Source organism: Sphingomonas sp. P4_G3 (genome assembly GCF_056401105.1).
In genome coordinates this window covers 56,277-113,113 of sequence record NZ_JBFUJZ010000006.1, presented here as the reverse complement: position 1 = coordinate 113,113, position 56,837 = coordinate 56,277, and the positions used below count along the sequence as shown (strand labels likewise).

Below are 56,837 nucleotides of genomic sequence, written 5' to 3'. Positions count from 1 at the left end.
GGCTCAAGCCGGCGCCGCGCATCGGTATCGATCCCGCCCTGGACAAAGCCGAGATTGGGCGCGCCCTTGCGCCGCGCCGCGCGATAGAAGCGCGTGCCGTCGAGCCGGCCGTCATCGACATAGGCCAGGAAATTGGCACCGGTCTTCGGCGCGTGCCGGACATCGATCGCGAGCGTGATCACGCCGGCCGATGTGGTCATCCGGACGCGGACGATCGGCGGATCCTTGGGAGCAGCCGTCTTTTGCGGCGCCGCCGCCGAAACCGTCGCGCCGAAGGCCAAAGCCAGAACCGTCAGCTTCGCGAACCGCACGTCATATCTCCCAACTAAGCAGGAGACGCCGATAGCTGATCCCGCGCCCGGAGGAACCCCCGTCCGCCTCTAAACCAGCGCGTTGCGCCTGATCAGCTCGCGATACCAGGCGGCGCTCAGCTTGGGGATGCGCGCCTGCGTCTTGAAGTCGACATAGTGCAGCCCGAACCTCTTGCCGTAGCCATCGGCCCATTCGAAATTATCCATCAGGCTCCATAGGAAATAACCGGCCAGCGGCAACCCCTCCGCGGTCGCGCGCTGCGCCTGGCCGATATAATTACGCAAGTACATCACGCGGTCGGCATCGTCGATCCGCCCGTCGGTCACCGGATCGTCCGCCGAACAGCCGTTTTCGGTGATGTAGATCGCCTTGGGCTTCCACAAATCCGTCGTGTTGCGCACTGCCCAATAAGCGGATTCGGGTCCGACGCGCAGCCAGGGCGACGCCATACGCGGCGACGACGCCAGCATCGGCAGGACCGTATAGCCCTGGGCATTGGCGTCTGCCCGGACGAATTGCGGCGCGTAGACGTTGATCCCGACGAAATCGAGCGGGCTGCCGATCGCCTTCATATCGCCTTCCTCGACCTTGGGCGCGGCCGCGCCCTGCGCCGTCAGGTAGCTGTCGATATAGCGACCCTCCATCACCGCGGTCAGCGCGGCGGCGTTGACCTCGCGCATCGCCTTGCGTGCCGCGTCGATATGCTCGGGGGTCTCGATCACCGGGACGGTTATGGAGGGATTGTCGGCGAGCCCGATTTTCGTCCCCGCTTTCGCGCTTGCGCGGATCGCCTGGACGCCAAGACCATGCGCCAGGACGCCGTGATGGCGCACCTGATTGACCCCGGCGGGATCGAGTTGGAGTCCCGGAGCGTGGATCCCCACCTTGTGGCCAAGATCGGTGAAGCACGCGAATTCGTTGATCGTTATGAAATGCTTCACGCGATCGCTGAGCTTGCCCGCCATGAACCCGGCATAATCGGCGTACGCCTTGGCGGTGTCGCGCGATTGCCATCCGCCGGGCAATGCCGAGGGCAGATCCCAGTGGAACAAGGTGACGTAGGGCGTGATGCCGTTGGCCAGCAGGTCGTCGATCACGCGGCTATAATGGTCGATCCCGGCCTGGTTGGGCTGGCCGCGTCCTTCGGGAAAGATGCGCGACCAGGCGAGCGACATCCGGTAGGTCGAGACGCCGAGAGTCTTGAGCAGCTGGTGATCCGCGCGATAGCGATGATAGCTGTCGCAGGCGACGTCGCCGGTGTCGCCGTTCGCGACCTTGCCCGGCGTGTGCGAGAAGATGTCCCAATTGGTTTCGCCGCGGCCATCTTCCTTGACAGCGCCTTCGACCTGATAGGCGGCGGTCGCGCAGCCCCATTTGAATCCCTTGGGGAAACGACGCTCTTTCACCGCGCCGGCAGCCAGCGCCGGGCTGGTCGCCGCCATTGTTGAGAACGTTCCCAATATCGCGCCGATCTCACGCCGGGAAAACTCTGCCACGCGCCTCTCCTGTTCCTGGAATGGCGCGCAGCTTAATCACGGCTGGGGGCAAATGCCAGTGTCGGCAGGGCGCCCGGCGAACGGGCGCCCGTCCGGTTCACACCAGCGCGGGTTGACGATAGCGGTCCGCGACCGCGCGGTTGCTGAGCTTACCGCCCAACGCGACGCGCGATGCCTGCATGGCGTCCCATTGCGGCAAATCGGCATCCGCGAGCGGTGGGATCGTCACGTTCTCGCGACGGTCGAACCCGGTCAGTGCCGCATCGACGAGATCATCGACATCCATCACCCATTCGGGCGGAAACGCATTGACGTCCTTGCCCGATCGTTCCCAGATTTCGGTCCGCGTCGCGCCCGGCAATACCGCCTGCACGTACAGGCCCTTGGCGCCATATTGCGCCGCCAGGCTCTGGCTCAGATTGAGCAGATAGGCCTTCGATCCCGAATAGACGCCGTCGAACATCTCAGTGACCAAGGCGAGAACCGAGGCGAGATTGATGATCGCCCCCTCGCCGCGCGCGACGAATGCCTTGCCCGCGGCGCCCGCCAGCACGGTCGGCGCAGTGATGTTCAACGCAACCAACCGCTCGATCTCGGCCGGCTCGACCGAGATCGCGTCCCCGGTCATCGACAGGCCGGCGTTATTGACGAGCAAGGTGATCGTCGGATCGCTGGCAAACCGTCCCGCCACGCGCGCCAAATCGGCGCGATCGGTGAGGTCGGCGCGGACCACCTCGATCGTACGGCCGGTTTCGCCGCGCAGCCGTTCGGCCAGCGCCTCCATCCGCGCCTGATCGCGCGCCACCAGGATCAGATCATAGCCGCGATGGGCCAGGCGATCGGCATAGACAGCGCCGATGCCGGTCGACCCGCCGGTGATGAGCGCGGTCTGGTTGAGAGCTTGAGTCATCGAATTTCTCCTTCGCGCCCGGCACCGAGTCGAGCGGCTTGCATTTTGATAGTTATGTGACTATCATTTTGCAATGGACACTGAGAAATTATCCTGGGGCGTCTGCCCTGTCGGCCGCGGACTGGCGCGGGCGGGCGATGCGTGGAGCATGCTGATCCTTCGCGATGCCGGGCTTGGCCAGACGCGGTTCGACGATTTTCAAAAGGGCTTGGGGATCGCGCCTAACATCCTGACGAAGCGGCTGGCTGCGTTGGTCGAAGCAGGCCTGCTCGAACGCCGGCGCTATAATGACCGCCCGCCACGCGACGAATATGTCCTGACCGAAGCAGGGCGCGATTATCTGCCGGTGCTGCAAGCGCTCGGCGGATGGGCGCGCAAGCATTTCGGCGAAGGCGCGATGAGCGACCTGATCGAGACGAGCAGTGGGCGGACGATCACCCCGCTGGTAGTCGATGCCGAGACTGGCGTGCCGCTGTCCGAAATTGCGGTGACGCTGCGCCAGCCCGGCGACGCCTGATCCAGAGCTAGCGACGGAGCTGCCGAAATTGGAGGAAGGCAGCCCCGTCTTTGCGTTCAACGCTCGGGCGTGCTCCGCCCTTCGTCGCGTCGATCGTCAGGCAACGGCCGGCCGGACTGCAACCGCATCGCGCGGCGCTGCAGCCACCATAGGCGGCGTGCCTGACGCCGTTCGAACCGCTCCTGCGGCGTGAGTCGATTGGCCATCGCGGCGTCGGGCCCGATCGTGCCGCCGGGAAGCGCGGCGTCCGGCTTGATCGGATCGCCCGCGGACGCGGCCAGCGCCGACCTCGCTTCCAGCCGCCTTTCCACCTGCGCAGCGACGCGCGGGTGGGTCGCGAGATAATCGGCCTTGAGCTTGGCGATCTCTACCTTGCGCTCGGGCGGTGGCAGCGCCTTGATCCGCCGCCATTCGGCAACCGCCGCCTGGCGCTGAGTCGCGGGCATCGCCCGGAAGCGCGCCATCAGCGCCCGGCGCACCAGCGGCCGCCTGACCGGCAGCCCCGCTGCGATGCGCGCCTGGCGCTGCGCGCGCCAGAGCGCCGGGGGCACCGGATCCGGTAGCAAGACCGGCGCCGCGTCGGGGATCGGCGCCAGTGCTTCGGTACGCCCGATCGACGGTTTGGGCTTTTCGACACGCACCAGGTGCTTGGGTTTCTTCACCTCGGGCGGTGCGGCAATGGTCCGCGTGATGCCGGGAATCGCGATCGGCAGCTTGCCAAACCAGCCGGTCGCCGCCGCGGTCGCGCTTGCCAGCAACAGCGCGCCGGCCCCGATCAGCACGCGGCTCTGCGCGCGCCATCCGCTCCGCGGGCCGCGCCGCGGCGGTACCCGAGTCCCTGACGCCGCGGCTGCGACGATATCGGCGGCCAGCCCCGGCCGCATCGCCGGGACCGTCACGCGGTCGAGCGCGGCACGTTCGGTCGCGGTGAAGTCGGCGCTCATGACGCGATCTCCCCCGCCAGCGAGGTCAGCCCTCGCGCCGCCAGCGCGGCACGCATCGCACCACGCGCGCGCAGCAACAGCGACTCGAACGCTTTCAGGTTCAGCTCCAGCGCGTCCGCGGCCATCGAATTGGGTAACTCCTCGTAATAAGTCAGCACGATCGCGGCGCGATGCCGCTCGCTGAGATCGCCCAGCGCGGCCCGCGCCGCGCCGCGCAAACGTTCTTCTTCGACCAGAGCCTCCGCCCCTGGCGCTTCGTCGGCGCGCTCGGGCGGCTCCTCGTCGCTGGCAAAGCGCCGCCGCCTGAGGCGATCGAGGCACTGGTTGACTGCGACTCGCGTCAGCCACGCCGCAATTCCCGCCTGACCCGGCCGCCAGCGTTCGGCCGACGCCCACAACCGCAGCAACGCCTCCTGCGCGACATCCTCGGCCTCTGCCGCGTCGCCGATCATGCGATAGGCGATGCGGTGGAGCATCGCGGCATGGGCATCGACCACGCGGCCAAACGCCACGGCATCGCGCCCGGCGATGCGCGTCATCAACGCATCGTCGTTGTCAGCCGCCGCGGCCTCCCGCGCGGCGCTCGAAAACCGCATCAACACGTATCCAATCTGGTCCTTGCCAGCTTAACGCGCGATAGCGTCGAACCCTTCGCGCAGATTATGCCGGCCCGTGCCGCACGATCGCAAAGCCTTCGTCGGCGTGCGGCGGCACGAAATGCGCGGTGAACTGGTCGAACTCGGCATCGCTCGCCTGATAGGCGTGGGTGCCGGCGGCGTTGCGCGCATGGAGGCGAGCGCGGCAAATCTCATCCGGCAGATCGAGGAAATGTAGCGTCGCGGTAATTCCCGCGTCGTCAGCCAGTCCGCGCATCCACGTCCGGCTGGCGACGGTATTGGCCGGAAAATCGAGGATGATCGTCAAGCCGCGCCGCAACAGGTCAACGATCAGTGGCGCGATTGCGGCACGGAAACGCACGCTCTCGCGCCGATAATCATCGAGCGACGTGATTTGCGCCGGATAGAGCGTCGGCAGCCAATGGTCCTCGGCCAGCACCAGCCCGCCCGTCTCCACCGCCAGCTTAGCGGAGAGCGTCGATTTGCCCGCGGCGATCTTGCCGGTGATCAGATGGAGGACGCCGGCGCTCACCCCTGCGCCATTTCCATCAGCACCGCCCATTCGTCGTCACGCACCGGCGTCACCGACAGCCGCGACTGACGTAGCACCTCGATTTTCGCGAGGCGCGGTTCGGCCTTCATTTCGGCAAGCGTGACATGGTGCTGCAATGGCCTGACGGGCTTGACCGCGACCGAAGCCCAATCGCCCTTCTCGCCGTCCGGTTTCCAGGTGCGTGTGATCTCCATGATCCCGGCACAGGCCTTTTCGGTGTTCGAATGATAAAGGATCGCCTGATCGCCGACCTGCATGTCCTTGAGGAAATTGCGCGCGGTGTAATTGCGGATGCCGTCCCATTCGGTGCCACCGTCGCGGACCAGGTGATCCCAGCCATAGACTTCGGGCTCCGACCGCAGGAACCAGTACGCCATCCGATATCTCCCTACCTAAATCCCAAGTGAACGCCCGTCTCAGCGGCCATTCAGACCGACTCGCATAGAAGGATGCAACAGGCTCGGACAGTCTGCGTTTAGTGTATGGTATCCGAGTGCTTGACGATGGAGTTTCACATGAACAAGTTCCTGACCAAGGCGGTGCTGGGCACCACGCTCGCAGCCACCGCACTGACCGCCGCCGCTCCGGCCGATGCACAGCGTTATCGCCGCTGGCACCGTGGCCATGACGATACCGGTGCGGTGCTCGCGGGCGGCATCGTCGGCCTGGCGCTGGGCGCGGCGATCGCATCCTCGTCGAACGACCGTTACGACCGTGATTATTATTATCGCAGCCGCGGCTATCGCGCTGATTACGATAATTATTATTATCGCGAGCGCGGCTATTATCCGCCGGACGGCTATTACGCCTATCGCTATCGCGACTATCGCCGCTGCTGGGTCGAGCGCCGCTACGACCCCTATTGGGATCGCAGCGTCCGGGTCCGCGTCTGCAACTGATCCTTTTCAGCTCCGCTGATCGGTGCCGGCCCGCTCCCCCACCCGGCCGCCCATAGAATACCCTGCCGGGTGGCCGGGTGGGGGAGCGGGCCGGCACCGCAACCGTTTCAGCTCTGCTGAAACCATAGAAGCCGACGCAGGCATGATTGGAACGGCGCGGGAGGCATCTCCCGCGCCGTTTGCTTTTTGGGTCGGCTCGCGGCAATAGCCCGCGCCATGACCGATACGCCCCCCGATCATTTGTCGAGCAATCCTCGCAGCCCCTTTTTCGACCAGGACGCGCTGCAGCGCGGCGTCGGCATCCGCTTCAAGGGTGCCGAGCGCACCGATGTCGAGGAATATTCGATTTCGGAAGGCTGGGTCCGCGTCGCGCTCGGCAAGAAGGTCGATCGCCACGGCAACCCGCTGACGATCAAACTGTCGGGTCCGGTCGAGGCCTATTTCCATACCGCTGCGGATTCGGACGAGGGCGCGGACGAGGCCGAGTAAGGCCCGTCATCGAAGCGTAGCAACCGCGTCCTATCCGCCCCGGATGAAGGGGAGACGTCAATGAGGATGCGCGCGCTAATCGGACTTGTCGCCGGGCTTGGCGCCGCGGCGTCCGCCCAGCAATTGCCCACCGGCCAGTCGCTCTCCCCACTCGCCGCGCCCGGCGCGGTGTTCCGTCCATTGGTGTCGCGGGTCGGCCCGCATCCCGATTATGTCGCCGACGGCGCCGCCGCGATCGCGGTCAGCCCCGATCGCCGCGAGATGCTGGTGCTGACCAGCGGGTTCAATCGCTTCAACGGCCCCGACGGCAAGATCGTCGCCGCGCAATCCGGCCAATATGTCTTCGCCTATCGCATCGATCGCGCCGGCGCGCGGTTGGAGCAGACATTGGTCGTGCCCAATGCCTATTCGGGCGTGGCCTGGACGCCCGACGGGCGAGGCTTTGCGGTCGGCGGCGGGGTCGACGACGTCGTTCATCTATTCCGCCGCGGCAAGACCGGTTTCGCGCCCGCCGGCAATCCGATCAAGCTCGGCCACGCGACCGGCAATGGCGTCGACGTCAAGCCGCAGGCGGCGGGCGTCGCGGTCAGCCCCGACGGCAAGCGCCTGCTGGTCGCCAATTATTACAACGACTCGGTCACCCTAATCGATCTCGCTACCCACGCGATTATCGCCGAACAGGATTTGCGGCCGGGCAAGATCGATCCCGCCGCCGCCGGCCAGCCCGGCGGGGAATTCCCCTTCGCGATCGTCTGGCGCGACAATAAGCGCGCTTATGTCTCGGCGCCGCGCGACCGCCAGATCGTCGCGCTCGACATCGCCGGTCGCGCCATCCGCGTCGCCAAACGCATCGCGACGACCGGCGAGCCGACCGCGATGCTGATCGCGCCGCGGACGCACCGCCTCTACGCTACCGAGGACAATGCCGATCGCCTGGCGATGGTCGACCTGACGACCGACACGCTCGCCGGCGAGCCACGGCTTGGCCTGCCCGACAGCCTGTCGACGGGCCCGCTCGGCAAGGGGCTGAACCCCAATGGCCTCGCGCTGACGCCGGCGGGGACCTTGCTGGTCACTTATGGCGGGATCAACGCGCTGGCGATAGTCACGCCGAGCGCAGCGACCGCCGAGGTGGTCGGCGTGGTGCCAACCGGCTGGTATCCCAGCGCGGTCGCGACCAGCGCCGATGGCGGACGTGTCTTCGTCGTCAATCGCAAGAGCCCGCCCGGCCCCAATCCCCAGGGCTGCGCACCCAAGATCGCTGTGCAAAAGGCGCAGCCGAGCGCGTGTGGCGCTGCCAATCAGTATATCTTCCAGCTCGAAAAAGCCGGACTGCTGACCTTCGCGATGCCCGACGGCCGCGCGCTGGCCAAGACCACGCTGCAGGTCGCCGACAATATCGGCCTGTCGAACGCCACGGCGCGCCGCGCGGCGGAGGCACGGATGGCCGAGGTCGCCAAGCGCATCAAGCACGTCGTCTTCATCGTTAAGGAAAACCGCACTTATGATCAGGTGCTGGGCGACCTCGAGGTCGGCAATGGCGATCCCCGCCTGGCGATCCTGGGCGAGGCGCTGAGCCCCAACCATCACAATATGGCGCGCAATTTCGTCACGCTCGACAATTTCTACGATTCGGGCGAGCAATCGAGCACCGGCTGGACCTGGACGACTGCCGGGCGCGTCCCCGATCTGCTCGAAAAGACCGCGCCGGTGAATTATTCGGCGCGCGGCCTGGCCTATGAATCGGAGGAAGCGGATCGCAACGTCGCGACCAGCCTGAGCCTGGCAGAACGCCGCAAGGTCGACCCCCGCCATCCCGACGATCCCGACCTGATGCCCGGCCCCGCTCTGCTCAACGCACCCGATGCCGATGACGACAAGCTGCCGGGCCAGGGCTATTTATGGAACGCGGCGATCCGCGCCGGGCTGACCGTGCGCAATTACGGGTTCGCCGACGCCTCGGTCTATGACAGCGAATCGCCCGGTTTCGTCCCGCTGTTGCGCGAGCCGTTCAAGGACAAGCGCACGATCTGGACGCCTGCCGATCGCGACCTCGCCAGCCGCAGCGATCCCTATTTCCGCGGTTTCGACCAGAAATTGCCCGATTATTGGCGCATGCTCGAATGGCGGCGCGAATTCGACCAGCAGGACAAGGCCGGGACGATGCCCGCGCTCACGCTGCTGCGCCTCAGCCACGACCATTTCGGCGACTTCAAGGAAGCGGTCGACGGGGTGAACACGGTCGAGGCCGAGATGGCCGACAATGATTATTCGGTCGGCATGGTGATTGAGCGCATCGCCAACAGTTCGTTCCGGGATTCGACCCTGGTGTTCGTGATCGAAGACGATGCCCAGAATGGCGGCGACCATGTCGACGCACGGCGCAGCATCGCGTTCGTCGTCGGGCCGTATGTCAAACACCGCGCGTTGGTCACCACCCGCTACACCACCGTCAGCATGCTGCGCACGATCGAGGCAGTGCTCGGCCTGCCGCCGCTCGGGCTGAACGACGCGCTGGCGGCGCCGATGGCCGATGTGTTCGACCTCAACCAGAAGGATTGGAATTTCCGCGCGACGGCAGCCGACGTGCTGCGCGGCACCAGGCTGCCGATCCCGGCCGATCGCTTCGTCGCCAAGGCGACCGCCAACGCCTGCCCGCCGCGCGATGCTGGCTGGTGGGCGGCGGCGATGCAGGGTCAGAACTTCGCCAGCGAGGACCGGCTCGACACGCCGCGGTTCAATGCGGCGCTGTGGCGCGGGCTCGCGGATGGGCCGGAACCACAGGCGCGGAGCGGCGCCGATTTGAGAGCCAACCGGGCGAGTTTGCTGCAAAAAGCAGCGGCTGGGCGGGCGTGTCCGGCGTCTTAGGAGCCGCCGACTTATCTACGCCTCCCCGGCGAAGGCCGGGGCCCAGTCCCGATGCGCTCTCAGCCGCGGGACGCGATCGCTAATTCGCCGAAGCTGGGCCGCCTACACCGCCGAGTAACAGCCGTCACCCCAGCGAAAGCTGGGGTCTCGTGCAGTATATCAATCGCATGAGATCCCAGCTTTCGCTGGGATGAAATGCCGGCCTTCGCCGGAGAGGCGTTGGGGAAGCGTTCTACTCTTTATTTTCGGACCCGGTCGGATTGACCAAAAAAGTCACATACCCCTGAAACCACGGATTCTCCTCCAGCCCCGCCGGCGGCTGCCACTCGCCCCCTTGCAGCAGTCCAATCCGGAACGGCAACTTCAACCGGCCAAGCTTGGCGAGATACGCCTGATACCCCGGAATGACATGATCGCCCTGGTAGATCTGCAGCACCGCCTCATCAACTACACCCGCCAGCGCATCGAGCCCTTTTGGATCGCCGTTCGCGCTCCAGTCGAGCAAGCCGGTGATCCCCAGATGACAGTCACCCGGCAACCGCGCGCGCAATCCGCGCAGGAAAGCGGCATAGTCCTCCAGATGCCGCGTCCGCGCATCGAAATCGATCTGTACGCCGACGACGCGGTTGCCCGCCGCACGCCACCGGGCCAGCGCCGCGAGCAATTGGTCATAGATGGCGGGCGACCAGGCGAGCGTCTCGACCCGCACCACCATCCAGACTTCGCGATTACCAAGCCGCGGGATTGCCGCGCGTTGCGCCGCATAGCGGACCGGATCGGTCGCCTCGACCTGGCCCTGCAGCAGATACAACCGCCTGACCGTCGCCAGCGCCGGCTGCGCCTTCACCCCGGCCCATAACCAGACCGCGTCATAGGCCGGCGCGACGCGCCCCTCCCGCGCGATCGGGACCGGCAGCAGCGCAATACCGATTGCCACGGCGGCGATGGCGGCGCGGATCACCGCCTACCAATAATAACGCAGCTCGCTCGCCCAGCGCGATTTGGGATAATCGCTCTTGAGCCGCGCGAACCACGCTTTGCGCACATTCTTGTCGACATCGGCCCCGCCGCACGAATTGTTGCCCGACGGCGCATAGCAATTGACCGCGCGGAACAAGGCATAGGCCTTGTCGTCGCCCGGCGCCTTGGGATCGGCGACGATCGACTTATAGATCTCCAGCCGCGAATAGACCGGCCCGGCGAACAAGGTCTTCGTCCCACCCAGATCCTGTTTGGGCGGCTGGGTGTCGAGCACGAACTGGTCGAACCCATTGGCGCGGAAGAAATCGGCCAGGCACAGTCGGGCATGCGCGCTACCCGGCGCCGCAGCGAGATCGAGCGCGAGGCGCTTGAGCGCAGGGCAGTCGATATCGCTCGCCTGGGTGGGCTTGAGGAACAAGCCGAGCGGCAATTGCTCTGACCCCAGCAAATCGTAGAAATTGGTGTCGCTCGCGGCACCCGCCGGCACTAGCGCGAGGTCGGTCCCGAAATCGCGATACGCGCCCCGGCTCAATTCCTTGTAGAGCAAGGTGAACAAGGCGAGTTGGCGTTCGTGCGATCGCTTCGCTCCCGTCGCCTGTTTGCGCAACAACCCGGCATCGGCGACGTTCGTCAGCAGGATGCCGCGCAACGTCGCGTCGTCGACCGGCGAATCGGGCGCGAACACCCGCGCCAGCCCACCGGTGCGCTCGTCATGCCAGGCAAGCGCGAGTTCGAGCGCCGAATGCTGCGCATCAAGCTTCGCCCCCGGCAGCATCTCCAACCAGAAGCCGCGCGCATTGCGATCGCCGACCGCATCGAGCGCCATGCCGCGCAGCATCTGGCGGCTGAACTGGACCTCGCTGAAGCTCGATTGCCGCGCGGCATCAGGGATCAGCTTGAGCACTTCCGCCGGCTTCCCGCCGATATAGAATTGGTGCGCGGCGACCAGATAGTCGAACAGCGGCTGGTTGCCGGCGAACGCCGCGCGCTGACCATTGATCTCGTCGAGCGTGATCGGATTGGTGCAGCATCCCGCGCTGACCTCGTCATCCGCTGTCCGCATCCGCCGCAGATCGAGCACCGCGAGCAGGGTCGGATCGCGCGTATCGCTGATCGTCAGGTCGGGCAGCAGCTTGGTGTCCATCTCCTCGGCGAGATCGACATCGTTCAGCCCGCGCGCCGCCATCGGCTGTGTGAACAGCGCAACATATTGCTGCGCGAGCAGATCGCGCTTGCTGCCGAACCAATAGACCCGCCGCAACAATCCCCGCGCCGACGCCGCGTAGAGCCCGTTGGGATAGTCCTTTATATAGCCGCGCAAGCCCGTATCGGCCGCGGCGACGGCCTTCTGGTCGACCGTCTTGAGATCCTTGATATTGCCGTATTCGTCGAACAGGCCGACCTGGATGCGGTTCACTTCGACCCGCGCCGCCATGTAGCGTGCGGTCTCGCGCAGCCAGGCGTCACGCGCCTCGCCCAGACCGGCGAACCGCGTCCCCGCCGTGTCGAAATCGCCGTCGTAAAAAGCCTGCGCGCCGGCGAGATAGGCCGCGAACGCCTTGCCCGCGAGCGACTTGACCTGCCCATCGAGCGCCGCGCTGACGCTCGCGCCGGGCTTGGCGCAATCCGGGCTGAGCGCCCTGCGCGCCGCGATCAACGCAGCGCCCTCGCCACCCGGCAATCTGGCCGCGTTGACGGCAGCCTCGAACGCCGCAGCGCCGCTGCCGTTGGTGCGGCAGCGCGACCCCTCGCCCGACGAATAGTCGCTGTCGCTATTGTCGGGGCGAACCGCCAACCAACCCGACAAGGTGCGCCAGTCGAACAAGGCGCCGAGCGGCTGCGGCGGCGCGCCCTCGCCCGGCTTGGGCAGCGACCCGCGGCGATCGAACAGCAGCATCGTCAAATTGGTCCGCGTGTCGTTGCCCGGCCCGAGCATCGCCATGTCGTCGCAACCGGTCAGATTGGCATGGCTCAGCCGCCAGCTCGGCGAACACCCGAAATCGCCGCTGGCGTCGGCGGGAAGGGGAACAGCGAAACAGGCAGCGAGCGCGGCAAGCGAAACGCAAAGACGACGCATGGTAAAACCCCCGGCGAATGACCAAGCAGCAAAAATGACATGCGGCCAGCGCCTTGCCTAGGCGATTTGCGTCATCGTGCGCACTTTGGGTCAATCCCTGGGAAGTGTCTTTGCTCTTGTCGCCCAAGAGCACAATCTCCATATCTAAGACGCGCGCGCCGCCCCGTCCCGGCAGCGCAGCTTCCCTTTTCGTTCCCCATCCGCTAAGGGCGCGCGTCACGCGGCGCGGCCCGCATACTCATGAGGCATTGTTTGGCTAAAGAAGAACTTCTCGAAATGCGTGGCCAGGTAGTCGAACTGCTGCCCAACGCCATGTTCCGCGTCCGGCTGGAAAACGACCATGAGATCCTGGGTCACACCGCCGGCAAGATGCGCAAGAACCGCATCCGCGTGCTGGTCGGCGACGAGGTTCTCGTCGAGCTCACGCCTTACGACCTGACCAAGGGTCGCATCACCTATCGCTTCATGCCGGGCCGCGGCGGACCGGGGCCGCAATAATGCCCCGTCACCCCAGCGAAAGCTGGGGTCGCTTGCGGCACGAGATGCCAGCTTTCGCTGGCATTACGCCCTGAAAATGAAGCTCGTTCTCGCCTCGACCAGTCCTCGCCGCCGCGAATTGCTCGCGCGGATCGGGATCGTGCCTGCGCGCCTCGCTGCACCCGATATCGACGAAACGCCGCTCAAGGGCGAAGCGCCGCGCGCTTATGTCGCGCGCCTGGCCGAAAACAAGGCGTTGGCGGTCGAACGCGCATCCGATGAGATCGTATTGGCCGGTGACACCACCGTCGCGGTCGGACGCCGCATCCTGGAAAAGCCGGTCGACGAGGCCGATCTGCGTCGCATGCTCGGACTGATGTCCGGGCGGCGGCACCATGTCTATTCGGGCGTGTGCGTGATCGGCCCGGACGGCCGCCCGCGTGTCCGGGTCGCCGACACGATCGTCGCGTTCAAGGCTCTCTCCCCCGCCGAGATCGACTGGTACGTCGCCAGCGGCGAAGGCATGGGCAAGGCCGGCGGCTACGCCATCCAGGGCAAGGCGGAAGCGTTCGTCCGCTATCTGGCCGGCAGCCATTCGAACGTGGTTGGGCTGCCGATCTTCGAGACGCGCTCGTTGCTGACCTCGGCAGGCCTGCCGCTGCACCAGCCGCAGGCCGATTGAGGTGGATCAACCTCCATATTTCCCCTCCCTGAAAGGGAGGGGATCAAGGGGTGGGTTTAGCGTAGGGCGAGGCTCGATGCCTCGCCCTACGCTTTTCCGGTCCTCGGCCAACGAGTCTTTGGAGAGCGCGCAGACGCGCGCACCCACCCCCAACCCCTCCCTTGCAGGGAGGGGAGTCTGCAAACCCGAGCGCCAATGCTCGTCGGAGATATCGCTTGGCTGAGTGGCTCTATGAGGCCGGGATCGGCGAAGCGCGCGCCGCTTTGGTCGAGGACGGCCGGATCATCGAGGCGCGGATCGAGCGACCGGGTGGATTGAAGCTCGGCGCGGTGATCGAGGGTCAGCTGATCGAGCGCGTCGCCGCCGGGCTGAGCAGGATCGAAACGCCGTATGGCGGCGCGGTGATCGAGCGCTTGCCGTCCGGTATCACCTTGGGTACGCGACTGAATGTCGAGGTCGTGCGTGAAGCCATTCCCGAACCGGGCCGCCCAAAGCTCGCCAAGGTAACGGCAAGCGAGGCCGCGCCGCGCGACGCCGACGACCTGTTGGCGCGGTGCCGGGCAAGCGACTTTCCGGTCCGCCTGTTGCGCGCCCATGAGCCGGACTCGCTCGAGGCCGCGGGCTGGTCCGAAGTGCTCGACGAAGCGGAGACTGGCGAGATCGCCTTTGCCGGCGGCGCACTGCGGATGTCGCCGACTCCGGCGATGACCTTGTTCGACGTCGACGGCCCCGGTGCCCCTGCCGCGCTCGCGCTCCAGGCGGCGCGCGCCGCGGCGATGGCGATCGTCCGACTCGATATCGGCGGATCGATCGGGATCGATTTCCCGACTCTGGGCAATAAGGCGGAACGCCAGGCAGCGGCAGAGGCGATCGATGCCGTCCTGCCCCAGCCATTCGAGCGCACCGCGATCAACGGCTTCGGGTTTCTCCAGATCGTCCGTCCACGCCGCCGCGCCGCGCTCCCCGAGTTGCTCCGCGCCGACCCCGTCGCGGCCGCGGCATTGGCCCTGCTGCGCACGATCGAACGCACGCCACCGCCGGTGCCGCCGGTACAGTCGGCCGGGCCGCGCGTCGCCGCCTGGTTGGCAGCGCATCCCGATTTGGTCGCCGAGTTGTCACGGCGGACCGGCGCCCCCATCTCGTTCGTGTCATGACCAAGGCCAATAGCTGCCCGCTTTGCGGCAACATCACCGATCCCGCGCACAAGCCGTTCTGCAGCCGCCGCTGCAAGGATCGCGACCTGCTGCAATGGCTGGGCGAAGGTTATCGCATCCCGGCGGGACCCGCCGACCCGGAAGCACTGGACAGCGGTGTTTCGAGCGATTAGAGGCCGCGTCTTCCGCGCTTAGCCGGATATGCCCAAGTAGCTCAGTTGGTAGAGCATGCGACTGAAAATCGCAGTGTCGGTGGTTCGATTCCGCCCTTGGGCACCATTCCTCTCCAGTCTCCACTGTAATAATCGTTCAGCTGTGACAGATTGGTCGGGCGTCGGCCGCTTAGCTAATGGGTGTCGTACAGCAGTCATCGACAGAGATTGACGGCGCGCCAAAGCTCCCGATGCTTACAATAAGCGGAGAAGCCTGAATGGAACTATCTCGTTCCTCAATCGCTGAACTTATATCGTCAGCCCTTTCTGGCTTCTGACGACCGAGAGACAGTATGTTTGTGCTCCCGCCTACAAAACGCTGGGAGTTTATGTATGTCTCAGTTTCGCTGGATCGGCAAAGTACTTGTAGGATCATGGCATCTTACCCAGGAGCAAGCGCTAAGCGATGCCCTTGGTCATGGCCAAGCGGTCATAAATGAAGGCCCGGGGCCCGTCATCACCCTGCGCGACTATGTCACCATGGAAAACCGAAAGCGTATAGGCTGAGCCCATGCTTACATCCCTAGAGTGCCTAACGAAGGCCGACGAGATGGAGGCTTGCGGACTGGCGTGCTCGTTGCAATCCCGGCGGGATGGCTATGCGAACGTCGCTCGAGGTTGGCGCAGAACGGCAGTGCTGGCGCACGCGCAAGAGCAATGGGAAGCGCTCCATCACCTGATTTCGAACTGAATCAATACCGCCGAGCCGTTTATAGAGCGCCCGAACCTGATCCAGGTTAGTTGTATAAAGCATCTAACTAATCTAGGTTAGAACTATCGCTTGCCATTGAAATAAGGCGCCGGCGACTGAGAGACGCCGCGCTCCCGCCTTAGGCCTGGAGCGAGTCATGCCACGCTATTTCTTCGACATCGTGGACGGCGATGATTTTCTCGATCACCAGGGTTCCGAATGGCCCGACCTCGCGGCGGCGCGAATTGAGGCCGTACGCTATGCGGCAGAAGTGCTCAAGGAAATGCCCGAGCGCTTCTGGAATACCGAAGAATGGGTAATGACCGTTCGGGATGCGTTGCGCAGGCCGATTTTCACCCTCGCATTTACCGCCGTGAACTTGGCGCCCTAGCTTTTCACCGCCAGCCTTTCACCGGCGATCCCGATCGAGCCGAACGCGATTGGAGAATTGCCGGGGAAACTGGCGTCAAGGATCGTGAGCGCGGACGCAGGGCGGCCCGATTTATCAAGCCGTTGAAGCATTGCGGCAAAATACCTAGGATACCGGTACCGGCCCAGTAACCGCGCGTGAACGAAGATAGCAGGGAATAGTCTCTGCTACGTAAGTTTCCCGAGCCGACGATCTCATTGCGGCTCGCTAGCCTTTCGCAGCACCCTTCTATCTGGATGTTGCCGTGCCTCTGGATCTTGTTGTCCTGCAAATCTTCGAAGATGACCTGCGCAGCGCGCTGACGGCCAAGCTGACGATGCGGGGCTTCAATGTGATCACGCTGAGGCCTGGTCAGTTGACCGGCGGACTGTCGGGCACCACGATCGAACAAGCGGTGCTGATCACGGACGACGAAGCTTTGGCAGCCTGCACGCCTCTTCCGGGTTGGCTTCAGGTCATTCTCCTCAACGGAACGTCAGGTGTCGTCACCGACCGGCCGTTGCGATTGTCCAGACGCGACGCAACACGGCGAGTCGTCGAGGTCCTGTCCCAATGGCATGACTCTAGCTGGGCGAAATAAGACCTGCGGCGAACGCCACGCGCAGCGCCTCTGACAGACTGCGCACCCCCATCTTGGTCATCAGGTTCGCGCGATAGATCTCGACGGTACGAGGACTGATCGCGAGGTTGTAGGCGATGACCTTGTTCGACCGACCCTCGATCAGCCCGGTCAGCACATCGCGCTCTCGGGGCGAAAGGACGTCTACTTTGGCGCGCGCGCTTTCGATCTGCGCCGATCCCGCGCTGTCATGCTCCATCCGGTCGAACGCCTTGTTGATCGTTTCGAGCAGCGCGTCCGCCTTGTACGGCTTTTCGAGGAAATCCAACGCGCCGGCCTTCATCGCTTGCACCGCGACGTCGATATTGCCTTCGCCGGTCAGGATGATGGCCGGGAACCGCGCATGTGAAAACGAGCCGAGCTGCTCCAGAACCTCAAGCCCGTTCTTCCCGGGCATGTGATAATCGAGCAGCAGCACCCCCGATTCGAGGTCGGGGGCCCGCTCCAGAAACTGATCGCCCGAGCGAAAATTGCGCACGACGAGATCGGAGCGCAGCGACAGCAGACCGTGCAGCGACGCCCGCACGGCATCATCGTCATCAATCAGATAGATGTTCCGGATCATCTTCCAGCTCCTCGAACACCGGCAGGGTAAAGCAAAACGCTGCCCCTCCCCCCGGTTGGTTCTCCGCCGTCAGGACGCCGCCATGCGCCTCGACGATACGTCTCGAAATGGACAGGCCGATCCCCATCGCCGTGCCCGACTTGGTGGTTGAGAAACGCGCATAGAGCTGTTCGCCCAACGCGTCGGGGATGCCCGGTCCTGTGTCCTTGATCGAGAGCATGACCATGTCGTCGTCGCCGCGTTGCGACTTGATCATGATCCGCTGGGGCTGGCCCGCGTCGAGCGACCGCAGAGCCTCGACGGCATTGCGCAATAGATTGACCAGTACCTGCTGGATTTGCACGCGATCGGCGAAGATCGTGTCGCAGGTCGGATCGAGCTCGTAGCTGAGGTCCATCTCCTCGCGCCCGCTGCCGAAAAATACCAGTGCGACCGCGCCCCTGGTCACATCCTCGAGCGATTCGGGGCGCATTTCGATATCGCGCTTGGCCAGGAAGTCGCGCAATCGCCGAATGATGTCGCCCGATCGCTGGGTCTGCTCTTCCGCCATGTGGAGCAGATCGGCGACGCGCTCGCCGCTTGCGCCCTGTTCGATCAGCATCCGCGCCGCGGCGATGAAATTGGACGTCGCGCTGAGCGGCTGATTGAGTTCGTGCGCCAGATCGGCGGCGAGCTCGCTCATCGCACGCTGGCGGGAGATATGCGCCAGTTCCGCGCTGAGTTCGGATAGACGCTGCTCCTCGAACAGCCGCTTGGAGACGTCGCGAATGATTCCGGTAAAGATCCGCTCCTCACCGATCCGGGCCTCTCCGACATTGAGTTCGATCGGAAACTGCGTGCCGTCGGCGCGGCGCGCGGTCAGTTCGCGGGTCATGCCGATCACCTTGCGCTCCCCGGTGCGGAGATAATCGGCGATCGCCGCGTCGTGGCGCAACGCAAGCATGTCGGGCATCAGGATTTTGACGTTGCGCCCGATCACCGACGCGGCGGAATAACCGAACATCGCTTCGGCGGCCGGGCTGTAGCTCTTGATGATCGCGTGCTCGTCGATAACGATCGTCGCGTCGGGTACCGTCTCTATCATCGAATTGAGCCGCATTTCCGCTTCGCGGCGGTTACGCTGCGTGACATCAATGACCGAGCCGACCGATCGCACGAAATTGCCCTGCTCGTCATACAGGCAACGCGCGTTTCCTTCGAGCGTGCGCGGCGACCCCGCGTCGGGAAGGAAGCGATATTGGAAGGCGAAGCGATCGCGCCGATCTGCGACCGCACTGTCGATCGACGCCATCACATCGAAAACATCCGCGGCCTCGACATGATCGCGCCACATATCGAACGTGTCGATCGCACCGGCGGGCAGCCCCAGCCGCTGCTCCGATCCGGGCGACCAGCTGATGCGCCCGCTCGCAACGTCCCAATCGAACACGCCGATCTCATTGACCTCTGCCGCGATCGCTAGGCGATTCTCACTGACGCGAAGTTCCTCCTCGGCCCGGACGCGCGACGTCAGGTCGAGCATCTTGAGCACGACCACGTCGTCGGGGCCCGAGCGCTGCAAGTATCGCCGCCGCTCCATCACGTTGAGGTCGATCCCGTCGCGGGTGCGCTCGAGGAATTCGGCCTCGCCGTCGGCGGACAATGGTGGCGGATCGCCGCCTTCGGTCGCGCGCGATTGCAACAATTCATGCTTGTTGCGTCCCACCGCTTCGGTGTCGGTCCAGCCGTAAAGCTCGGTGCATCCCCGCGTCCAGTGGACGATCGTCCCGTCCGGTCGGACCAGTGCAATGGCGGCGCTGTCGAGCGCGTCGCTGAGGTCGCCCAGCGCCGTCCGCTGACGGGTCAGGCGATCGGATACCAGCGACAGGATCGTGCCCATGATCAGCATATTGACCAGGATCGCGATCAAGGCGGCGCCTTCCGGCGGGACGCCGCTGGCCCTTATCGACCATTGTTCGAAGACAATGGGGATTGCCGGAAGAACGAACAATATGGGGAAGACCAGCCAGCGCAGCGGTTGTCCCATCTGATCGGCGGACAGCAGCCCGGTCCATCCCGCCTCATGCTTCCACCACAGAAAAGAACAGGAGAGCGCGAGCGATGCGACGCCGGCCGGCAACGGCGCGATGAAGAATTGGTTGAGCGGGGCTCCGGCGCCGATCCACATCAATGATATCGTCGAATAGAGGCCGAGACACAGGGCCAGCGCGGCAAGCACGTTCCCCGCCTGATCCAGCCAAGTCGACCTTCGCTGGGCGAACAGGATCGCCGCCGCGAGAAACACGAACGACAGCAGCGAATTGAATCCCGGTCGCCCGGGATTCGGCGCTGTCGTGCGCGCGAGTTGATCGGAAAAGAGCAACCGATCGATACCTGGACGAATGCCCGATACGCTTTCGGCAATCACCAGCGCGGCCAGGATCAGGACCGCGGTCACCGCCACCATCGCGCCCCGCCGGCCAAGGATGACCGCGATCATCGCGAAGGACAGCAGCAAATAGCCGGTAGTCGTGAGCGGCCAAGCTGGCGCGTAACTCGCGCCGAAAGAGGCGAGCGCTGGCATTTTGAACAGCCAGCCAAATAACGACGCAGATGCAGCCAGCGCGGCAATTCCAGCCAACACCAATGCAACTTTGTCACGCCTCGATGCGTCGTTCCCCCGACGCATTCGACCAGGCATTTTTCCCCGTCCTTATACTACCCACCATGCGGACAGCCGCATTTTTACTAGCGTTTTGTAGCATCACGGAATGTCTCGGGAAATTCAATAACCTCGCCATGTTTATGGGGATAAAAAGAGTCCATTCTGGGGGGAATTACGTCGCCAACGACGCCCTGCCGCCGCGATAGGTGATCATCGAATGACGCCCGAAGCCCAGCCGCAAGGTCATCGAGCGAAATAAGCCCTTCACTGCGTTGGATATCTGCTCGACCAGACTTGCGCGCCTGGGATCCTCCAATTCGAAATCGCCGAGCCAGAGTTCGTCCATCGTGCAGGCCTTGAGGTTGACCGCCGCGGGCGCCTCGACGCGCTGTTGCGCAGGCGTTTGCTGCTCTGCCGGCCGCGGCAGCCGCTCGATCAGGTCGAGCAACGGCGCGTCGCTCGCCGGTTCGACAAGCGCCGCGGTAAGGTCGCCGGGGCCGCTAGCTTGCGTCGCGCCGAGCGGCGCCGGGGCTGCGATAAAGGGGGCGGCGACCGCTGGCGGCGCGACGACCATGGCTTCCGCCAGCGCGATAACCGGCGTTGTGGCTACCGGCGGCTCGACTGCAATGGTCATGCTCGGCGCGATGGCGACTGGTCCCGGCGCGGCAACCGGCGAGTAGAATGTCGCCATCGGCGCCGACGCCGCGCGAGCGAACGCCGCTTGCGGACGCACTTGGGGTCGATGGCCCTGCGCGATGAGCGCGACGCGGACGATGCCGTCGAGCGCCTCCGACACCGACGCGCCCCAGGCGAGTTCGACATCCGGCGACGCCTGGTCGGCGATGGTCGCGACGATCGCGTCGAGTTCCATCAGCGACATGTCGGTGCCGCCGCTGATCGAGATCATCAACTTGCCCGCGCCGGCGATTTCGTCGTCGATCAGCGGGCAGGCCATCGCGCGTTCCGCTGCGAGCACCGCGCGGTCCGTGCGCTCGGTGGCCTCGCCGAACCCGATCACTGCCCGACCCATCTCGGCGATCACGTTGCGCATCTCGGCGAAACCGATCTGCTTGAGCCCTGGGGTTACCAGCAGATGAGCGATCCCGCCGACCGCATCAGCCAGTACCGCGTTGGACTCCAGCATGGCGGATTTGAACGTCATCTCCAGATCGCCGATGCCGAGCAGCCTTTGATTTGGGACGACGATCAAGGCGTCGACCAGCGGCTCGAGCGTGACGATGCCCTGATCCGCCCTGCCCGCCCGCCGCAATCCTTCGAACTCGAACGGGCGGGTCACCACCGCGATGGTCGGAATGCCGCGTAGCCGGGCGCGCTCGGCGAAGATCGGCGCCGCGCCGGTCCCGGTGCCGCCGCCCATGCCGGCGGCGATGAAGCAGAAATCGACATTCTCGAGCGCTGCATCGATTTCATCCATGACCTCCTGCGCGGCGGCGCGACCGACTTCCGGCCAGGCGCCCGCCCCCAGCCCTCGGGTCGCCATCCGTCCGAGTTGCAGTTGCTGGCGAACTCCCAACATGCGCAGCGCCTGGGCGTCAGTATTGGCGACGATCAATTCGACGTTCGGCAGATTCTCATCGACCAGACCGGCAACACCGTTCCCGCCTGCGCCGCCGACTCCGAAAACGGCGATCCTCGGCATCACCGCCTCGATAGTGCCCATAAAGCTCATGACCGTTCCCCCGACTCGCTGCATCCTGGGGACTCCTATCGCGGCAATGATGGTTAACGCGCCACGCTGGGAATCTACTATCGTAGAATCCCAGCATCGGCAGGCCGGGCGCGCGGACGACATTGCCGCGAGGAACCGGCCACCTTAGGTTGGGCGCGGGGCCGAAAGGATCGCATGCGCAAGGGCTGGATCATTGCAATCGGCGCCGCGTTCGCATTGTTCGCGCTGGCTTATGGCGCGTCGCCTTATGTCGCGGTGCGCGGCTTCGTCGCCGCGGCTAAACAGGGTGACGCGGAGAAGCTGCGCGGCTCGGTCGATTTTCCGGCGGTGCGCGCCGACTTGAAACCGCAGCTGACGGCGGCGGTGACGACACGGATGGAGCGCGATCCAGCGATGCGCGACAATCCGCTCGCCGGGCTTGGCGCGATGCTGATGCCGTCGATCCTCGACCGCATGATCGACAGCGTCGTGACGCCGGAAGGGATCGCGGCGTTGGTTCGGGCGGGCAAGGTCGGTAGCGGCGACACGGCTTCCGCGACGCCCCGGCGGGTTGATTATGGCTTTCACTATGTGGCGCTCAACCGTTTCGACGTCACCTTGCGACGCCAGGGCGCGGCTGACGACCCTGTGAACCTAGTGTTCCAACGGCGCGGCCTGTTCGCGTGGAAGCTCGTGCGTATCGCGCTGCCGCAGAGCAGCCTGGCCGGTCCCGCGGACGCGATACCGGCGCCGCCGTCCTGAGCCTATTCGCCTGGGCGGTAGTGCCGCTCGACATGGCCCTTGAGCTCGTCCGGGTAGAAATAGACCGGGCGCAGCCGTCCCTCGGCATAGCGACCGATCTGGTCGGCGAAATGGCGCGAGGCGGGTTCGCCGCTCTGCCCGCCAGCCATCACTGCCATCGCCTTCACTCGCGGCCCGAATTCGACCAATGCGACGAAGCTGTTGCCGCTGGTGCCGTAATAGCGCTTGGTCCCCGGCCAGGTCTTGGCGCCGAACGAGGCGAGACTGCCCCATTGCGCGGAGGTGAAGGGTACCGGCGTGGAATCCCCGGCATCGTCGAAATGCGGCGCGATGGCGTCGTCGAGCCGCTGGAAGCGGTTGATATTGCGCCAGGGCACGCGCCAGTCGCCGAAGTCGCGCTTGAGCCGGTCGGTGGCCGCCGCCAATGCGTCGAGCTTGTCGCCCGGTTTGACTCGCGTCGCGATATAATCGGGGACGTTCATCCGCTCGGCCTGGGCGAAACCGCCGACCTCGCGCCACAATTGGTCGCCCCAGAACACCGCCAGGCTGGTCGCGGTGGACTCATAACCCCAGCGGCGATCCCAGCCGCGCAACAACGCGATCGGCTCGGCCAGTCGGGCCCGTCGCGGATCGTCCGCCGGTAGCGCATCCCAAGCCTTGACCAGTCCGGGGATCAGCTCGGCGAAGGCGGGCAAATAGCTGTCGAACGCCGCGACGCGCAGCTTCTCCGGCGTCCAGCCGCTCTTGCCCTTGAGCAGCAGGTCGGCATGTGTGCCGCGGGCATTGGGGCCGGTCTGATCCATGTAGCGTGGGTAATCGGTTGCCTTGGGACTGTCCGGGCCCGCCGCATCCCAGGGCCAGTCGTTAGTATTGTGCACCCAGCCGACCCGCGGATTGAGCACGCTCGGCAAGCTGGGAAGCGTGTGCAGCCCTTTCCAGTCGGTCGCCGGATTGCCGCCGTCGACCGGTCGGGTGTAATCGAAGCGATTGTCGCGCACCGGCATGAATTGCGGCATCAGGAACGCGATTTCGCCCTTGCTGTCGGCGAACAAAGTGTCGTTCGACGAATTGGCTCGGCGCGACGCGACCTGAAGGAAGCTCTTGAGGTCGCTGGTCTTGGTCCTGAGCCAGCTCTGCTCGAGCGCGGGCACCGGCTTCCACATCAGGGCCTCAGCGATCCAGCGCCCGTTCTTCGCCGCGACGATCGGGCCGTGATGCGTGCGCCAGGTGGTGAAGCGGCGTTCGCCTAGCGACCCGTCGGATTTGCGATAGCGCAAGGTCACTACCGCGCTGGTCACTGATCGCTCGGCACTGCCGTAGCGATAGACATAGCCGTCGCCGCGCTTCGTCACGCGCTCGGCGAATTCGTCGACATTGTCGACGGTGGATGAGGTGTGCATCCACCCCGCTTTGGCGTTGAACCCCTGGTAGATGAAGAACTGGCCCCAGGTCGACGCGCCATAAGCGTCGAGGCCTTGCGCGCTCGACATCTGCGCCTCGGAGCGGAAGTAGAAACTGGTGTGCGGGTTGATCAGCAGCAGCGCCTTGCCGCCCGAGGTCAGCCGGGGCGCGATCGCGATGCCATTCGATCCCGACGGCTCGCGCGGCACCATGCCGAGTTCCTCGGGCGTTGGCGGCGTCGGCTTGCCGTAGAAGGTCTTGAGATCGCTGAGCGAAATCCGCTCGATATCGCCGCCGATACTGCCCTCGGTGAAGCTCAGCGCCATCCACGGCTCGAAATGCGTGAGCACCTTGGGCCTGGTGCCGGGATGCGTCGCCAGGTAGAAATTGAGCCCGTCGGCCCAGGCGTTCATCAGCGATTTCAGCCACGGCGCGCTCGCCGCATATTGCGCCTTGAGCTCGGCGGGATCGACGTAGAGCCGCTGGCGCAGATCGCCCCAGATCGCGTCCTCGCCATCGGCCTCGGCGGTGCGGCCGAGCGCGGTCAGGTAATTCGCCTCGACGCGCGAGAAATCGTCCTCGGCCTGGGCATAGATCATCCCGAACACGGCATCGGCGTCGCTCTGCCCGCGGACGTGCGGAATGCCCCAATCGTCGCGGGTGATCGTGACGCGCGCCGCCTGCGCTCGCCACCGCGCCATGTCGGCGGCAGCGGGGTCCGGCGCGGTCGGCGCCATGGTCAGTGCCGCAAGGGCTAGGAGCGGGAGGCGGAGGGCTCTATCCATATCGGGAGCGTAACGCGACACCGGGGAGAAAACCATGCGCTGGGTGGCACTTGTACTGGCGATGTTGCTCGGGCCGGCGGCTGCTCTTCCCGCCGCCGAAGCGCCGAAACAAGCCGTGCTGCTGAAACCCGCGCGCGTGTTCGACGGGCTGGACGGCAAGACGCATACCGGCTGGCAAGTGCTGGTCGAGGGCGATCGTATCGCCGCGGTCGGGCCGAACCTGTCGGCGCCCGCCGACGCCAAGGTGATCGACTTGCCCGGCGAGACGCTGATGCCCGGGATGATCGAGGGGCACGGCCATCTGTTCCTCCATCCCTATAACGAGACGAGCTGGGACGATCAGGTGCTGCACGAGCCGCTAGCGCTGCGGACCGTGCGTGCGGTGGCTAGTGCCCGCGCGACCCTGCTCGCGGGGTTCACCAGCGAGCGCGATCTCGGCACCGAAGGCGCGGGCTATGCCGATGTCGGGCTGAAGGCGGCGATCGATCAGGGCATCGTCCCCGGTCCGCGGCTCAACGTCGCGACCCGCGCGATCGTCGCGCTGGGCGCTTACGGTCCCAAGGGGTTCGAGCCCGGCGTCGCCATCCCGCAAGGCGCCGAGGAAGTGTCGGGAGTCGAGTCGATCGTCGCCGCGGTGCGCCGCCAGATCGCGGGGGGTGCCGACTGGGTGAAGCTCTACGCCGATTATCGCTGGCGCCCGGGCGAGGACAGCCGCCCGACGCTGAGCCTGGAGGAAATGAAAGCCGCCGTTGCCGCCGCGCACGACGCCGGCCGCCCGGTCGCGGTCCATTCGGCGACCGCCGAGGGCATGCGCCGCGCGATCGCCGCGGGAGTCGATACGATCGAGCATGGCTATGGCGGCACGCCCGAAATCTTCGCCGAGATGGCGAAGAAGGGCATCGCGCTCTGCCCGACGCTCGCCGCGTCGGATGCGACCTCGCGCTATCGCGGCTGGACCGGAACCGAGCCGGCGCCCGAGGCCGTCCTGATCAACCGCCGGAGCTTCCAGATGGCGATGAAGGCCGGCGTCCATCTCTGTATGGGCGGCGATGTCGGTGTGTTCGCGCATGGCACGAATGCACGCGAGATGGAGCTGATGGTCGCCGGCGGGATGAGCCCGGCAGACGTGCTGATCGCCGCGACCTGGGGCAATGCGCGCTGGTTCCACCTCGACACCAAGCTGGGCGCGGTCAAACCGGGCCTGCTCGCCGATTTGATCGCAGTCGATGGCGATCCCACCGCCGACATCGCCGCGGTCCGCCAGGTGCGGATGGTGATGAAGGGTGGCATGGTGATCGCGGGCTGATTAGGGACAGGACCAATGGATATGTCGAAACCGGTCCGCGTCCGCGACGAAGCGCTCGATGCGCTGCGCGGCTTTGCCATTTTCGGAATGGTGCTCGCCAACCTCCAGGGGTCGGAGGAGCACGCTTTCTGGTGGATCAATCATGCGCCGTGGAACGGGCTGACCTTCGCCGATCTGGTGTTCCCGATGTTCCTGCTCGCGGTCGGCCTCGCTCTGCCGCTGACGATGGACGGGAAGATGCCGCGGCCGTCGATCGCGAAGATCGTGCGGCGGTCGGCCCTGCTGTGGTTCATCGGTTTCGCGATCGGCTTCATCGTCCATTTCAGTCTCAAGCTGGAGGAGATCCGCTTCACCGGCGTGCTCGAACGGATCGGCATCGTCTATCTGGTCTGCGCGATCGCGTGCCGCCAGACGACGACGTGGAAAGCGCCGGCCATCGCCGCCGGCGTGCTGATGTTGGTCCATGGCGTGCTGCTCCATCTGCCCGCGCCGGGCGACCTGATCGCCAGCATGGCGCCGGGCGAAGGGATGAGCGGCTGGCTCGATCATGCGATCCTCGGCGGGACGCGGCTCTATGGCCAGCCCGATAACGGCCCGCCTTTCGATCCCGAGGGGCCGCTGTCGACCTTGTCGGCGATCGCCACGACGATGATCGGGATCGCGGTGCAGCGCATGTCGGTGCGCCGCAAGAAGCCGGTGATCATGATCGCCGCCGTCGCCGTTCTGTGCCTCGGCCTCACGCTCGGTGCCGCCTGGTTCTGGCCGATCAACAAGAATTTGTGGACGCCGACCTTCACCCTGATCAACGCGGCGATCGGGCTCGGCCTGCTGGCATTGCTCAAGATCGTCTGGCCGCGGATCGGCGCGTCGCGCCTCGCGCAGACGCTCGCCGCGCTCGGCGCGGTGTCGCTGACGCTCTATGTCGTCCACGATGCGGTGGCGATCGTGCTGATGATGGTGCCGATCGGCGGCGAGCATCTGGGCGAAAAGCTGCTGGCGGGGATCGCCGCGACGGGATTGCCGCTGGATTGGACGTCGATGCTGTATGCGGTGATTGCGGGGGGGATTTCGATCGCGATTACGCTGTTCCTGCGAGCGCGGGGGTGGGTGTTGAAGGTTTAGGTGAGGCAAATAAAGCCCCTCCCCTTCAGGGGAGGGGTTGGGGTGGGGCCTATCCACGAGCGACCGGCTTGAGGCACTGCCCCACCCCCAACCCCTCCCCTGAAGGGGAGGGGCTTAAGCTACCCACTCACCCCACCCGCTCGACCGTCACGCTCTGCGACAAACACTCCGCCTCACCGAAGATCGTCATGAAGCTGATATCCGTCGCGTCCCGCCCAACCCCAATCCGCACCAGCCCTTCGACCGGCGCCAGCCCGGTGGGATCGATCAGCCGCCATGCGCCGTCCAGCCACACTTCCACCACCGCATGGAAATCGGGCGGATCGAGCCGCCAGGCATAGGCGGCGACCATCCGCGCGGGGATATCGGCGGCGCGGACGAAGGCGATCAGCAAATGCGCGAAATCGCGGCACACGCCGCGATGCGCGATATAGGTGTCGGCCGCAGTGGTGGTCGCGTCGCTCGACCCGACGACATAATCGAGATGGCCGCGGATCCACGCCGCCATCGCCTCGACCCGATCACCGCCCGACAGCGCGCCGAACTCGCGCCGGACGAGCGCATCGAACCGGTCGGATTCGCAATAGCGGCTGGGGAACAGGAACGGCACGACGTCCGCCGGCAGCAGCTTGATGTCGTCGGCGGCGAGGCCGTGGAGTGTCGCACCCGCACGATCGACCTCCACCGTCGCGGTGTAATGCGCGGTCACTCGCCCCTCCCCCCGCGTCCAGGTGCGGCGCCCCAGGCCGTTATCCGCGGCGATCGGGCGCAATGCCTCTACCCCGCCGATCCGCAACAGGTCGGTGACCAGATGCTGATCGGGCGTCTGCGCCACTTCCAGCGCGAACAGCAGGTCGGCCGGCGCGGCAAGCCAATAGTCGAGCCGGGCGTCGATGGAGAGGCGCATGGAGTCTTTCTGGAACGGAGTCGCATCGATCCTATCCGATAACCGCCCTGCTCCGCTATGCTCGGGATCAGGAGAAGGGGAGCAGGCGAGCATGCCGTCCGACGACCCGATGACGGCCCCGATGACGGCCGGCACGCGGTTCAGCTATCGCTGCACGCGCTGCAACAGCTGCTGCGTCGACAAGCGCATCCAGGTCAATCCGTATGAGATCGCGCGGCTGGCGCGCAATCGCGGCGTCTCCACCGCCCAGGCGCGCGACGATTTCACCATCGACGGCGCCTTGCGCCAGCAGGAGGACGGGCGCTGCATCTTCCTGGGCGATCAGGGCTGTACCGTCCATGCCGACCGCCCGCTGGTGTGCCGGCTGTTTCCGCTCGGCCGTGTGATCGATGCCGCGGGCAAGGTGCATTTCGTGCCCTATCCCGATCCCCTGGCCGCGCACGGCGAGTTCGGAAAGGCGGGCGTGGTCGCCGATTATCTGGAAGCGCAGGGCGCGACCGCGTTCATCGCCGCGGCCGACGCCTATTTCGCCTTTTTCTGCCGCGCCAATGCGCAGATGAGCGCAGGCACGCCGGTCGTCGCCGACCCCGATCGCGACCTGCTCGACATCGACAGCGAGATCGCCGCCGCGTGCGCGGCCAGCGGTATCGCGGAGCCCGAGGATCTGCTCGAACGGATGTGGCTGCACATCAGCCTGCTCGACGCGATGCTCGATCCCTAACATGGCGGCCGCGCCGACCGCGCGCCGGCGGCATCCGGACAAAACGAAGGCCGCGCGATCCCATCGGACCGCGCGGCCTGTTGTTCCGGTGGCGGGTCGCCCCGCCGCCGCGCCGATTACTCGGCGACGTTGCTGGCGTTGGCCGTGACGTCGCTGACGTTCTCGTCGGTGATGTTGGTGGTGTCGGTCAGGTTCACGTCGTCGGTGTTGGTGACGACGACGGCGTTGTCGGCCGCCTTGTTGCCGCCGCAAGCCGCGAGGCCGAGCACGACAGGAGCAATCACCGAGAGAACTACGAGCTTCTTCATGGACAAATCTCCGTAAAATCCAGGCCGCGCCCCCGCTCGGCACAGCGCCTCGCGAATTGGTCCTGGGGTAAGTCCGGCGGTGCCTATGACGCAATTCCCATCGGATTGGTAGGGGAAAATGCACCGTTCGTCGCAAGGAGGGGGGAGCCGGTGGCGCGCAGTCCCTCGCGATACCGCTCGCAGGCAGGCTTAGCCGCTTTCGGACTCCCGGTGAATTTCCGCTCGAATTCGTTCGTAGACCTCGCGAGCAATATGCTCCTGCGCCGCGCCTCGAAACTGGTTGTCGCTCATCACGCGGCGGAAAATCTCCTCATTGCCGTCCATCCGATCGATAAACAGGTCTTCGAGTACCCGGCCGAAATAGGCGGCGAAGTTTGGGAAATTATTGGCCTGTGCGGCTTCCACTACCTTCTCGTCCCGCTCGGCGGTAGCCCGGACCTGATCGAAAAAGAGCTGATCCGCCTCGGTGAAGTCGGTTCCGAAACGCTCGTTAAGTTTGGCTACCAGCGTTGAGAGCGCGACGTCCACGTCCCGCACTCTCGCGCTGCCAACGTCCGTCGGACCTTTGAGCGGGTAAGCCTCCCCTTGGGAAAGATCGATGATGCCGTCGCTGACCTGCTGGAGGCGAAAGAACTTCAGCGCCACGTCGTCATCCAGCGTGAACTTTGATCCATCGCCAGGGCGCGGGAGCTTCGGGGACAGGTTGCGCAGGAACGCGTAGAGCCGTTCGAGACCCTCATCGAAGTACGGCATGATCTGCGACAAGAAAGAATAGAGGTTGTTGAAGGCGGTCATCTGACCGCGAAACTCCTCCTGCACCACCTCATCCAAATCGTTGAAGCGATCAACCGATCGGTCGAGCACAGCATTCATCAGCCGGTGATCCTGCCCGCTATGATCGCGCCGAAGCTTGAACCAGACTTCGGCAAACTCATCTACGTCGACCGGCGTAAACACAGCCGGCTGCAATAGCTTGTGATGAAGTTCATTGAGTTTTTGCGGATCGGCATTTTCTCCGATCGGCGTGGCTTCGTAATAGGGTTTGAACGCCTTGTAGATGTCCGCTTCCTCGTTCCTGAAATCGAGGACGAAAGTCCGGGTCTTGCCTGGGGCGGTGCGATTGAGGCGCGAAAGGGTCTGTACCGCCTGTACACCCGCAAGCTTCTTGACCACGTACATGGTCTGCAACAACGGCTGGTCGAAGCCTGTCTGGTACTTCTCGGCGACGATCAACACGCGATAATCGTCACCGCCGAACCGTTCGGGAAGTTCGCGTTCGGGCAGGCCGTCGTTCATGCCGACTTCGGTAAACGATGAGCCCGGATCGTCGGGATCTTCGACCGTCCCCGAAAACGCGACCAGCGCTCGGATGCCCTGATAGCCACGATCCTGAATGTACCGGTCGAACGCCCGCTTGTATTTGACCGCCGATAGACGCGATCCGGTGACGACCATCGCCTTCGCCCGGCCGCCGAGTTCGTGCATCACCCGAAGGCGGAAATGCTCTATGATGACCGCGATCACCTGCTCGATGTTGACCGGGTGAAGCTCGAGATACTGTCCCAGAGCATTAGCGGCCCTTTGCTTCGGCACGTCCGGGTCATGCTCGACCTGCTTAACCAACCCGAAGAAGCGCTTGTAGGTCACATAGTTCTGCAGAACGTCGAGGATGAAGCCTTCTTCGATCGCCTGGCGCATCGAATATTCGTGGAATGGCGCGGCCCCGGTCGGCCCCGGCTCGTCAAAGACCAGCTTGGTTTTGAACTTGGGTGTCGCAGTGAAGGCGAAAAAGCTCAGGTTAGGCTGGCGCGCACGCTGCAACATCTGCTGGCGGATCGTGACCTTGGCCTCCTCGGACAGATCGTCATCCTCCTCATCGCCCGCCTGTGCGGCAATGGCGTCGGCGATGCCGTCCTTGTTCAGGATGCCCTTGAGCGCGGCAACCGTATCGCCCGATTGCGAGCTATGCGCTTCGTCCACGATCACCGCGAAGCGCCGGTTGCGGGTGTCGATGGCGACGCCTTCGCCCTTGGCCTCCAGCGTTCTGATCGCCTGAGAGATGAAAGGAAATTTCTGGATTGTCGAAATTATAATCGGCGTGCCGTTCGACAGCGCCTTGGCAAGTTGCTGCGTGTTCTCGTCGATCTTTTCGACCACGCCGGTCTTATGCTCGAATTGGTAGATGGTGTTCTGTAATTGCTGGTCGAGCACGCGCCGGTCGGTGATGACGACCACCGAATGAAACACTTTCTCGTCGGCCGCATCGTGGAGCGTTGCCAGCCGGTGCGCGAGCCACGCGATGCTGTTCGACTTGCCCGAACCGGCCGAGTGCTGAATCAGGTAATTGTGGCCGGACCCATGCGCCTCGGCATGGGAAACCAGCCGCCGCACCGAGTCTAGCTGATGATAGCGAGGGAAGATCATCGCTTCCTTGCGGATTGTGCGAAAGCCAGTCGAAGTCTCGACCGTCCGCTCGCTCACCTCCAGATGCATGAACCGCTGGAGAATATCGAGCAGGCTGTCGGCGCACAGCGCCTCTTCCCACAGGTAATGCGTTTTCCAATTGCCCTCGACCGGCGGGTTGCCCGCACCGTAATTGTGGCCGCGGTTGAACGGCAGGAAATAGGTATCCTCCCCCTTCAACTGCGTTGCCATCCACACTTCGTCGGGATCGACAGCGAAATGCACCAGCGCCCGCTCCTTGAAGCGAAACAGCAGGTCGCGGCCGTCGCGGTCCCGCATATACTGCTTGCAGGCATCTTCGGCGCGCTGGTGAGTGAGCGGGTTTTTGAGTTCCGCCGTCACGACCGGCAGCCCATTGACCGACAGCACCATGTCGATGACGCATTTGCGCTTGCCGCCATCCGGGCGCTTGAGCACCTCGGAGATAAACTCGACTTGCCGGGTGATGGTCAGCCGGTTGGCGGCATACCGGGCCGCGCTGTCCGGGTTCAGCCCTGAATTGGGCCGAAAATAGGCGAGGCGCAGCGTCTTGCCGTAGCATTTGAACCCGTGACGCAGCACGCCGAGCGCGCCCTTGCTCGCCAATTCCTTGGTTAGGCTGTCGATGATCGTCGGGGCGGTGCGCTCTTTGAGCATCGCCTCCAACTGTTGCCAGCGCCCCGGCTGGCTGTCGCGAATGAAGCCAATGACGTCATCAGGGAATAGCGCGGTCGCCGGATCGAAGGTCTTGGGATCGCCTTTGGTGTAGCGATCGTGCTGGACCAAGCCATATTCAATGGCACGTTCGAAGTCGGTTTCGGTGTGGCCTGCCATGACTCCCCCTCACACCGTCCTTATGGAGCTGTTTTCCAGCGCATCGAGTGTCAATTCTCTGATCTCATCGTAATGATAATGGCGAACTGACGGCTCGCGCGCGAGATAATGGCCAGCCGCATCGAGATATTTTGCCGGATTTTCGTTCTCGGTGAGGACGAATTTGCGGACCCGGATGCCGCGATCATCACCCGTATATTGGTTCACCACCTTGCGGAGGCTGCCGCACCAATTCGCCCCTGCCCTTAGCTGGTCGATGATGGATTGCGCCTCAAGGCTGCGCGATTTGAACTCGAACAGATAGGCGTTGATGGCGCGGCGATAGCATTGAAAGATAACGAAATCGCATCGCTTGGACCATTGCTTCCCGTTGTCGTCCAGAAAATCAAAGAGCGCCTCGCTCCTGCCATCCAGCTTGATGGCGAAGGCTTTGCCATTGAATGGCAACACCACCTTCCGCGTGACCTTTTTCGCCGATCCTTCAGGGAAGTATTTTTCGGCCAGTGTGATCGCGCCTGTCGAGCCGTCATCCACAATATATTTGTCGGAGATGTAAGCGCGAAGGTGATCGAAATAGCTGGACGCATCGAGGCTCATTGCAACCCCTTGATCTGGCCCGTGACAGCGGAGGTGATGAGGGCGGATCGGTATTCAGCCAGCTTGGAAATGCTTTCCTCGACCATGCCCCGCTGGCGATCATGGGCGATCATGGCGGCGTCGATGTGCGCTGAAATTGCGCGCTGCTCAACAAGCGGCGGCAATGACAGAACAACCTCCTTAGAGGTTTCGACGTTAAAGTGCTGTTGTAGAGCGCCCTCAGATCCCATCCCATATTGCGTCTTTGCGATGTCGCTGTTGAGAAACCATCCGATATAACGAGGATCTGCATTGTTCGGGCGCCGGATGATGACAAGGTCTATACAGTTACAACCTGCGAGTTCTTTGGTAACGACGGCTGTTGTTCCTGGCGCGCCCGTCCGCACGGCAACAAGATCACCTTCGCGCAATGTCGATTTGCGATTGAGCTCATGGCCATCGTCGGTGATATTTCGCGTGTCCGATAAGTCGAAATCCATTGTCTTGATATTTAGTCCGCGAAGGGCAAGCGTCCCTTGATCAGTATAATAGGCAGCAGGCGTAACCACGATCCCTACGGTGACGCGCGGCGAAACGTATTTTAGCCGCTTCACCTCCCAATGCGCAGGAACGTAGCCTAGCCAGTCAATACCGCTGTCGTTCAAGGGCGCGCCGCGATTCAGGCCTTTGGTGACGGCCTGGGTTATGATCGCCTGCCGCTTTTCGGCAAGGCGCGCCAGCAGCGCCCGCTTGCGGGCGATCAGAGCGTCGATCTGCACCGTCTTTTCATCTAGAAAAGCGGCAATGCGCGCCTGAGTTTTGAGAGATGGCAACGGCAAGGGTTGGTGGCCGACAATTTCCCAATCGGCGCGCGGCATTTTTGAACCGAAAGTCTCGGCATTAACAGCGTCAACGAACGCCCTGGAACTGCTGACGTAGAAGAGGAAGCGGGGCAGGACTTCAGCTGATGCGCGCAGGCAGAGAAATTCGCCAGAACTCACGCCGTCAAATGGTGCGTGATAGACTTTCGCCAGATAAGGTCGCAGCTTATTGAACAGTACATTGTCGGTCCAAAACCGCCGCCCGTCCGCCTCGACAGGCTGCGGATCGGTGTTAAGCATCCGCCCTGTCCAAGATTCTATATCTTCGTTTGATATGTAAGGCAGTTGTTCGGCTTCGTCGTCGCTGGGGCGGATCGTCGAAAGAGCAACGTGCCATTTTAGCCAGTCGGTTCGCCAATCGTTGGGCGGTTCGCCAATCCACGCGGGCAGCACGTCGCTGGTGGCTACGAAGCTCACGCCACCAACCCCTTGAGCAGATCGGCAATCTCGCCTTCCAGCTTGGTGATGTCCATCTCAATCTCGCCCAGCGGGCGGGGCGGCTTGTAGACGTAGAAATGCCGGTTGATCGGGATTTCATAGCCGATCTTGGTCTTGGTATAGTCCACCCAGGCATCGGGGACATGGGGCAGCACTTCGGCAGCGATAAAAGCATCAATGGCGGGCTTCATGGCCCTGACCAGATCATCATTAGGCATATCCGGCCCGAAGTTCATCGGCAGCGGCAAGGCCGTGCCGGAGGGCAGCGGGATATTTTCGGTATCGCGCAATTCGCTGTCCGGCTCCGGCCTGTCCTTGCTATCCCGGCAAATCTCCGCTGTGGGATCGCGCTCGCCCAGCGCCGCGAAGATCGCTTTCTTAATAGGGCCGGGCAGCTTCAGTTTCGCGCGTTTCGCGGCGGCCTCCAGCAGTGCCTCGAAGCGGTCGCGGTCCTTGACCAGCCCGGCCCCTGCGAGCGTGCCTAGCGCTGCCCGGATCGACTCTTGCAGGGCCCTGCCTTCGGCCTCTTCGGCTTCCACTGCCTTGGCGTCCTTGCGCTTCTTCGACATGGCCAGCGCAACGAATGCTGATTGATCGTCCAGCCGTGCGATCCGCTCCGGTGTCGCCTCGAAATTGAGCCGTAGGGGCCGCTCCACCGTGACTTTCAGAAAGCCAAATTCGCAGTTCTCGAAGATGCGACTGACGACGCGCTCCTCCCATGTCCCAGCCTTTTCGTCGGTGCAGACCCGCGCCTTTTCTCCATCGGTAAAATTGCCATAGAGTCGAGTCAGGTCGGCGAGGTGCACGTCGCTCAATTCATTGCGCTTATTATTGAGGCTCTTTTTCATCCTGGCAAAAAAGCGGGTGCCGTCGATGAGCTGGACTTTACCTCGCCGCTCCGGCTGCTTTCGGTTGGTGACGAGCCAGACGTACGTGAAGATGCCGGTGTTGTAGAAGAGCTGATCGGGCAGCGCGACGATGGCGTCGAGCCAGTCGTTCTCGATGATCCAGCGCCGGACATTGGATGGGCCGGAACCGGCATCGCCACTGAACAACGGCGATCCGTTGAAGATGATAGCGATCTTCGATCCTTCGCCGCCCTTCTCCGGGCTGGCATGCATCTTGGAAATCATGTGCTGGAGGAACAGGAATGAGCCGTCATTGATCGCTGGTAGCCCTGCGCCGAACCGGCCGCTGAAGCCCAGCTCATCAGCCTCCTTGACGACGACTTTCTGCTGATCTTTCCACTCGACACCAAAAGGCGGATTGGCCAGCATGTAGTGGAACCGCTTTTCCGGGAAACCGTCGCGTGTCTTGCCGTCGCCCAGCGTGTCGCCAAGAACGAGGTTGTTGGTCTCCTCATCCTTGATGAGCATGTCCGAACAGCAGATCGCCCAGCTTTCGTCGTTATATTCCTGCCCGTAGAGACCCAAATTAGCCTTGGCGTTGCTCGCGCGGATCGTCTCTTCGGAAACTGAGAGCATGCCGCCGGTGCCGCAGGCTGGATCGTAAATCTCGCGATAGACGCCGGGTTTGTAGACATCCTCCTCGCCCGTGTAGACGAGATGGGTCATAAGCCGGATGACTTCGCGCGGGGTGAAGTGGTCCCCGGCCTCTTCGTTCGCCTGTTCGTTGAATTTCATTACGAGGTATTCGAACAAATACCCCATCTGCAGATTGTCGATGCCGTTGTTCGGGTGCAGATCGACCTCGGCCATCGCCTTGACGATCGTGTATAGCCGGTTGCTCGCATCGAGTTTCTCGATCTGCTCGCCGAATTTGAACTTATCGAAGATCGCTCGCGCGGTTTCGGAGAACCCGTTGATGTAGGAGACCAGGTTCGGAGCGATGTTTTCGCTGTCCCCCAGCAGCTTCTGAAAGGTGAAGGGGCTGGTGTTGTAGAGCGGTTGCTTACGGTCTTTGTCGACCACTCGGGTTAGCAGCCTGGGGATCGCATTCTCCGGCGTGCCAGCCGCAACCAGCCGCTGATACTCCGCGACGACGGCCTCTTTGGTCGGCTCCAGCACGCAGTCGAGCCGGCGTAACACAACCATGGGAAGCATGACCAAGCGATATTGCGGCGGCCGATACGGCCCCCTCAAGCGATTGGCGACTTCCCAGATTTTCCCGGCAATGACCTTATGGCGTTCAGTAAGCAAAATGACCCTCCCGTTCGGCGGGGGTCGTGCCAAACGATGAACGAGATGTCACCGGAAACTTGGGTCGAGGTGATTGGATTTGAACCGCTTTGGGCGGGGTTTTGGCGACCGCCCCTTTGCTCACGCCGTCTCCAGCGTCCGGTCAACTTGCTCCACGCGGAGCTCTCCGACGCCGTCATGCCGACCGGTGGCGACGGTGATGACCACGTCGTGCCCAAGCTGTTGTAGACAGTCCTCGAGACGCTCGCGCGAGATGTCCTTCAACTTTCCCCGGCAAATCTCCGAGATTCGAGCCTGCGGAATGCCGGTGCGCTGCTGGACCTGCCGCTGGCTGAGCCCAAGCTCCTGAATGGTCTTGGCAATGATGACCGCGAGCTTGGCCTTGGCGGCAAATGACGGGCTGCGGCCGAGATGGACAAGAACGCTCTCACCGGCAGGTACGGTATATCCGATGTCGATGGTCATTTGCCTTGGTCCTTCTTCATCTGCTCAATCTTGATCCTGGCTGCCGCCAACCTGGCATCGATCGTCGCCTTGTCAGCCGCCGGGATCTCCCCGCCCTTCTTCGACTTCTTCTTGAAACAGTGGAGGACGAACACGACGTCCTCATGCTTCAAATAATAGACCGCCCGATAAGCATCGCCGTCATGGCTGTCCCTCAACTCCCACACGCCGTTTTCGAACGTCTTTGTAAGGTGTTTGGCGCCCTCGGGTGTTATGTCATTCTGGACAAGGCCGAGTTCGTAACCGAACTGATCGATGACCTCCTCCGGCATATCCAGGAGATCCTTGTAGGATGATCCCAGGAAATCGACTCTCTTGTTGTCCATCTTGACGTGGCTCCCTAGTGAGTGTTGATATCAATACTGGTATCAATTGTCAATGGGCGAGCGCTCTCCATCCGCCCTACCACCCCAAAATCACCCCACCCCAACACCCTTTACGCTTCGTTTACCACGCCCGGCGCAAAACACGCTCTGTGCAGGGCGATGTGCGCTCAGGGGACGCTTATGGATTCGCAGCGCGGCTACGAAGAGGACCGGTCGGATGCCGATCGCGTCGTCGCGGATGATGGGATCGACGACACGGTGGCGGCGGCGATCGGCAACGATGAGCGGCGCATGCACGTGCGCGCGTACAACCATTGGGTGTCGTTGCTGCGTGGGCGCGCTTATCCGTCGATCGAGGATCTCGACCCCGCCAATATCGCCGATTTCGGCCCGCATTCGGTGCTGCTCGATTTCACCGCCGGGATCGAGGATCCGGCGATCGCCTATCTCGGCCGCGCGCTGCGCGACGAGACCGCGCTCGATCAGTCGATCACCCATATCTCGCAAGTGCCCAGCCGGTCGCTGCTGTCGCGGCTGACCGACCATTATCTTCAGATCATCGCCAACCGCGCCCCGATCGGGTTCGAGGCCGAGTTCGTCGGCACGCGCGGCTATAACACCATGTATCGCGGCATCCTGATGCCCTTCTCCTCGAACGACGACACGATCGATTTCATCTATGGCGTGATCAACTGGAAGGAACTGGTCGACGCCGAGACGCAAAAGAAGCTCGACGCCGAGGTCGATACCGCGCTGCGCGCCGCGCCCAAGCCTCAGGCGGCCGCCCCGGTCTGGGCCGATGGTCCCGCCGCCGACGTGTCGCCGGTCGCCGAGCCAGACGATCTGGCCGGCAAGCTGGAACAGGCGCGGCAAACCGCGCAGGCGGCGACCAATGCCGATACGCGCAGCCGCGCCGCGCTCTATCGCGCGCTGGGCCGCGCGCACGATTTCGGGCTCGCCGCCGAACAGGATAGCGACACTTACGACCGGTTGCTCGCCGATGCCGGGGTGACCGTGCAGGAGCGCGCGCCGATGACCGCGGTGGCGAAATTGGTGTTCGGCGCCGATTACGACAAAGCGCGGCTGACCGAATTCGCCGCGGTGCTGGCCCATGCCCGCCGCCACGCCATCCCCGTGGGGCAGCTGACGCCGTTGCTGGAAACCGTCAACGGCGGGATCAAGGCAGTGGTCGCGGCTGAGCGGGCGGCGCGTAATCCTGCGAAGGAAGAGGGGCGCGATCCGCTTGCGGATATTGCCGAGCGGCTGGTGCTGGCGAGTGTCGAGTTTGCTACCGGGCTGGAGCCTGGGGAGCTGGTCGTGCTGCTGGGGCGGGCGACGGGTGAAGGGACGGTGGATATCGTTGCTTCGGTGGCGAATGACCGGTCGCTCGCGGCTCGGACGTTGAAGGCGGCGAAGTAGTTCCAAAGCTCGGCGCATCTCCCGCGCTGTCTTACACTCCTGCGTCATCCCGGCCTTGTGCCGGGATCCACGGTGCCGCAAGCGCGGAACCCTGAGCCTCTTGCTTCTCAGCCAGCCTCCCGGTGGATCCCGGCACAAGGCCGGGATGACGGTTGGAATAGGCCGCACCCGCCCGTCTTATTACCCCCACAAACCAAGTTACACCCGAAACTATCCTTGAGCCCGCCGGTCCGCGGGGGCATAGGACGGCGATGGCCAAGACCACGCTGAAATCGCTGTCGGACGCGCTTGCGGACCGGCTGACCAAGGGCGCCTTGCCGGGAGAGCTGCAGGGGTTTGGAAAGGCGGAGCGCGCGGAAGCCGCGAACTTCGTCGCCACCGCCGCGTACAACCGCCCGCCGGGCGGGCCGACCATGGCGATCGAGCCGATCGCGGCCAACGATCCGCGCCGCCGCATGCGCGTGGCGATCGTTAATGACGACATGCCGTTCCTGGTCGATTCGGTCGCGGCGACCATCGCGGCGCAGGGCATTGCGGTGGATCGCATCATCCACCCGGTCATCCCGGTCACGCGCGACCCCTCGGGCGGGCTGATGGGCGTCGGCGACGGCAATCCCGAATCGATGATCTATATCGAGATGGAGCGGGCCGATGCGCGCGAGCGCCGGGCGCTGGTCACCGCGCTCGAAGACAATCTGAAGGACGTGCGCGCCGCGGTGTACGACTGGGTGCCGTTGCAGGAGGCGATGGCGACCGATGCCGCGACGCTGACCGGCACGGGCGCGGAATTGCTCCGCTGGTTCCTCGACCGCCATTTCACGCTGCTCGGTCACGGCAAGTTCGGCCGCGAAGGCGGCGCGCGCGATCCGCTCGGCATCTGCCGCAACAAGCACGAGACCCCGATCCTGGCCGAAGCCTCGCGCGCGCTGGCGATCGAATGGTTCGAAAAGGGCAATGAAGCGCCGTTGCTGCTCAAGTCGAACTTCATCTCCAGCGTGCATCGCCACATCCCGCTCGACCTGATCGTGGTGCCGATCCGCGATGGCAAGAAGGTTTCCGGCCTGTCGATCCATGCCGGCCTGTGGACCTCGTCCGCGCTCAACTCGCCGCCCGACGACGTGCCGGGCCTGCGCACGCGGCTGGGCGATTTGCAGAAGAAATTCGGGTTCGATCCCAAGGGCCATGCCGGCAAGGCGCTCGAACATGCGCTGACCACCCTGCCCCATGATCTGCTGATCGCCTTCACGCCCGAGGCGCTGGAGGACGTCGCGCTGACGGCGATGAGCCTGGCCGACCGGCCGCGGCCCAAATTGGTGTTGGCGCGGTCGATCCTTGGCCGGCATCTATTCTGTTTCGTGTGGCTGCCGCGCGACGAATTCACCACCGCGCGCCGCATCGCGATCGGCGACATGCTGGCCGAGGCGGCCGGCGGCGCCGTGCTCAACTGGGCGATCGCGATGGACGATCTGGTCGCGCTGATCCGCTATACGGTCGATCTGCGCGGCGAGAGCCGGATGCCCGACGTCGCCGCGCTCGATACCCGCCTGGCGCGGATGATGCGCGGCTGGGCGCCGGCGGTCGAAGCGGCGCTGGCCGAAACCGATGTGGCGCGGTCGACGCGATTGGCGCTGCGCTGGGCGAATTGCTTCCCGCAAGGCTATCGCACGGTCAACAGCGCCGACGAAGCGGCGCGCGACATCCTCAGCCTGTCGACGCTCGAAACGCCGGAGCAGCGCGCGGTCCGCCTCTATCGCGACGCGCGCGGCGAAGCGCGGCTGAAACTCTATCGCCTCGGCGGCTCGATCGCGCTGTCGGATGCGGTGCCGGTGCTGGAGAATTTCGGCTTCCGCGTGATCGAGGAAGTGCCGACCGCGCTGACCGACGAGGGTCAGGGCTACATCCACGAATTCCTGATCGAGGCGGCGGGCGGCGTCGGCGCGGTGTTCGACGGCAATACCAGCGTGCTGGAAAATGCGGTCGCCGCGGTGCTGGAAGGCAATGCGGAGAACGATGCGTTCAACCGCCTGATCGTCGACCTCAATATGGCGCCAAGCTCGGCGGTGCTGTTCCGCGCCTGGTTCCGCTATCTGCGCCAGGGCGGACTGAACTATGGCCTGACCACGGTGGTCGACGCGCTGCGCCGGGCGCCGGTGGTCACCGCCGCGCTGATCGACCGGTTCGACGCCGCGCACGGGCCGGGCGGCAAAAGCGAAGCCGGGGTGATCGCCGCCGATGAGGCGATCAAGGCCGGGCTCAACAATGTCTCAGCGATCGACGACGACCGCATCCTGCGCGCGATCCATGGCGTGATCGCCGCGACGTTGCGCACCAACGCTTTCACCCCCGCGGCGGACGAAGCGCTGGCGTTCAAGCTCGACAGCCACAAGGTGCCGGGCCTGCCCGCGCCGCTGCCTTGGCGCGAGATCTGGGTGTACAGCCCGCGGGTCGAGGGCATCCATCTGCGCGCCGGCCCGGTCGCGCGCGGCGGGCTGCGCTGGTCCGACCGGCGCGACGACTTCCGCACCGAGATTCTCGGCCTGATGAAGGCGCAGCGCGTCAAGAACGCGGTGATCGTGCCGACCGGCGCGAAGGGCGGCTTCTATCCCAAGCAGCTCCCCAGCCCCGCGGTCGATCGCGATGCCTGGTTCGCCGAAGGGACCGAGAGCTACCGCATCTTCATCCGCACTTTGCTGTCCGTCACCGACAATATCGTCGAGGGCAAGGTCGTCCATCCCAGGGGCGTGACGATCCTGGACGGCGACGATCCCTATTTCGTCGTCGCCGCCGACAAGGGCACCGCGACCTTCTCCGACGTCGCCAATGCGATCGCGATCGAGCGCGGCTTCTGGCTGGGCGACGCTTTCGCCTCGGGCGGCAGCTACGGCTATGACCACAAGGCGATGGCGATCACTGCCAAGGGCGCCTGGATCTCGGTCCAGCGCCATTTCGCCGAGCGCGGGGTCGACGTTCAGACGCAATCGATCCGCGTCGTCGGCTGCGGCGACATGTCGGGCGACGTGTTCGGCAATGGCATGTTGTTGAGCCAGGCGATCAAGCTGGTCGCGGCGTTCGACCACCGCCACATCTTCCTCGACCCCGATCCCGATCCGGCCGCGAGCTGGGCGGAGCGCGAGCGCATGTTCAACCTGCCGCGGTCGAGCTGGGCGGATTACAATCCCAAGCTGATCTCGAAAGGCGGCGGCGTGTTCCCGCGCAGCGCCAAGACGATCCCGCTGTCGAAACAGGTCAAGGCCGCGCTCGACATTCAGGCCGACGAGCTCGAGCCCGCCGCGTTGATCTCGGCGATCCTCAAATCGCCGGCCGACCTGATCTGGTTCGGCGGCATCGGCACCTATGTGAAGGCCGCGAGCGAGAACCATATCGAAGTCGGCGACCCGGCCAATGACCGCCTGCGCGTCAATGCCGAGGATCTGCGCGCGACCGCGATCGGCGAAGGCGCCAATCTGGGCGTGACCCAGGCGGGACGCATCGCCTTCGCGTCGAAGGGCGGCCGGATCAATACCGACTTCATCGACAATTCGGCCGGCGTCGATTGCTCGGATAACGAGGTCAATATCAAGATCGCGCTCAACCGCGAGATGATCGAAGGCCGGCTGCAATTCGAGGCGCGCAACAAATTGCTCGTCCAGATGACCGACGACGTCGCGCACCTGGTGCTCGAGGACAACCGCCTGCAGACGCTGGCGCTGTCGATCATGGAGCAAGACGGCGCCCAAGCCTTGCCGAGCTTCGTCCGCCTGATCGAGATATTCGAGAGCGCCGGCCGGCTCGACCGCGTGGTCGAGGGGCTGGCCGATAACGGCACCTTGCTCCGCCGTGCACCCGAAGGCCGCGGCCTGACGCGTCCCGAACTCGCGGTGCTGCTCGCCACCGCCAAGCTCGCGCTGCAGGACGCGATCGAACATTCCGACCTCGGCAGCGATGACGAACTGCTCGCCGATCTCCACGCCGCTTTCCCGCCGGCGATGCGCAAGAAATTCGCCGACGCGATCGACCATCACCGCCTGCGCAGCGAGATCATCGCGACCAAGCTCGCCAATCGCGTCGTCAATCGCCTGGGCGTGCTCCACCCGTTCGAACTGGCGGAGGAGGAAGGTGCTGCGATGGCGGACATCGCGGCGATGTTCGTCGTGGTCGAGCGGCTCTACGATCTCGACAAATTATGGACCGAGATCGAGCGCGCGCCGATGCCCGAAACGGGCCGTCTGGCGCTATTCGACGAAGTGGCGGTCGCGGTGCGCAGCCAGATCGCCGATCTGTTGCGGGTGACCGCGCCCGGCGCCACGCCGTCGGCAGTGATCGCGCGCCTGGCCAAAGGCGTCGCCGCGCTCGACCGCAAGACCAAGGAATTGCTGCTCGAGGAAGCGAGCGCGCAATCGGTGCGGATCTCGACCAGCCTGGAAGCGGCTGGCGCACCGGCGGCGCTGGCGAAGAAGGTCGTGCGGCTGTTCGAGCTCGACGGCGCGGTCGGCCTCGCCGATCTCGGCGCCGAGCTCGGCATGGACGAGACGGTGTTGACCCGCGCCTTCACGCATCTGGGCCAAGCGCTTGGGCTCGACTGGGCGCAGGCGACCGCGGCGCGCATCCTGTCGAGCGATCCGTGGGAACGCCTGCTGATCGCCGGGCTCGCGCGCGACTTCCAGCAGCTCCGCCTCGAATTCCTCGAACGGCACGCCGGCAAGGATCCCGAGGGTGCCGTGGAGATGTGGCTGGGCGCCAACGCCGGCCGCGTCGCCCAGTTCAAGGGCGTGGTCGATCGTGCGCGGACCGCGGCGACGCCGAATGCCGCGATGCTGGCGCAGATTGCCGGCCAGGCGCGAGTGTTGCTGGGGCGGTAATCGCTAACCCTCTCCCGCGTGCGGGAGAGGGAGGGGCCCGCCGCCGAAGGCGGTGGGAGGGTGAGGGTCTTCTTACTTCTTTTTGGCTTCGGCCGCTTGGAAGAAGAAAGAAGACCCTCACCCAACCCTCTCCCGTAAACGGGAGAGGGCTTTAAGGGCGGCGGCCGTCTATCAAGCCCTAACCGCCACTTTCGCCCTCTGCCGCACCTTCAACTCACTCTTCCATCCTCGCGCCCGCCACCACATGATGACCCCGGTGACCGCCAGCACCGCTGGCAGCAACCCGCCAAGGAAAATCACCACCTGCCACAGCAAACCCATCCGCGTGCCGTCATGGATGCGGCGCATCAGGCGGGCAGTGTCCTCCCTGGGCGCCGGCGAGGCCTTCGCTTTTCCCGTCGCGTCGTCCACCTTGACCTGACGCCCGGCACCTTCCCCGATCGTCACGGTCCATTCGGGCTTGAGATCGGTCGGCCAGGCGATCGTCGCCACGTCGCCGGGCAACGCCGCCCGCGCGCTGGCCATTGCGGCATCGAGGCCGGTTTTCGGCGCCTCCAGCGGTTTCGCCCTCGCCAGCGCCGCGCGGTCGGGGCCCTTTTGCGGCTGCGCGCCCGACATCGCGCCGAAGAATTGCGGGAAGCTGATCCACGCGCCAGTCAGCGACAGCGCGAACAACGGCAAGGCGATCCAGAAGCCGAACAGATGATGCAGATTGGTATCGAGATGGCGATGCCGCCGCCACCTGAGCCCGCGCACCCATTTGCCGACGGTCGGCCACCACAGCCAGATCCCCGTGAAGCACGAGAACAGCATGAAGACGCCCAGCCAGCCGACGATCGAGCGTCCCCAGACCGGGACCATCAAACTGCCATGGATCATGTGCATCGCGCGGATCAGCCCGGAATTGCTGCTCGCGCGATCGAGCACCCGCGCGGTCGGCGGGTCGAGCCAGATGTTGGTCCGCGCCGGCGGCCCCGCTTGCGGCCTGGCGCCGCCGGGTATGGCCGTGACCATCACCGGGCCGTCGCCCTTGGGCAAGGTGATCGACTGGATACGATCGCCGGGCTTGAGCACCGATTTCGCCGCTTGGACATAAAGCTGCGGATCGAGCGTCTGCGCGCCGCTCACCGCGTAACGCTGCGGATTGAGGCCATGGTCGAGCGCGTCGTCCCACACCAACGCGGCGCCGGTTACGCACAAAGGGATGATCAGGATCGCCAGAATCAGCCCGATCCATTTGTGCACCTGGAACCAGAAATTGCGCAGCCCGATCTTGGTCATCGTCATCCTTATGCCTCGGCCCAACGCCGCAGCAGATTGTGATAGGTTCCGGTCAGCCGAACCACCGCCGGGTCGTCCTGGCCGAGCCGCGCCGCGACGTCCTGCACGGCCTGATCGAGCTCGAACAGAATGCGGCGCGCGCCATCGTCGCGAACCATCGACTGGATCCAGAAGAAGGAGGCGATACGCTCGCCGCGGGTGACCGGTTCGACGCGATGCACGCTCGACGCCGGATAGAGCACCATGTGCCCGGCGGGCAGCTTGACGCGCTGCTCGCCGAACTGGTCCTCGATCACCAATTCGCCGCCGTCATAGCTGTCGGGATCGGACAGGAAGAGCGTCGCCGACAAGTCGCTGCGCACGCGAAAGTCGCTGCCGCGGCGGATGCGGATCGCGCTGTCGACATGCGCGCCGAACGTGTCGCCGCCGGCATAACGGTTGAACAGCGGCGGATAGACTTTGAGCGGCAGGGCGGCAGCGACGAACAATGCCGCTCCCGACAAGGCATCGAGCACCATCGTCCCCGCCTCGCGCGCCGCTGCCGATTCCTCGGGCAGCTGCGCATTCTGTTTGGCGAGCGCCGATTGATGGCCGGAGGTCGCATTGCCATCGATCCATTCGGCCGCGTCGATCATCGCGCGCAACCTGGCGACGCCCGTCGCGTCGAGCACATCGGGGATCGCGATCAGCATCGCGCGGCTCCGCGCTCGATGGCGGCGCGGCCGCGCGCGCGAAAGGCGGGCACCGGCGAGGCGTCGAGAAACGCCGCTGCTTTGGCGACAAAAGCCGGCGTTGCCCGCTCCCCTGCCCGTTCGATCCAGCGAAGCGCTTCCTCCCCGCGTCCCTTGGCGCCGAGCATGCGCGCGTGGTTGAACATGCCGCGGAAATCGCCGCCCTCGGCCGCGCATTCGTAGAGCCGCGCCGCCTTGGTCAGGTTGCGGGCGACTACCCAGCCATCTTCATGGAAGCTGCCGACGAAGTTGATCGCTTTGGCATTACCCAGCTTGGCCGCCTTCTCGAACCAGGCGAACGCCGCCGCCTTGTCCTCGGCGACACCGTGCCCGAGCGCGAGCAAGGTTGCATAATTGTACATCGCCCAGTCGAGTCCGCGCTCAGCGGCGATGCGATAACAATCCGCCGCACGCGCCTTGTCGACCGCGACGCCCCAGCCGAGATCGTAACAGCGCCCGACCATGTTGAGCGCCATCAGATGGCCCTGTGCCGCGGCGCGATTGAACCAGGCGAAGCCGGCGGCTTCGTCCTTGGCCACGCCGTTCCCGTCGAGCAGCAATTGGCCATAGAGCGCCTGTGCCTCGGCCTCTCCGCTCTCGGCTAGCTGACGAAGAAACGCCGCGCGCTCGTCGGGATCATCGGGCAAGCGCGCGGCACTGACGACGGTGGAGGGGGGTGCCGTCGTCAGAACTTGAACTCCACCGACCCGAACACCGTCCGCCCGGTGGCGATCGACGCGTAATGGCTGGTATAGACCTGGTTGAAATAGACCTTGTCGGTCAGGTTTTGCGCGTTGACGCTGAGCTGGATGTTCCTGGTCAGCTTGTACGACGCGCGCGCGTCGAACCGCCAATAAGACGGGATCATGCGATAGAGCACCTTGGTCGCCGGCGTGACCGTCACGACTCCGCCGTCGGTCTGCGTCGCCGCGCGATTGTCGGCATAGCCGCCGAACTGCTTGTCCATATAGAGCGCCCCGCCGCTGACCGAGAAGCGCTTGGTCACGTCGACCGTGGTCCAGGCGGTGAACGAGTTCTTCGCGGTTTGCGGCACCTGCTTGCCGGTGTTGACCGACACGACCTGCACCGTCGTCGCCTTGGCCGCGCCGTTGGCCGGCACGGTCAGCGCGGTGAAACCGCCATCGGTGATCTTGGGATCGAGATAGGTATAGCCGCCGAACACCGTCCAGCCGGGCAGGATCGTGCCGTTGACGGTGAGCTCCAGCCCGCGAATGCGCGTCTTGCCCAGGAAGGACGGCAGGCCATCGTTACCCGTCACGCGCGCATTGTCGATATCGGTCTGGAAAATCGCGAGACCCAACCCTAGCCGTTCCTTGAACAGGCTCGCCTTGGCGCCGACTTCGTACGACTTGGTCTTCYGCACCTTCAGCGCGTCGAGGATCGCCAGATTCTGATTAGTGACGGTGGTCGGCAGCGCATTGTCCTCGCGACCCTCCCCCAGCAAAGTGTTGGGCGGCGTCGCGGCGGTCGCGTAGCTTGCATAGAGGCTGGTCTCGGGGGTCGGTTTGAACACCAGGCCCGCCTGCCAGTTGAACCATTCGTCGGTCCGGCCGAGCCTGAACGATTGGGTCGCCGCATAAGTCTGACCAGGCGTGGTCACGGACTTGAAGCGGTCGAACCGTGCGCCGAGGTTGAGGATCAGTTGCGGCGTCAAGGTGATCGAGTCGAAACCGTAGATGCTGACGGTGTTGGCGTCGTTCTGCGTCTCTTCGAGCGGCAGGGATTTCACGATCGGCGACGGCGCGGCCGAGGCGTCGCTCGCGTAATTGACCCAGTGATCATAGGGATTCGGGTTGAACAGGCTGGTGCAATAATAACGCGACACCGTCGCCGTGTTGCAGCGCGGGCTGATGGTCGAGCCGGTCGACAATGTTTCGACGCCGGAGGAATTGAGAAAGCCGCGCGTCACGAACGTGCCGCGGCGTGCCTTTTCCCAGGAGAATTCCGCGCCGACCGCGATGCTGTGCTTGATCCCGCCGGTATCGAACGTGCCGTAGAGATCGATCTGATCGGTCAGCGCGTCCGAATAACTGTACCGCGTATTGGCGCGACGCCAGACATAACCGCCGCTAACGAGGTCGCCGCGCGTTCCCGCCGCTCCGGTCGTCGGATTGGTTGACGCGGTGCCGTAGACGTTGCCGGTGCTGTCGTCGGGCAGCAGGAAGATATAGGCCTGGGTCGAGTGCGACCAGCGCGCGGTGTTGCGGATGGTGAGCGTCGGCGACAGATCGCGTTCGAAGCGGATCGTCGCCTGATCAGTGGTCGCGTCGCGGAAATCGCGGTCGACGAGCCCGTAATAAGTGCTGCGATCGACATAGCCGGTCTGGCCGCCGGCGGTGGTGATCCGACCGAGCGCGGGTTGGGTATAGATGTTGCCCGTGCCCGGCGCGTTGGCGATCGTGTAGAGATACGGAATGCCGCTATCGGGCAGTTCGTGGCTCTCCAGCCGGTAATAGCTCGCGGTCAATCGCGTCGCCGTGCCGAGGCCGATCGTCAGCGACGGCGCAAAGCCCCAGCGCCTGGCCCAGATTGCGTCGCGGCCCGAAAAGTCCTGATCGTGCCATAACCCCTGGATGCGGAAGGCCACGGTCGGCGTGATCGCGATGTTGAGGTCGGCGGTGACGCGCTTGTAATCGGCCTCGCCATAGCTTGCCGTGACGCTGCCGAACGTGCCAGCCTTGGGCAATTTGGAGATGATGTTGATCGTTCCGCCGGCAGAGCCGCGCCCGCCCAGGGTCGAGTCCGAGCCGCGGACGATCTGCACGGAGTCGATCGCGAAGGTTTCGCGCGTCTGCGACGACAAATCGCGCACGCCGTCGACATAGATCGATCCCTGGCTGTCGAAGCCGCGGATGAACGGGCGGTCGCCGATCGGATTGCCACCCTCGGCCGCGCCGAAGGTGATGCCGGGTACAGTGCGCAGCGCGTCCTGGAGCGAGGCCGATCCGGTTTCCTCGATCACCCTGCTCGGGATGACGACGATCGATTTGGGCGTATCGACGACGCGCGCCACGTCCTTGGGGCCKCTGGACTCCGCCTCGGCCTTAATCAGCTGGCCATTGATGATGATGTCGCGGCGCCGATCCTGATCGTCGCCGTCGTCATTGGCCGGCGTCGGATCGGGGCCATCGGCGGCCAGCGCCGGATGCGTGGCGAAGGCGCCGACGCAGGACAGAGCCAGGAAAGCAGGCTGCGCGACGCGACGCGCGGCATTGTTGCGATTCACTCTTATCTCCCTTGTTGGGAGATCCGCTATTGAGAGTCGTTCGCAGTGTCAACGCTATTGAGAAATATTCTCAACTACTCTGGTCATTCGCCTCGCTAAACGCCCAGGTCCGCAGCGCGCTGGCGAGGTTGGGCGGCTCGTCGGCGAGGATGCGCAATGCGTCGATCTCGGCGACCAGCGCGGAGAGCGGCAAAGCGCGGGCCTTCGCCGCGTCTTCGAGTGCTCGCCAGAATAAGGGTTCGAGCGTGATCGAGGTTTCGTGCCCGGCGATCGTGATCGAGCGTTTGACGGGGCCGGCGAAACCGCCCGGAGGAGGAGATATTTCCCTCGTCGTCATGCCGGGCTTGTCCCGGCATCCACCGCGCAACAACGCCTCAGCTCGGTTGTGGAGGAGTGGACCCCGGCACAAGGCCGGGGTGACGGCTGTTGATTCAGGCTGCTCTCACTCAAGGCTTGTCGAACAAAGCCGCGAGCTGCTCGATGATCGCGCCGCCCAATTGCTCGGCATCCATGATCGTCACAGCGCGCTCATAATAACGCGTGACGTCATGGCCGATCCCGATCGCGACCAGTTCAACCGGCGAGCGGTTCTCGATCCAGTGGATCACCTGGCGCAAATGGCGTTCGAGATACGATCCGCTGTTCACCGACAAGGTGGAGTCGTCGACCGGCGCGCCGTCGGAGATCACCATCATGATCTTGCGTTCCTCGGAGCGGCCGATCAGCCGGCCGTGCGCCCAGAGCAACGCCTCGCCGTCGATATTCTCCTTGAGCAACCCTTCCCGCATCATCAGCCCCAGGCTGGGCTTGGCGCGGCGCCAAGGCTCGTCGGCCTGCTTGTAGACGATGTGGCGGATGTCGTTGAGCCGGCCCGGCTGCGGTGGCCGCCCCGCCGCGAGCCAGCTTTCACGGGCCTGCCCGCCTTTCCACGCGCGGGTGGTGAAACCGAGAATCTCTGTCTTCACCCCGCAGCGTTCGAGCGTGCGTGCCAGGATGTCGGCGCTGATCGCGGCGATCGAGATCGGCCGCCCGCGCATCGACCCCGAATTGTCGATCAACAAGGTGACGACGGTGTCCTTGAATTCGGTGTCGCGCTCGATCTTGTAGCTGAGCGACTGCATCGGGTTGATCACCACGCGCGCCAGCCGCGCAGCGTCGAGCAGCCCTTCTTCCTGGTCGAAATCCCACGACCGGTTCTGCTGCGCCATCAGCCGGCGCTGCAGCCGGTTGGCGAGCTTGGTCACCGCACCCTGCAGATGGACCAATTGCTGGTCGAGATACGAGCGCAGCCGCGTCAGCTCCTCGGCGTCGCACAGCTCGGTCGCGGCGATCACCTCGTCGAACTGGGTGGTCCACGCTTTGTAATCGAATTGCGACGAGGGATCGGCGAACGGGCGATTGGGGCGGACGGGGAGCATCCCCTCCTCGCCTTCGTCGCCGGCCTCGCCATCGGCATCCTCGAAGGATTCGTCGCCGGCCTCCGAGCCCTCGCCATCGTCGCTGTCCGCCTCGGACTGCTCGCCACGCGCTTCGACTTCGCCCTGGCCCTGCTCGCCCTGGTCGTCGCCTTCCTCGCCCTGATCCTGCTCCTCGTCAGTCCCTTCGTCGTCCGAGCCGCCGTCATCGCTGTCCTCGGGGATCTGGTCGCCTTCGACCAGTTCGAGATCCTCGAGCAATTTGGTCGCCAGGCTGGCGAACGCACGCTGATCGTCGAGCGCGAGGCGGAGCGCGTCGAGATCGCCGCCCGCTTTCTCCTCGATCCACTCGCGGACCAAATCGAGCCCTTGCCGCGCCACGTCGGGCGCCGCCTGGCCGGTCAGCCGCTCGCGCACCAGCAACTGGATCGCGGTCGATAGCGGAACTTCGTCACGGCTGCGCGCCCGCGTGATCGGGTCCGAGCGCAAGCGCATGTCGAGCGCATGGTTCAGATTGTCCGAAATCCCGGCATAGCCGCGCGACCCCAACGCCTCGACCCGCGCCGTCTCCGCCGCATCGAACACCGCGCGCGCGACGGCATCGTGCGGCGCATTCTTGAGGTGGAGCGACGGGTTGTGGAGTTTCAGCCGCAGCGCGAATGAATCGGCAAAGCCGCGCGCCTCAGCGACCTGGTCGGCCGGGAGCGTCCGCGCCGGCATCGGCACCTTGATATGCTTGCCCGACTGCGCCGGCGCGTCGGCGGTGAACGCAAGTTCGACCTCCGCCTCGTCGGCAAGCGCGCGCGACGCGCCGCCGAGCACGGCCTTGAAGCGATCGAGGGGTGTATCCTGCGCCACGCGCTCGCTGTTACGCCTTCGCCACTACGCTCTCGGGCAAATCTTTCCCGAACACGCGCTGATAATATTCCGCCACCAGCGCCCGCTCCGCTTCGTCGCACTTGTTGAGGAACGACAAGCGGAACGCGAAGCCGACATCGCCGAAGATCAGCGCGTTCTGCGCCCAGGTGATCACGGTACGCGGGCTCATCACGGTCGAGATGTCGCCGTTGATGAAGCCCTTGCGAGTCAGATCTGCGACGCGGACCATGTTGTCGACGACCTGCTTGCCGTCGGGCTTGTCATATTCGCCCGACTTGGCGAGCACGATCTGCGCCTCGACCGCGGCGGGCAGATAGTTGAGCGTCACGACGATGTTCCAACGGTCCATCTGACCCTGGTTGATCTGTTGCGTGCCGTGATAAAGGCCGCTGGTGTCGCCCAGGCCGACCGTGTTCGCGGTCGCGAACAACCGGAAATAGGGGTTGGGGCGGATCACGCGGTTCTGGTCGAGCAGAGTCAGCTTGCCCTCGGTCTCGAGCACGCGCTGGATCACGAACATCACGTCGGGGCGGCCGGCATCATATTCGTCGAACACCAAAGCGGTCGGCGTCTGCAGCGCCCAGGGCAGCAGGCCTTCGCGGAATTCGGTGACCTGCTGGCCGTCCTTGAGCACGATCGCGTCGCGGCCAATCAGGTCGATACGGCTGATATGCGCGTCGAGGTTGATGCGGATGCACGGCCAGTTGAGGCGCGCCGCGACCTGTTCGATATGCGTCGACTTACCGGTGCCGTGATAGCCCTGGACCATCACGCGGCGATTGTGCGCGAAGCCCGCCAGGATCGCCAGCGTGGTGTCGGGATCGAACACATAAGCGGGGTCGAGATCCGGCACGCGCTCGTCGGCCTCGCTGAACGCGGGCACTTCCATGTCGCTGTCGATGCCGAACAGGTCACGGACCTTCCTGATCTGGTCGGGCGCGTCGAGCAATGTCGTCTGGCGGCTGTCGGGCTGGATGTTGGGGATATCGGTCATCAACTATTCCTTCGCGGCGCCCTCCCTAGACGCGGCGGTACGGCGAAGTCGAGACGTGATTGCGGACCCGATGTTCGAAAATCCGCCTTCGTCAGATGCGCGCGCTTGCCTCTATTCAAGGAAGTCCGCGAGGTTGGAGAGGGTTGAGGCGAGCCCCCGAGCATGATCCTCGGCCGAGATGCCGGGCGGTACATCGGACGCGGTAATCATGACCACCGTTCCTTCTGGGACGGCGCGAAGCAACCAGGTCATCGTTATCGTGCCGGCGCAAGCGGGGTCGTCCGACTCGAAATCAGCGGTCTGGACGATGCGTTCGCCGGGGATCAGTTCGACCAGCCGCCCGTCCACAGTATCGGCATCGGCCGAACTCTTGCCGGCGGTGGCGTGCTCGCCGGTAAAGGTCAGCGTCAGGCGATAATGCCCGCCAGGCCATGGCTCGAACCGATCGAATTTCCCCGTCATGCCCTCAGGCGGTAACCAACGCGTCTGCGCTTCGGGATCGATGAAGGCGTCGTAAATCGCCTCGGGCGTCGCTCGGATGATCCGGCTGGCGCTGTCGGTCCGCCCAGTCACGATCAATCCTCGGTCCATTTGGGCGGCAGCGGGAACAGCGTGACGAACCGCTCGGCGAGCGCACGGTCCCCTTCGACCGTGACCAAGCCTAATTTCTCGCCTTCCGCGATGGGCACGCCGCCATAGGTCAGCGCGGCAAATCCGCGTGGGGTCGAGGTGAAGACGAGATCGGCATCCACTGGTTCGGTCCGCGCCACTTGAAAGCTGCTATTGGCGAGTTCGGTGGTGAACACCTCATCGCCCAGCCGAAAACCGATCCTCGCGACCATGCCCGCCGAACGTTCGGCCGACAACATGGTGCGGAACGACAGCATCAGCGACGCCGCCGACAAGGGCAAGGACGGATCATGCGCGGGCGAGCGCGTCGCCCAGCGGCCGAGCTCCTGGATCGCGGTTTCGCTTTCATAACCCCAGCGAGTCAGCTCATAGATCTGGACTGAGGCGGGCGGCGGCAGTTTGCGCTTCTGGAGAATGCCGGCGGCCTCCATCCCTTCGAGCCGCTGGGTCAGCACATTGGCGCTGATGCCGTTGAGCGCGCCTTTGAGCTCGCCGAAGCGCCGGCCGCCGAACATCAGCTCGCGAACGATCAACAGCGACCAGCGTTCGCCCACCAATTCGAGCGCCATCGCGGTGCCGCAGGCATCGTCATACCACCGTTTTTCCACCATTTTTTCCAGCTTAGTCACTTTTTATAACTTCATGGTTGCTTTTTGTAACTTGAGTCGGCATAAAAGTCAAGTCAGCCGATTCGCCAGCCCCCTTGGCGGTCCCCGGCTCTAGGGAGAGAACAGATGACCAAGATGATTTTCGTGAACCTGCCGGTCGCCGATGTCGCCAAGTCGACTGCCTTCTACGAAGCGATCGGGTTCGAGAAGAATCCGCAGTTCAGCAACGAACAGGCGTCGTGCATGGTCTGGTCCGACGCGATCCACGTGATGTTGCTCGACCATGGCTTCTACCGGACCTTCACGACCAAAGAGATCGCCGACACGCACAAGACCAGCGCCACGCTGATCGCCTTGTCGCGCGACAGCCGTACGGAGGTCGACGCGATCACCGATGCCGCGATCGCCGCCGGCGGCCGCCAGACGCGCGCCACGGAGGACGGGGGCTTCATGTACAGTCGCCCGTTCGAGGATCTCGACGGTCATACGTTCGAGCCGATCTACATGGACATGGAAGCGTTCCCCGCCGCGACGACCGATCAGCTTGAGGGCGCCGCGGCCTAAGCGCCGCGCCCCTCCCCCCAAAGGAGATTTCCGATGCCCGAACGTTTCCGCCCCTGGATTGCCGGCCTTTTCTGGTTCGCCGTGACCGGCATCGTCATCCTCGACTATCCGGCGCTCGCCGGCATGCCGATCGTCGCGTGAGCAACCACCAGCTTTAGGAGAGAAGCCATGGCTACTACCTATCAAGCCGCTTCGGCGGCGCCGACCCCGCGCGCCCTCCAGCTATGGACTGGCCGCATCCTGACTGCGCTGGTCATCCTGTGCCTCGGTGCCGATGCCGCGGGCAAACTGATCGCCCCGATGACGATGATCGCGCACAGTCCGCCGCTGGGGCTACCCGCCACGTCCGGCTTCTACCGGCTGCTGGGAGCAATCCTGGGCGTCGCGACCGCGCTTTATGCCTGGCAGCGCACGGCATTCCTCGGCGCGGTCCTGCTGACCGGCTATCTGGGCGGCGCCGTGGCGACCCATTTGCGGGTCGGAAGCCCGCTGTTCGGCTACACGTTGTTCGGCGTCTATGTCGGGATCATGCTATGGGGTGGATTGTGGCTGCGCGACTCCCGCATCCGCGCATTGCTGCCCCTGAATCGTTGACCAAAACAACAAGAGGAGAGGCATCATGACCTATGTGCAGGGCTTCATCATTCCCGTGAAGGAAGGTGACAAACAGGCCTATCTCGACTTGGCGACAAAGGCAGCGCCGGTGTTCGCCGAATATGGCGCGACGGCGACGGTCGAATGCTGGGGCGAGGAGGTACCCGACGGCAAGCGCACCGACATGAAGCGCGCGGTCCAGGCCGAGCCGGGCGAACATATCGTATTCTCCTGGGTCTGGTGGCCCGACAAGGCGACGTGCGACAATGCCGCCGAGAAACTGATGGCCGATGAGCGCATGCAGCCCGATGGCGAGATGCCGTTCAATCCGCAGCGCATGATCTATGGCGGCTATGAAGCGGTGTATGATGGCGGCGATGGCGGCAGCTTCGGCTATGTCGACGGCGTCGTCGCGCCGACATCCGTCGATAAACAGGCCTTCGCCGACCATGCCGAGCGCATTTCCGCTTATTTCCTGAAGAGCGGCGCAACCCGCATCGTCGATGGCTGGGGGACTGACGTTCCCGACGGCAAGGTCACCGACTTCAAGCGCGCAGTCGCGGCCGAGGGTGGCGAGACGGTAATCTTCGGCTGGGTCGAATGGCCCGACAAGCCGACCCGCGATGCCGCCTTTGCCGGGATGATGGACGATCCCGACGTCCAAGCCGCGCCGCCCGCGTTCGACATGCAGCGCGCGATCTTCGGCGGCTTCGTGCCGATGCTGGATACCGATCACCCGTAAGCACCGACCATCCACAGGAGAGAGAAGATGGCTACCCGAACCGGAATGCCGATCTGGTATGAATTGATCACGACAGATGTCGACGCTGCCAAGCGTTTCTATGGCGATATCGTCGGCTGGACCACGACCACCTTTCCTTCCCCCGCGGGCGGCACGCCCTACAACATCCTGAATTACGGGGAGACCGGCGTCGGCGGGCTGATGACCTTGCCCGACGGCGCGCCGACCGGCCCTGGCTGGTTCGCCTATTTCCACGTCGCGGATGTCGATGCCGGGGTAGCGCAGACCGAACAGGACGGCGGCAAGACGCATATGCCCGCGACCGACCTGCCCGGCGTCGGGCGGATCGCGATGCTCGCCGATCCGCAAGGCGTGGTCTTCTATTTGATGACTCCCGATCCCTCGATGGGCGATCAGGAAAGCACCAGCTTCTCGGCTACTTTGCCGGGACGGTGCAGCTGGAACGAACTCGTCACCAGCGATCAGAAGGCGGCGCTACCCTTCTATTCGTCGCTGCTCGGCTGGACCTCGACCGAGGCGATGCCGATGGGCGAGATGGGCGATTACACCTTCGTCGATTGCGGCGACGTTCGGCTGGGCGCGATGATGGATCGCGCAAGCCCCGACCAGCCGCTCAAATGGACCTTCTACTTCGCTATCCCCGATGTCGACGCTGCGGTCGACAAGGTGAAGGCAGGCGGTGGCACCGTCATCATGGGACCGATGGACGTCCCCGGCGGCCAGCGCATCATCGTCGCGGTCGACCCGCAAGGCGCGTCGGTCGGTTTCGTTTCAGGAGAACGGCAATGAACAAGATCACCACCTGTCTGTGGTTCGACCACGGCAAAGCCCGCGAAGCGGCTGAATTCTATGCCGCGACCTTTCCCGACAGCCATGTCGGAAGCCCGCATAAAGCAGCGTCCGATTTTCCGGGCGGCAAGCAAGGCGACGAGCTGACCGTCGAATTCACGGTGCTCGGCCAATCGTTCGTCGGGCTGAACGGCGGCCCGACCTTCACCCCCAACGAGGCGGTGAGCTTTCAGGTCTTCACCGACGACCAGGAGGAGACCGATCGCTATTGGAACGCGATCGTCGACAATGGCGGCGCGGAAAGCGCGTGCAGCTGGTGCAAGGACCGCTGGGGCTTTTCGTGGCAGATCGTGCCGCGTGCGTTGATCGCTGGCATGAGCGATCCCGATCCCGCCGTCGCCAAGCGCGTGATGGACGCGATGATGACGATGAAGAAGATCGACATCGCCACGATCGAGCGCGCCCGCGCCGGGGAGGTGGTGGCATGAGCGGCGCCGAATACGAACTGTCGATCGAACGCCTGATCGACGCGCCGGTCGAGGCGGCGTGGAGGGCCTATACCGACCATCTGTCCGACTGGTTCTGCCCCAAGCCCTGGCGTGCCGAAGTGGTAGCGATGGACTTGCGCGCCGGCGGCCGCGCCGCGACCACGATGCACGGCCCAAACGGCGAAGTGATGCCCAATGAAGGCATCTATCTCGAGGTCCAACCGATGCGGAAGATCGTCTTCACCGACGCTTTTCGCGAAGGCTGGATCCCGCAGGGACCGTTCATGGTCGGGTTCTT

The 56,837-nt window shown here is 64.4% G+C and carries 52 protein-coding genes and 1 tRNA gene (2 of these 53 cut by a window edge); 23 read left to right on the top strand and 30 right to left on the bottom strand.

The features are described 5' to 3' along the window. The 3 genes from AC1DQQ_RS15870 to AC1DQQ_RS15860 form a co-directional block, all read right to left on the bottom strand. Nucleotides 1–311, bottom strand: partial view of a peptidylprolyl isomerase gene (locus AC1DQQ_RS15870; RefSeq protein ID WP_478032184.1) — the start only. The gene continues 358 nt to the left of window position 1, outside the view; 311 of the gene's 669 nt are visible here — the first part of the coding sequence; its start codon is at nt 309–311; its stop codon lies beyond the left edge, outside the window. Between the two features lie 69 nt (nt 312–380). Next, nucleotides 381–1,808, bottom strand: a complete 1,428-nt coding sequence (locus tag AC1DQQ_RS15865) for a GH1 family beta-glucosidase (RefSeq protein WP_478032182.1) — start codon at nt 1,806–1,808, stop codon at nt 381–383. 97 nt (nt 1,809–1,905) lie between these two features. Continuing rightward, on the bottom strand, nt 1,906–2,718 hold the full coding sequence (locus tag AC1DQQ_RS15860) for an SDR family NAD(P)-dependent oxidoreductase (RefSeq protein WP_478032180.1): 813 nt from the start codon (nt 2,716–2,718) through the stop codon (nt 1,906–1,908). Between the two features lie 73 nt (nt 2,719–2,791). On the opposite strand from AC1DQQ_RS15860, the gene AC1DQQ_RS15855 reads away from it, so the two are divergent. Next, complete coding sequence (locus tag AC1DQQ_RS15855) at nt 2,792–3,235, top strand: winged helix-turn-helix transcriptional regulator (RefSeq protein WP_478032179.1); 444 nt, start codon at nt 2,792–2,794, stop codon at nt 3,233–3,235. A gap of 56 nt (nt 3,236–3,291) precedes the next feature. Here the strand turns inward: AC1DQQ_RS15855 and AC1DQQ_RS15850 are convergent, their stop codons facing one another. The 4 genes from AC1DQQ_RS15850 to AC1DQQ_RS15835 form a co-directional block, all read right to left on the bottom strand. Next, a complete protein-coding gene (locus AC1DQQ_RS15850) occupies nt 3,292–4,179 on the bottom strand; it encodes a hypothetical protein (RefSeq protein WP_478032178.1) in 888 nt (295 codons plus the stop codon). Next, entirely contained in the window at nt 4,176–4,775 is a 600-nt protein-coding gene (locus tag AC1DQQ_RS15845; protein ID WP_478032176.1) for a sigma-70 family RNA polymerase sigma factor, read from the bottom strand. The genes AC1DQQ_RS15850 and AC1DQQ_RS15845 overlap by 4 nt, the downstream gene beginning before the upstream one ends. 64 nt (nt 4,776–4,839) lie before the next feature. Then, complete coding sequence (locus AC1DQQ_RS15840) at nt 4,840–5,328, bottom strand: P-loop nucleotide/nucleoside kinase family protein (RefSeq protein WP_478032175.1); 489 nt, start codon at nt 5,326–5,328, stop codon at nt 4,840–4,842. Further along, the gene (locus tag AC1DQQ_RS15835) at nt 5,325–5,726 is read right to left on the bottom strand and encodes an EVE domain-containing protein (protein WP_478032173.1); all 402 of its coding nucleotides are present in this window, start codon (nt 5,724–5,726) and stop codon (nt 5,325–5,327) included. Before AC1DQQ_RS15835 ends, AC1DQQ_RS15840 begins: the two co-directional genes overlap by 4 nt. Nucleotides 5,727–5,864: 138 nt before the next feature. On the opposite strand from AC1DQQ_RS15835, the gene AC1DQQ_RS15830 reads away from it, so the two are divergent. The 3 genes from AC1DQQ_RS15830 (at nt 5,865) to AC1DQQ_RS15820 (ending at nt 9,605) form a co-directional block, all read left to right on the top strand. After that, entirely contained in the window at nt 5,865–6,248 is a 384-nt protein-coding gene (locus AC1DQQ_RS15830; RefSeq protein WP_478032171.1) for a hypothetical protein, read from the top strand. A gap of 216 nt (nt 6,249–6,464) precedes the next feature. Next, entirely contained in the window at nt 6,465–6,737 is a 273-nt protein-coding gene (locus AC1DQQ_RS15825) for a DUF3297 family protein (RefSeq protein WP_478032169.1), read from the top strand. Between the two features lie 60 nt (nt 6,738–6,797). Beyond that, nucleotides 6,798–9,605: a bifunctional YncE family protein/alkaline phosphatase family protein gene (locus AC1DQQ_RS15820; RefSeq protein WP_478045743.1), complete on the top strand. Its 2,808-nt coding sequence runs from the start codon at nt 6,798–6,800 to the stop codon at nt 9,603–9,605. 232 nt (nt 9,606–9,837) lie between these two features. Here the strand turns inward: AC1DQQ_RS15820 and AC1DQQ_RS15815 are convergent, their stop codons facing one another. Continuing rightward, nucleotides 9,838–10,566: a DUF3142 domain-containing protein gene (locus tag AC1DQQ_RS15815; RefSeq protein ID WP_478045742.1), complete on the bottom strand. Its 729-nt coding sequence runs from the start codon at nt 10,564–10,566 to the stop codon at nt 9,838–9,840. Nucleotides 10,567–10,569: 3 nt separating this feature from the next. Next, complete coding sequence (locus AC1DQQ_RS15810; protein WP_478045741.1) at nt 10,570–12,663, bottom strand: PA5441 family protein; 2,094 nt, start codon at nt 12,661–12,663, stop codon at nt 10,570–10,572. Between the two features lie 252 nt (nt 12,664–12,915). Here AC1DQQ_RS15810 and infA point away from each other — a divergent pair, with 252 nt between their 5' ends. The 7 genes from infA (at nt 12,916) to AC1DQQ_RS15775 (ending at nt 16,889) form a co-directional block, all read left to right on the top strand. Next, on the top strand, nt 12,916–13,161 hold the full coding sequence (infA, locus tag AC1DQQ_RS15805) for a translation initiation factor IF-1 (protein ID WP_026325702.1): 246 nt from the start codon (nt 12,916–12,918) through the stop codon (nt 13,159–13,161). Between the two features lie 76 nt (nt 13,162–13,237). After that, nucleotides 13,238–13,822, top strand: coding sequence for a Maf family protein (locus AC1DQQ_RS15800; RefSeq protein ID WP_478045740.1), 585 nt, complete (start codon nt 13,238–13,240; stop codon nt 13,820–13,822). Nucleotides 13,823–14,037: 215 nt separating this feature from the next. After that, nucleotides 14,038–14,976 (top strand): ribonuclease, encoded by a 939-nt coding sequence (locus tag AC1DQQ_RS15795; protein ID WP_478045739.1) that lies wholly within the window; start codon nt 14,038–14,040, stop codon nt 14,974–14,976. Next, nucleotides 14,973–15,149 carry a DNA gyrase inhibitor YacG gene (locus tag AC1DQQ_RS15790; protein ID WP_084238509.1) on the top strand — a complete coding sequence of 59 codons (177 nt, stop codon included), beginning with the start codon at nt 14,973–14,975 and terminating at the stop codon, nt 15,147–15,149. The genes AC1DQQ_RS15795 and AC1DQQ_RS15790 overlap by 4 nt, the downstream gene beginning before the upstream one ends. 30 nt (nt 15,150–15,179) lie before the next feature. Then, nucleotides 15,180–15,255 (top strand) — tRNA-Phe (locus AC1DQQ_RS15785). Nucleotides 15,256–16,036: 781 nt separating this feature from the next. Then, entirely contained in the window at nt 16,037–16,270 is a 234-nt protein-coding gene (locus AC1DQQ_RS15780) for a DUF6894 family protein (protein WP_478045738.1), read from the top strand. A gap of 283 nt (nt 16,271–16,553) precedes the next feature. After that, nucleotides 16,554–16,889 (top strand): hypothetical protein, encoded by a 336-nt coding sequence (locus AC1DQQ_RS15775; protein WP_478045736.1) that lies wholly within the window; start codon nt 16,554–16,556, stop codon nt 16,887–16,889. On the opposite strand, the gene AC1DQQ_RS15770 is transcribed toward AC1DQQ_RS15775, so the two are convergent. From AC1DQQ_RS15770 to ftsZ, 3 genes are all read right to left on the bottom strand, one after another. Then, nucleotides 16,873–17,493, bottom strand: a complete 621-nt coding sequence (locus AC1DQQ_RS15770; protein WP_478045735.1) for a response regulator transcription factor — start codon at nt 17,491–17,493, stop codon at nt 16,873–16,875. The two genes, AC1DQQ_RS15775 and AC1DQQ_RS15770, sit on opposite strands and share 17 nt — an antisense overlap. Beyond that, nucleotides 17,468–20,056, bottom strand: coding sequence for a PAS domain S-box protein (locus AC1DQQ_RS15765; RefSeq protein ID WP_478045734.1), 2,589 nt, complete (start codon nt 20,054–20,056; stop codon nt 17,468–17,470). Before AC1DQQ_RS15765 ends, AC1DQQ_RS15770 begins: the two co-directional genes overlap by 26 nt. A gap of 253 nt (nt 20,057–20,309) precedes the next feature. Next, complete coding sequence (gene ftsZ, locus AC1DQQ_RS15760) at nt 20,310–21,827, bottom strand: cell division protein FtsZ (RefSeq protein ID WP_478045733.1); 1,518 nt, start codon at nt 21,825–21,827, stop codon at nt 20,310–20,312. A 174-nt stretch (nt 21,828–22,001) separates the two neighbouring features. On the opposite strand from ftsZ, the gene AC1DQQ_RS15755 reads away from it, so the two are divergent. Further along, nucleotides 22,002–22,568, top strand: a complete 567-nt coding sequence (locus tag AC1DQQ_RS15755; RefSeq protein ID WP_478045732.1) for a DUF2939 domain-containing protein — start codon at nt 22,002–22,004, stop codon at nt 22,566–22,568. 2 nt (nt 22,569–22,570) lie between these two features. On the opposite strand, the gene AC1DQQ_RS15750 is transcribed toward AC1DQQ_RS15755, so the two are convergent. After that, nucleotides 22,571–24,754 (bottom strand): penicillin acylase family protein, encoded by a 2,184-nt coding sequence (locus tag AC1DQQ_RS15750; RefSeq protein ID WP_478045731.1) that lies wholly within the window; start codon nt 24,752–24,754, stop codon nt 22,571–22,573. 34 nt (nt 24,755–24,788) lie between these two features. Between AC1DQQ_RS15750 and AC1DQQ_RS15745 the strand changes: the two genes are divergently transcribed. Together AC1DQQ_RS15745 and AC1DQQ_RS15740 are read left to right on the top strand one after the other, a co-directional pair. Then, nucleotides 24,789–26,060, top strand: a complete 1,272-nt coding sequence (locus AC1DQQ_RS15745; RefSeq protein WP_478045730.1) for a metal-dependent hydrolase family protein — start codon at nt 24,789–24,791, stop codon at nt 26,058–26,060. 15 nt (nt 26,061–26,075) lie between these two features. Then, complete coding sequence (locus AC1DQQ_RS15740) at nt 26,076–27,182, top strand: acyltransferase family protein (RefSeq protein WP_478045729.1); 1,107 nt, start codon at nt 26,076–26,078, stop codon at nt 27,180–27,182. A gap of 127 nt (nt 27,183–27,309) precedes the next feature. Here the strand turns inward: AC1DQQ_RS15740 and AC1DQQ_RS15735 are convergent, their stop codons facing one another. Next, the gene (locus AC1DQQ_RS15735) at nt 27,310–28,089 is read right to left on the bottom strand and encodes a transglutaminase-like domain-containing protein (RefSeq protein ID WP_478045728.1); all 780 of its coding nucleotides are present in this window, start codon (nt 28,087–28,089) and stop codon (nt 27,310–27,312) included. A gap of 91 nt (nt 28,090–28,180) precedes the next feature. Here AC1DQQ_RS15735 and AC1DQQ_RS15730 point away from each other — a divergent pair, with 91 nt between their 5' ends. After that, the gene (locus tag AC1DQQ_RS15730; RefSeq protein WP_478045727.1) at nt 28,181–28,810 is read left to right on the top strand and encodes a YkgJ family cysteine cluster protein; all 630 of its coding nucleotides are present in this window, start codon (nt 28,181–28,183) and stop codon (nt 28,808–28,810) included. 116 nt (nt 28,811–28,926) lie between these two features. Here AC1DQQ_RS15730 and AC1DQQ_RS15725 read toward each other — a convergent pair whose 3' ends face one another. The 7 genes from AC1DQQ_RS15725 to AC1DQQ_RS15695 all read right to left on the bottom strand — a co-directional run bounded on the left by AC1DQQ_RS15725 (nt 28,927) and on the right by AC1DQQ_RS15695 (nt 37,278). Further along, nucleotides 28,927–29,118, bottom strand: a complete 192-nt coding sequence (locus AC1DQQ_RS15725) for a hypothetical protein (protein ID WP_478042777.1) — start codon at nt 29,116–29,118, stop codon at nt 28,927–28,929. 189 nt (nt 29,119–29,307) lie between these two features. Further along, nucleotides 29,308–32,394, bottom strand: coding sequence for a type I restriction endonuclease subunit R (locus AC1DQQ_RS15720; RefSeq protein ID WP_478045726.1), 3,087 nt, complete (start codon nt 32,392–32,394; stop codon nt 29,308–29,310). A gap of 9 nt (nt 32,395–32,403) precedes the next feature. After that, the gene (locus AC1DQQ_RS15715) at nt 32,404–32,991 is read right to left on the bottom strand and encodes a hypothetical protein (RefSeq protein ID WP_478045725.1); all 588 of its coding nucleotides are present in this window, start codon (nt 32,989–32,991) and stop codon (nt 32,404–32,406) included. Continuing rightward, the gene (locus tag AC1DQQ_RS15710) at nt 32,988–34,268 is read right to left on the bottom strand and encodes a restriction endonuclease subunit S (RefSeq protein WP_478045724.1); all 1,281 of its coding nucleotides are present in this window, start codon (nt 34,266–34,268) and stop codon (nt 32,988–32,990) included. Before AC1DQQ_RS15710 ends, AC1DQQ_RS15715 begins: the two co-directional genes overlap by 4 nt. Beyond that, nucleotides 34,265–36,448, bottom strand: a complete 2,184-nt coding sequence (locus AC1DQQ_RS15705) for a type I restriction-modification system subunit M (protein ID WP_478045722.1) — start codon at nt 36,446–36,448, stop codon at nt 34,265–34,267. Before AC1DQQ_RS15705 ends, AC1DQQ_RS15710 begins: the two co-directional genes overlap by 4 nt. Nucleotides 36,449–36,568: 120 nt before the next feature. Next, nucleotides 36,569–36,913, bottom strand: a complete 345-nt coding sequence (locus AC1DQQ_RS15700; RefSeq protein ID WP_478045720.1) for a helix-turn-helix domain-containing protein — start codon at nt 36,911–36,913, stop codon at nt 36,569–36,571. Continuing rightward, nucleotides 36,910–37,278, bottom strand: a complete 369-nt coding sequence (locus AC1DQQ_RS15695; protein WP_478045718.1) for a type II toxin-antitoxin system RelE/ParE family toxin — start codon at nt 37,276–37,278, stop codon at nt 36,910–36,912. Before AC1DQQ_RS15695 ends, AC1DQQ_RS15700 begins: the two co-directional genes overlap by 4 nt. Before the next feature lie 180 nt (nt 37,279–37,458). Here AC1DQQ_RS15695 and AC1DQQ_RS15690 point away from each other — a divergent pair, with 180 nt between their 5' ends. After that, a complete protein-coding gene (locus tag AC1DQQ_RS15690) occupies nt 37,459–38,697 on the top strand; it encodes a PAS domain-containing protein (protein WP_478032140.1) in 1,239 nt (412 codons plus the stop codon). A 251-nt stretch (nt 38,698–38,948) separates the two neighbouring features. Continuing rightward, entirely contained in the window at nt 38,949–43,556 is a 4,608-nt protein-coding gene (locus AC1DQQ_RS15685) for an NAD-glutamate dehydrogenase (protein WP_478045716.1), read from the top strand. Nucleotides 43,557–43,727: 171 nt separating this feature from the next. Here AC1DQQ_RS15685 and AC1DQQ_RS15680 read toward each other — a convergent pair whose 3' ends face one another. The 9 genes from AC1DQQ_RS15680 to AC1DQQ_RS15640 form a co-directional block, all read right to left on the bottom strand. Further along, complete coding sequence (locus tag AC1DQQ_RS15680) at nt 43,728–44,843, bottom strand: PepSY-associated TM helix domain-containing protein (protein ID WP_478045714.1); 1,116 nt, start codon at nt 44,841–44,843, stop codon at nt 43,728–43,730. Nucleotides 44,844–44,845: 2 nt separating this feature from the next. Next, nucleotides 44,846–45,529, bottom strand: a complete 684-nt coding sequence (locus AC1DQQ_RS15675) for a Fe2+-dependent dioxygenase (protein ID WP_478045712.1) — start codon at nt 45,527–45,529, stop codon at nt 44,846–44,848. Further along, nucleotides 45,523–46,215 (bottom strand): tetratricopeptide repeat protein, encoded by a 693-nt coding sequence (locus tag AC1DQQ_RS15670; protein ID WP_478045710.1) that lies wholly within the window; start codon nt 46,213–46,215, stop codon nt 45,523–45,525. Before AC1DQQ_RS15670 ends, AC1DQQ_RS15675 begins: the two co-directional genes overlap by 7 nt. Nucleotides 46,216–46,253: 38 nt before the next feature. Next, on the bottom strand, nt 46,254–48,815 hold the full coding sequence (locus AC1DQQ_RS15665; protein ID WP_478045708.1) for a TonB-dependent receptor: 2,562 nt from the start codon (nt 48,813–48,815) through the stop codon (nt 46,254–46,256). A gap of 70 nt (nt 48,816–48,885) precedes the next feature. After that, complete coding sequence (locus AC1DQQ_RS15660; protein ID WP_478045707.1) at nt 48,886–49,152, bottom strand: ribbon-helix-helix domain-containing protein; 267 nt, start codon at nt 49,150–49,152, stop codon at nt 48,886–48,888. Nucleotides 49,153–49,261: 109 nt separating this feature from the next. Then, nucleotides 49,262–51,088: a cobaltochelatase subunit CobT gene (cobT, locus tag AC1DQQ_RS15655; protein WP_478042788.1), complete on the bottom strand. Its 1,827-nt coding sequence runs from the start codon at nt 51,086–51,088 to the stop codon at nt 49,262–49,264. 10 nt (nt 51,089–51,098) lie between these two features. Further along, nucleotides 51,099–52,103 carry a cobaltochelatase subunit CobS gene (cobS, locus tag AC1DQQ_RS15650; protein ID WP_478032131.1) on the bottom strand — a complete coding sequence of 335 codons (1,005 nt, stop codon included), beginning with the start codon at nt 52,101–52,103 and terminating at the stop codon, nt 51,099–51,101. 111 nt (nt 52,104–52,214) lie between these two features. Continuing rightward, entirely contained in the window at nt 52,215–52,676 is a 462-nt protein-coding gene (locus AC1DQQ_RS15645) for an SRPBCC domain-containing protein (RefSeq protein WP_478045706.1), read from the bottom strand. 2 nt (nt 52,677–52,678) lie between these two features. Beyond that, complete coding sequence (locus AC1DQQ_RS15640) at nt 52,679–53,362, bottom strand: winged helix-turn-helix transcriptional regulator (RefSeq protein WP_478032129.1); 684 nt, start codon at nt 53,360–53,362, stop codon at nt 52,679–52,681. 105 nt (nt 53,363–53,467) lie between these two features. Between AC1DQQ_RS15640 and AC1DQQ_RS15635 the strand changes: the two genes are divergently transcribed. The 6 genes from AC1DQQ_RS15635 to AC1DQQ_RS15610 all read left to right on the top strand — a co-directional run. Continuing rightward, nucleotides 53,468–53,905: a VOC family protein gene (locus tag AC1DQQ_RS15635; RefSeq protein ID WP_478032127.1), complete on the top strand. Its 438-nt coding sequence runs from the start codon at nt 53,468–53,470 to the stop codon at nt 53,903–53,905. A 168-nt stretch (nt 53,906–54,073) separates the two neighbouring features. Further along, nucleotides 54,074–54,499: a DoxX family protein gene (locus AC1DQQ_RS15630; RefSeq protein WP_478042791.1), complete on the top strand. Its 426-nt coding sequence runs from the start codon at nt 54,074–54,076 to the stop codon at nt 54,497–54,499. Between the two features lie 25 nt (nt 54,500–54,524). Then, on the top strand, nt 54,525–55,241 hold the full coding sequence (locus AC1DQQ_RS15625) for a DUF1428 domain-containing protein (protein WP_478045705.1): 717 nt from the start codon (nt 54,525–54,527) through the stop codon (nt 55,239–55,241). Nucleotides 55,242–55,268: 27 nt separating this feature from the next. Continuing rightward, entirely contained in the window at nt 55,269–56,051 is a 783-nt protein-coding gene (locus AC1DQQ_RS15620; protein WP_478045704.1) for a VOC family protein, read from the top strand. Beyond that, nucleotides 56,048–56,539, top strand: coding sequence for a VOC family protein (locus AC1DQQ_RS15615; protein ID WP_478032119.1), 492 nt, complete (start codon nt 56,048–56,050; stop codon nt 56,537–56,539). Before AC1DQQ_RS15620 ends, AC1DQQ_RS15615 begins: the two co-directional genes overlap by 4 nt. Then, a protein-coding gene (locus AC1DQQ_RS15610; RefSeq protein WP_478045703.1) for an SRPBCC family protein crosses the window boundary here: on the top strand, nt 56,536–56,837 show its 5' portion. Its footprint extends 169 nt past the window's final position; 302 of the gene's 471 nt are visible here — the first part of the coding sequence; the start codon lies at nt 56,536–56,538; its stop codon lies off the right edge, out of view. Before AC1DQQ_RS15615 ends, AC1DQQ_RS15610 begins: the two co-directional genes overlap by 4 nt.

What these genes read in the sequence shown, in the direction of transcription:
- AC1DQQ_RS15695 (WP_478045718.1), bottom strand. Translation starts at nt 37,278, where the DNA reads ATGGACAACAAGAGAGTCGATTTCCTGGGATCATCCTACAAGGATCTC.
- AC1DQQ_RS15765 (WP_478045734.1), bottom strand. Translation starts at nt 20,056, where the DNA reads ATGCCAGCGCTCGCCTCTTTCGGCGCGAGTTACGCGCCAGCTTGGCCG.
- AC1DQQ_RS15725 (WP_478042777.1), bottom strand. Translation starts at nt 29,118, where the DNA reads ATGAAGAAGCTCGTAGTTCTCTCGGTGATTGCTCCTGTCGTGCTCGGC.
- AC1DQQ_RS15740 (WP_478045729.1), top strand. Translation starts at nt 26,076, where the DNA reads ATGGATATGTCGAAACCGGTCCGCGTCCGCGACGAAGCGCTCGATGCG.
- AC1DQQ_RS15735 (WP_478045728.1), bottom strand. Translation starts at nt 28,089, where the DNA reads ATGCGCCTCTCCATCGACGCCCGGCTCGACTATTGGCTTGCCGCGCCG.
- AC1DQQ_RS15685 (WP_478045716.1), top strand. Translation starts at nt 38,949, where the DNA reads ATGGCCAAGACCACGCTGAAATCGCTGTCGGACGCGCTTGCGGACCGG.
- AC1DQQ_RS15745 (WP_478045730.1), top strand. Translation starts at nt 24,789, where the DNA reads ATGCGCTGGGTGGCACTTGTACTGGCGATGTTGCTCGGGCCGGCGGCT.
- AC1DQQ_RS15845 (WP_478032176.1), bottom strand. Translation starts at nt 4,775, where the DNA reads ATGCGGTTTTCGAGCGCCGCGCGGGAGGCCGCGGCGGCTGACAACGAC.
- AC1DQQ_RS15820 (WP_478045743.1), top strand. Translation starts at nt 6,798, where the DNA reads ATGAGGATGCGCGCGCTAATCGGACTTGTCGCCGGGCTTGGCGCCGCG.
- AC1DQQ_RS15660 (WP_478045707.1), bottom strand. Translation starts at nt 49,152, where the DNA reads ATGACGACGAGGGAAATATCTCCTCCTCCGGGCGGTTTCGCCGGCCCC.
- AC1DQQ_RS15830 (WP_478032171.1), top strand. Translation starts at nt 5,865, where the DNA reads ATGAACAAGTTCCTGACCAAGGCGGTGCTGGGCACCACGCTCGCAGCC.
- AC1DQQ_RS15855 (WP_478032179.1), top strand. Translation starts at nt 2,792, where the DNA reads ATGGACACTGAGAAATTATCCTGGGGCGTCTGCCCTGTCGGCCGCGGA.
- AC1DQQ_RS15630 (WP_478042791.1), top strand. Translation starts at nt 54,074, where the DNA reads ATGGCTACTACCTATCAAGCCGCTTCGGCGGCGCCGACCCCGCGCGCC.
- ftsZ (WP_478045733.1), bottom strand. Translation starts at nt 21,827, where the DNA reads ATGAGCTTTATGGGCACTATCGAGGCGGTGATGCCGAGGATCGCCGTT.
- AC1DQQ_RS15860 (WP_478032180.1), bottom strand. Translation starts at nt 2,718, where the DNA reads ATGACTCAAGCTCTCAACCAGACCGCGCTCATCACCGGCGGGTCGACC.
- AC1DQQ_RS15790 (WP_084238509.1), top strand. Translation starts at nt 14,973, where the DNA reads ATGACCAAGGCCAATAGCTGCCCGCTTTGCGGCAACATCACCGATCCC.
- AC1DQQ_RS15750 (WP_478045731.1), bottom strand. Translation starts at nt 24,754, where the DNA reads ATGGATAGAGCCCTCCGCCTCCCGCTCCTAGCCCTTGCGGCACTGACC.
- AC1DQQ_RS15800 (WP_478045740.1), top strand. Translation starts at nt 13,238, where the DNA reads ATGAAGCTCGTTCTCGCCTCGACCAGTCCTCGCCGCCGCGAATTGCTC.
- AC1DQQ_RS15690 (WP_478032140.1), top strand. Translation starts at nt 37,459, where the DNA reads ATGGATTCGCAGCGCGGCTACGAAGAGGACCGGTCGGATGCCGATCGC.
- AC1DQQ_RS15810 (WP_478045741.1), bottom strand. Translation starts at nt 12,663, where the DNA reads ATGCGTCGTCTTTGCGTTTCGCTTGCCGCGCTCGCTGCCTGTTTCGCT.
- AC1DQQ_RS15835 (WP_478032173.1), bottom strand. Translation starts at nt 5,726, where the DNA reads ATGGCGTACTGGTTCCTGCGGTCGGAGCCCGAAGTCTATGGCTGGGAT.
- AC1DQQ_RS15755 (WP_478045732.1), top strand. Translation starts at nt 22,002, where the DNA reads ATGCGCAAGGGCTGGATCATTGCAATCGGCGCCGCGTTCGCATTGTTC.
- AC1DQQ_RS15770 (WP_478045735.1), bottom strand. Translation starts at nt 17,493, where the DNA reads ATGATCCGGAACATCTATCTGATTGATGACGATGATGCCGTGCGGGCG.
- AC1DQQ_RS15700 (WP_478045720.1), bottom strand. Translation starts at nt 36,913, where the DNA reads ATGACCATCGACATCGGATATACCGTACCTGCCGGTGAGAGCGTTCTT.
- AC1DQQ_RS15615 (WP_478032119.1), top strand. Translation starts at nt 56,048, where the DNA reads ATGAACAAGATCACCACCTGTCTGTGGTTCGACCACGGCAAAGCCCGC.
- AC1DQQ_RS15825 (WP_478032169.1), top strand. Translation starts at nt 6,465, where the DNA reads ATGACCGATACGCCCCCCGATCATTTGTCGAGCAATCCTCGCAGCCCC.
- AC1DQQ_RS15680 (WP_478045714.1), bottom strand. Translation starts at nt 44,843, where the DNA reads ATGACGATGACCAAGATCGGGCTGCGCAATTTCTGGTTCCAGGTGCAC.
- AC1DQQ_RS15675 (WP_478045712.1), bottom strand. Translation starts at nt 45,529, where the DNA reads ATGCTGATCGCGATCCCCGATGTGCTCGACGCGACGGGCGTCGCCAGG.
- AC1DQQ_RS15850 (WP_478032178.1), bottom strand. Translation starts at nt 4,179, where the DNA reads ATGAGCGCCGACTTCACCGCGACCGAACGTGCCGCGCTCGACCGCGTG.
- AC1DQQ_RS15730 (WP_478045727.1), top strand. Translation starts at nt 28,181, where the DNA reads ATGCCGTCCGACGACCCGATGACGGCCCCGATGACGGCCGGCACGCGG.
- AC1DQQ_RS15715 (WP_478045725.1), bottom strand. Translation starts at nt 32,991, where the DNA reads ATGAGCCTCGATGCGTCCAGCTATTTCGATCACCTTCGCGCTTACATC.
- AC1DQQ_RS15720 (WP_478045726.1), bottom strand. Translation starts at nt 32,394, where the DNA reads ATGGCAGGCCACACCGAAACCGACTTCGAACGTGCCATTGAATATGGC.
- AC1DQQ_RS15625 (WP_478045705.1), top strand. Translation starts at nt 54,525, where the DNA reads ATGACCTATGTGCAGGGCTTCATCATTCCCGTGAAGGAAGGTGACAAA.
- AC1DQQ_RS15620 (WP_478045704.1), top strand. Translation starts at nt 55,269, where the DNA reads ATGGCTACCCGAACCGGAATGCCGATCTGGTATGAATTGATCACGACA.
- AC1DQQ_RS15635 (WP_478032127.1), top strand. Translation starts at nt 53,468, where the DNA reads ATGACCAAGATGATTTTCGTGAACCTGCCGGTCGCCGATGTCGCCAAG.
- AC1DQQ_RS15780 (WP_478045738.1), top strand. Translation starts at nt 16,037, where the DNA reads ATGCCACGCTATTTCTTCGACATCGTGGACGGCGATGATTTTCTCGAT.
- cobS (WP_478032131.1), bottom strand. Translation starts at nt 52,103, where the DNA reads ATGACCGATATCCCCAACATCCAGCCCGACAGCCGCCAGACGACATTG.